General features: G+C 34.1%; 48 protein-coding genes (2 of these 48 cut by a window edge). 32 read left to right on the top strand and 16 right to left on the bottom strand.

From position 1 onward, the window contains the following. From uvrB to AB3210_RS00475, 8 genes are all read left to right on the top strand, one after another. Positions 1-614 carry the 3' end of an excinuclease ABC subunit UvrB gene (uvrB, locus tag AB3210_RS00510; RefSeq protein ID WP_052264709.1) on the top strand. It extends 1,321 nt beyond the left edge of the window, so 614 of the gene's 1,935 nt are visible here — the last part of the coding sequence; the start codon falls outside the window, past its left edge; the stop codon is at positions 612-614. Between the two features lie 1,096 nt (positions 615-1,710). Next, entirely contained in the window at positions 1,711-2,907 is a 1,197-nt protein-coding gene (locus tag AB3210_RS00505; RefSeq protein WP_052264710.1) for an MFS transporter, read from the top strand. Positions 2,908-2,945: 38 nt separating this feature from the next. Then, positions 2,946-3,245, top strand: coding sequence for an integration host factor subunit alpha (locus tag AB3210_RS00500; protein WP_007302154.1), 300 nt, complete (start codon positions 2,946-2,948; stop codon positions 3,243-3,245). Next, positions 3,242-3,568 (top strand): MerR family transcriptional regulator, encoded by a 327-nt coding sequence (locus AB3210_RS00495; RefSeq protein WP_012481900.1) that lies wholly within the window; start codon positions 3,242-3,244, stop codon positions 3,566-3,568. Before AB3210_RS00500 ends, AB3210_RS00495 begins: the two co-directional genes overlap by 4 nt. 52 nt (positions 3,569-3,620) lie before the next feature. Further along, the gene (locus tag AB3210_RS00490) at positions 3,621-4,211 is read left to right on the top strand and encodes a murein hydrolase activator EnvC family protein (RefSeq protein ID WP_026097241.1); all 591 of its coding nucleotides are present in this window, start codon (positions 3,621-3,623) and stop codon (positions 4,209-4,211) included. Positions 4,212-4,215: 4 nt separating this feature from the next. Further along, positions 4,216-6,684 carry a leucine--tRNA ligase gene (gene leuS / locus AB3210_RS00485; protein ID WP_052264728.1) on the top strand — a complete coding sequence of 823 codons (2,469 nt, stop codon included), beginning with the start codon at positions 4,216-4,218 and terminating at the stop codon, positions 6,682-6,684. 108 nt (positions 6,685-6,792) lie between these two features. Then, entirely contained in the window at positions 6,793-7,440 is a 648-nt protein-coding gene (locus tag AB3210_RS00480) for a hypothetical protein (RefSeq protein WP_230608975.1), read from the top strand. A 103-nt stretch (positions 7,441-7,543) separates the two neighbouring features. Further along, positions 7,544-8,281: a hypothetical protein gene (locus tag AB3210_RS00475; protein WP_052264711.1), complete on the top strand. Its 738-nt coding sequence runs from the start codon at positions 7,544-7,546 to the stop codon at positions 8,279-8,281. A gap of 99 nt (positions 8,282-8,380) precedes the next feature. Here the strand turns inward: AB3210_RS00475 and folD are convergent, their stop codons facing one another. The 6 genes from folD to ndk form a co-directional block, all read right to left on the bottom strand. Further along, positions 8,381-9,268 (bottom strand): bifunctional methylenetetrahydrofolate dehydrogenase/methenyltetrahydrofolate cyclohydrolase FolD, encoded by an 888-nt coding sequence (folD, locus tag AB3210_RS00470; RefSeq protein WP_052264712.1) that lies wholly within the window; start codon positions 9,266-9,268, stop codon positions 8,381-8,383. Then, positions 9,252-9,827, bottom strand: a complete 576-nt coding sequence (locus AB3210_RS00465; RefSeq protein ID WP_052264713.1) for a UbiX family flavin prenyltransferase — start codon at positions 9,825-9,827, stop codon at positions 9,252-9,254. The genes folD and AB3210_RS00465 overlap by 17 nt, the downstream gene beginning before the upstream one ends. Continuing rightward, on the bottom strand, positions 9,820-10,077 hold the full coding sequence (locus tag AB3210_RS00460) for a DUF2312 domain-containing protein (protein WP_007302162.1): 258 nt from the start codon (positions 10,075-10,077) through the stop codon (positions 9,820-9,822). Before AB3210_RS00460 ends, AB3210_RS00465 begins: the two co-directional genes overlap by 8 nt. A 9-nt stretch (positions 10,078-10,086) precedes the next feature. After that, positions 10,087-11,364 (bottom strand): HlyC/CorC family transporter, encoded by a 1,278-nt coding sequence (locus AB3210_RS00455; RefSeq protein ID WP_007302163.1) that lies wholly within the window; start codon positions 11,362-11,364, stop codon positions 10,087-10,089. 68 nt (positions 11,365-11,432) lie between these two features. After that, positions 11,433-12,611, bottom strand: a complete 1,179-nt coding sequence (locus tag AB3210_RS00450; RefSeq protein WP_007302164.1) for an aspartate aminotransferase family protein — start codon at positions 12,609-12,611, stop codon at positions 11,433-11,435. A 122-nt stretch (positions 12,612-12,733) separates the two neighbouring features. Beyond that, a complete protein-coding gene (gene ndk / locus AB3210_RS00445) occupies positions 12,734-13,153 on the bottom strand; it encodes a nucleoside-diphosphate kinase (RefSeq protein WP_007302165.1) in 420 nt (139 codons plus the stop codon). Positions 13,154-13,258: 105 nt separating this feature from the next. Between ndk and AB3210_RS00440 the strand changes: the two genes are divergently transcribed. The 3 genes from AB3210_RS00440 (at position 13,259) to AB3210_RS00430 (ending at position 15,829) form a co-directional block, all read left to right on the top strand. Continuing rightward, positions 13,259-14,017 carry a hypothetical protein gene (locus AB3210_RS00440; protein WP_052264714.1) on the top strand — a complete coding sequence of 253 codons (759 nt, stop codon included), beginning with the start codon at positions 13,259-13,261 and terminating at the stop codon, positions 14,015-14,017. Continuing rightward, positions 14,014-14,967, top strand: a complete 954-nt coding sequence (gene hemH, locus AB3210_RS00435) for a ferrochelatase (protein ID WP_007302167.1) — start codon at positions 14,014-14,016, stop codon at positions 14,965-14,967. The genes AB3210_RS00440 and hemH overlap by 4 nt, the downstream gene beginning before the upstream one ends. 61 nt (positions 14,968-15,028) lie before the next feature. Continuing rightward, complete coding sequence (locus AB3210_RS00430) at positions 15,029-15,829, top strand: hypothetical protein (protein ID WP_019236750.1); 801 nt, start codon at positions 15,029-15,031, stop codon at positions 15,827-15,829. Here the strand turns inward: AB3210_RS00430 and gshA are convergent. After that, the gene (gene gshA / locus AB3210_RS00425; RefSeq protein WP_010406439.1) at positions 15,826-16,980 is read right to left on the bottom strand and encodes a glutamate--cysteine ligase; all 1,155 of its coding nucleotides are present in this window, start codon (positions 16,978-16,980) and stop codon (positions 15,826-15,828) included. The two genes, AB3210_RS00430 and gshA, sit on opposite strands and share 4 nt — an antisense overlap. A gap of 82 nt (positions 16,981-17,062) precedes the next feature. Here gshA and hslV point away from each other — a divergent pair, with 82 nt between their 5' ends. Both hslV and hslU read left to right on the top strand, forming a co-directional pair. Next, positions 17,063-17,617 carry an ATP-dependent protease subunit HslV gene (gene hslV, locus AB3210_RS00420; protein ID WP_052264715.1) on the top strand — a complete coding sequence of 185 codons (555 nt, stop codon included), beginning with the start codon at positions 17,063-17,065 and terminating at the stop codon, positions 17,615-17,617. 1 nt (position 17,618) lies between these two features. After that, a complete protein-coding gene (gene hslU / locus AB3210_RS00415; RefSeq protein ID WP_052264716.1) occupies positions 17,619-19,070 on the top strand; it encodes an ATP-dependent protease ATPase subunit HslU in 1,452 nt (483 codons plus the stop codon). 70 nt (positions 19,071-19,140) lie between these two features. Here hslU and AB3210_RS00410 read toward each other — a convergent pair whose 3' ends face one another. Continuing rightward, a complete protein-coding gene (locus AB3210_RS00410) occupies positions 19,141-20,013 on the bottom strand; it encodes an FKBP-type peptidyl-prolyl cis-trans isomerase (protein ID WP_052264717.1) in 873 nt (290 codons plus the stop codon). Then, a complete protein-coding gene (locus AB3210_RS00405; RefSeq protein WP_052264718.1) occupies positions 20,006-21,004 on the bottom strand; it encodes a polyprenyl synthetase family protein in 999 nt (332 codons plus the stop codon). Before AB3210_RS00405 ends, AB3210_RS00410 begins: the two co-directional genes overlap by 8 nt. A 127-nt stretch (positions 21,005-21,131) precedes the next feature. On the opposite strand from AB3210_RS00405, the gene acpP reads away from it, so the two are divergent. From acpP to thyX, 4 genes are all read left to right on the top strand, one after another. Further along, positions 21,132-21,392 (top strand): acyl carrier protein, encoded by a 261-nt coding sequence (gene acpP / locus AB3210_RS00400; protein WP_007302173.1) that lies wholly within the window; start codon positions 21,132-21,134, stop codon positions 21,390-21,392. A 6-nt stretch (positions 21,393-21,398) separates the two neighbouring features. Next, complete coding sequence (gene fabF, locus AB3210_RS00395; RefSeq protein ID WP_367363643.1) at positions 21,399-22,670, top strand: beta-ketoacyl-ACP synthase II; 1,272 nt, start codon at positions 21,399-21,401, stop codon at positions 22,668-22,670. A 200-nt stretch (positions 22,671-22,870) separates the two neighbouring features. Continuing rightward, complete coding sequence (gene murA, locus AB3210_RS00390; RefSeq protein ID WP_052264720.1) at positions 22,871-24,148, top strand: UDP-N-acetylglucosamine 1-carboxyvinyltransferase; 1,278 nt, start codon at positions 22,871-22,873, stop codon at positions 24,146-24,148. A 9-nt stretch (positions 24,149-24,157) separates the two neighbouring features. Beyond that, entirely contained in the window at positions 24,158-25,000 is an 843-nt protein-coding gene (gene thyX, locus AB3210_RS00385) for an FAD-dependent thymidylate synthase (protein WP_007302176.1), read from the top strand. Between the two features lie 24 nt (positions 25,001-25,024). On the opposite strand, the gene AB3210_RS00380 is transcribed toward thyX, so the two are convergent. The 3 genes from AB3210_RS00380 to AB3210_RS00370 form a co-directional block, all read right to left on the bottom strand. Next, positions 25,025-26,197 carry a hypothetical protein gene (locus AB3210_RS00380; RefSeq protein ID WP_052264721.1) on the bottom strand — a complete coding sequence of 391 codons (1,173 nt, stop codon included), beginning with the start codon at positions 26,195-26,197 and terminating at the stop codon, positions 25,025-25,027. A 335-nt stretch (positions 26,198-26,532) separates the two neighbouring features. Further along, a complete protein-coding gene (locus AB3210_RS00375) occupies positions 26,533-29,988 on the bottom strand; it encodes an ankyrin repeat domain-containing protein (RefSeq protein ID WP_367363642.1) in 3,456 nt (1,151 codons plus the stop codon). Between the two features lie 9 nt (positions 29,989-29,997). Then, entirely contained in the window at positions 29,998-30,966 is a 969-nt protein-coding gene (locus tag AB3210_RS00370; RefSeq protein ID WP_052264723.1) for a hypothetical protein, read from the bottom strand. Positions 30,967-31,064: 98 nt separating this feature from the next. Between AB3210_RS00370 and priA the strand changes: the two genes are divergently transcribed. The 10 genes from priA to hemA all read left to right on the top strand — a co-directional run bounded on the left by priA (position 31,065) and on the right by hemA (position 46,471). Further along, complete coding sequence (gene priA / locus AB3210_RS00365; protein ID WP_096097161.1) at positions 31,065-33,029, top strand: primosomal protein N'; 1,965 nt, start codon at positions 31,065-31,067, stop codon at positions 33,027-33,029. Positions 33,030-33,143: 114 nt separating this feature from the next. Continuing rightward, positions 33,144-33,932, top strand: coding sequence for an ankyrin repeat domain-containing protein (locus AB3210_RS00360; RefSeq protein WP_096097162.1), 789 nt, complete (start codon positions 33,144-33,146; stop codon positions 33,930-33,932). Positions 33,933-34,490: 558 nt separating this feature from the next. Beyond that, positions 34,491-35,879 (top strand): ankyrin repeat domain-containing protein, encoded by a 1,389-nt coding sequence (locus tag AB3210_RS00355; protein ID WP_052264726.1) that lies wholly within the window; start codon positions 34,491-34,493, stop codon positions 35,877-35,879. 132 nt (positions 35,880-36,011) lie between these two features. Next, positions 36,012-36,599 carry a recombination mediator RecR gene (gene recR, locus AB3210_RS00350; protein ID WP_180708353.1) on the top strand — a complete coding sequence of 196 codons (588 nt, stop codon included), beginning with the start codon at positions 36,012-36,014 and terminating at the stop codon, positions 36,597-36,599. 14 nt (positions 36,600-36,613) lie between these two features. Beyond that, positions 36,614-37,834, top strand: coding sequence for a P-loop NTPase fold protein (locus AB3210_RS00345; RefSeq protein WP_096097163.1), 1,221 nt, complete (start codon positions 36,614-36,616; stop codon positions 37,832-37,834). A 158-nt stretch (positions 37,835-37,992) separates the two neighbouring features. Further along, positions 37,993-39,897, top strand: coding sequence for a molecular chaperone HtpG (gene htpG / locus AB3210_RS00340; RefSeq protein WP_026097246.1), 1,905 nt, complete (start codon positions 37,993-37,995; stop codon positions 39,895-39,897). 38 nt (positions 39,898-39,935) lie between these two features. Then, complete coding sequence (locus tag AB3210_RS00335) at positions 39,936-40,226, top strand: hypothetical protein (RefSeq protein ID WP_230608971.1); 291 nt, start codon at positions 39,936-39,938, stop codon at positions 40,224-40,226. A 15-nt stretch (positions 40,227-40,241) separates the two neighbouring features. Next, positions 40,242-43,226 (top strand): ankyrin repeat domain-containing protein, encoded by a 2,985-nt coding sequence (locus AB3210_RS00330; RefSeq protein ID WP_264336155.1) that lies wholly within the window; start codon positions 40,242-40,244, stop codon positions 43,224-43,226. Between the two features lie 151 nt (positions 43,227-43,377). Beyond that, a complete protein-coding gene (locus AB3210_RS00325; protein ID WP_052264683.1) occupies positions 43,378-45,210 on the top strand; it encodes an ankyrin repeat domain-containing protein in 1,833 nt (610 codons plus the stop codon). Positions 45,211-45,274: 64 nt separating this feature from the next. Continuing rightward, positions 45,275-46,471: a 5-aminolevulinate synthase gene (gene hemA / locus AB3210_RS00320; RefSeq protein WP_007302191.1), complete on the top strand. Its 1,197-nt coding sequence runs from the start codon at positions 45,275-45,277 to the stop codon at positions 46,469-46,471. Between the two features lie 280 nt (positions 46,472-46,751). Here the strand turns inward: hemA and AB3210_RS00315 are convergent, their stop codons facing one another. The 3 genes from AB3210_RS00315 to rimM are packed head-to-tail and all read right to left on the bottom strand — an operon-like array spanning position 46,752 to position 48,571. Further along, a complete protein-coding gene (locus AB3210_RS00315; RefSeq protein WP_007302192.1) occupies positions 46,752-47,444 on the bottom strand; it encodes an inositol monophosphatase family protein in 693 nt (230 codons plus the stop codon). Next, entirely contained in the window at positions 47,445-48,011 is a 567-nt protein-coding gene (gene efp / locus AB3210_RS00310) for an elongation factor P (protein WP_052264684.1), read from the bottom strand. It lies immediately after the preceding gene. A 59-nt stretch (positions 48,012-48,070) separates the two neighbouring features. After that, positions 48,071-48,571 carry a ribosome maturation factor RimM gene (gene rimM, locus AB3210_RS00305; RefSeq protein ID WP_052264685.1) on the bottom strand — a complete coding sequence of 167 codons (501 nt, stop codon included), beginning with the start codon at positions 48,569-48,571 and terminating at the stop codon, positions 48,071-48,073. 97 nt (positions 48,572-48,668) lie between these two features. On the opposite strand from rimM, the gene AB3210_RS00300 reads away from it, so the two are divergent. Further along, entirely contained in the window at positions 48,669-52,319 is a 3,651-nt protein-coding gene (locus AB3210_RS00300) for a DEAD/DEAH box helicase (protein WP_052264686.1), read from the top strand. Here the strand turns inward: AB3210_RS00300 and AB3210_RS00295 are convergent. Then, positions 52,316-53,485, bottom strand: coding sequence for an aspartate aminotransferase family protein (locus tag AB3210_RS00295; RefSeq protein WP_052264687.1), 1,170 nt, complete (start codon positions 53,483-53,485; stop codon positions 52,316-52,318). The two genes, AB3210_RS00300 and AB3210_RS00295, sit on opposite strands and share 4 nt — an antisense overlap. A gap of 64 nt (positions 53,486-53,549) precedes the next feature. On the opposite strand from AB3210_RS00295, the gene AB3210_RS00290 reads away from it, so the two are divergent. The 4 genes from AB3210_RS00290 to AB3210_RS00275 all read left to right on the top strand — a co-directional run. Beyond that, positions 53,550-54,977: a sensor histidine kinase gene (locus AB3210_RS00290; RefSeq protein WP_010403276.1), complete on the top strand. Its 1,428-nt coding sequence runs from the start codon at positions 53,550-53,552 to the stop codon at positions 54,975-54,977. A 176-nt stretch (positions 54,978-55,153) separates the two neighbouring features. After that, entirely contained in the window at positions 55,154-55,891 is a 738-nt protein-coding gene (locus tag AB3210_RS00285; RefSeq protein ID WP_012481913.1) for a hypothetical protein, read from the top strand. A 72-nt stretch (positions 55,892-55,963) separates the two neighbouring features. After that, on the top strand, positions 55,964-56,974 hold the full coding sequence (gene tsaD, locus AB3210_RS00280; protein WP_007302199.1) for a tRNA (adenosine(37)-N6)-threonylcarbamoyltransferase complex transferase subunit TsaD: 1,011 nt from the start codon (positions 55,964-55,966) through the stop codon (positions 56,972-56,974). A gap of 111 nt (positions 56,975-57,085) precedes the next feature. Then, positions 57,086-57,671, top strand: partial view of an ankyrin repeat domain-containing protein gene (locus AB3210_RS00275; protein WP_052264688.1) — the 5' end (the start) only. Its footprint extends 3,041 nt past the window's final position; 586 of the gene's 3,627 nt are visible here — the first part of the coding sequence; the start codon lies at positions 57,086-57,088; its stop codon lies off the right edge, out of view.

Raw genomic sequence — 57,671 nt, 5'->3', positions numbered from 1 at the left:
TAAAAAAAGGATTTTGTATTCTAATTACCACATTGACAAAAAAAATGGCTGAAAAGCTAGCTGAGCATATGAGTGAGCTCAGTATGAAAGTAACTTACCTACATTCAGATATTGGTGCACTGGAAAGAATTGAAATTATATGCAAATTAAGATCTAAAGAAATAGATGTTCTTGTTGGCGTTAACTTGTTGCGGGAAGGTCTTGATATTCCCGAGTGTGGATTGGTTGCAATTTTAGATGCTGACAAAGAAGGGTTTTTACGATCAGAGACTTCGCTCATTCAAACGATAGGTCGTGCTGCACGAAATGTTGAAGGCAGAGTAATTTTATATGCAGACAAAATTACTAATTCTATGGATCGTGCACTGAAAGAAACTGAAAGGAGAAGAAAGAAACAGACAGAGCATAATACACTGCATAATATTGTACCAAAAACTATAATAAAGCCTATATCAAATACTTTACAGGAAAAAGTGGTAGTTGAGAATTTTAGCAAGGATGATCTAAATAGTTTGAAAAAGCAAATGTTGAAGCATGCTGAAAATTTAGAGTTTGAAGAGGCGGCGAAAATAAAAGGTATTATTGAAAAATTTAATAACAGACCCGTTACATAACTAGAAAAAAAGATAAATAATTAATAGTTAAGCTGACTTTGATTTACCAAGGATTTGAAAAACTATTATCTAAGAACATATCTTGAAAGGACTTAAGTGGTTAAATATTAAAGAGTTCTTGAAGTAAGGAGAGCACACTCATACGTCAAGCAAACAACGTTTACCTAAAATTCTGTGACATTAGCAGCTTCCTTGGCCCGGTTTCAGTAAACAGTGATTTTGTAATTCTTCTATATATTAGAAAAATTTTTATTTTAATTAGCCATAGGCGCCTATTGTTTTTTAGCTAAAGTAAAGGTCAAGTATCTGGAATTCTGGACATAAAATCCCCCTGTGTAAAAAAGATTAGAAAAAAGTGCAGCGCACATACGACAGAGATTAAGCATATGTGTATGCGCTGAAGAAGATACGCTACATTTTTTACTTAGTTTGATTATTTAATAGAAAAGTCTGCAGACAAAGATAGATTTTGAGCTCTTAAAATATCTCTAACTGTGATTATAATCAGATTTAAAATATATGGAAGCAATTTTTTACGTTAATATTTTAAATTAGGCCTCTTGCATAACTATATTAAACTCCCTCATTATATATTTTATTGCATTAATAATTGTTATCGCCCCTTGTGCAACATTTGGCCTTGTCACTTATATCACTTAGATACAACTCACCTTCCTATTTTTTGCATCTTATTCTTTTCTTTTTTCCCTTTCAAGACAGGTTCTGAGTGGCAAAACATAGGTCCACTTTAATGTGTATTAAACAAGATTTTATAACTCTAATTGTCTTTGCTTGTGCTGTTCAACTGTGACATCAACCATTACATTCAATGGAAGATGATCTGAAGGGTATCTCTCTTGTTGGAATTATATCATCTTTACCCAGGCCTTTCACCCTACGCTGTATACTCCTTTATAACAGGGGATAAAAAGCAAAAATCTATTCTTTTTTTGAGATCATATACAGATTCTAACAATTAAAATCTCACAACAAATTTGTTGTTTCATAGCTTTTATATAATCTATAATTGCAACTGTTTTAACATTAATCAGAGACTAAAAGAGGCTTGTTATTAATGGATTACTTATAAAATCTTATGGAAAGTAGAGCTTGGTTCATTTGGCTGATCAGCAACTTAATTGTTATATTCAGCAATATGCAGATAATCTACACCTTTATAAGTGTGAATCTTGAAAAAGAACTTGGGCTCACGATTGCGCAAGTTGCACTAGCTAATTCAGCATATACTTGGACTTTTGCTATCTCACAATTTTTTAGTGGGGCAATGTTTAATGTTTTTTCCAGCAAAAAAATTTATTTTTTCTCGTTGTCAATCATGCTCTTTGGTTTTTTTGTCCTTATCAAGAGTGACAATTTTGCCCATTTAATTTTATCTCAATTTTTGATCGCAATTGGAGCATCGTTTGGTTTTGTTGGCGCTGCTCATGTAAGTAGCACATATTTTCCCCTTACTCAATTTGGACTGATGTTCTCACTAGTGCAGACAATTTCAAGTCTTTCTGCTTTGATGATTCAAATGTGCTTCTCTAGCTTGCTTGCCGAAGGTGCAGATTGGAAAAATCTTATTGTATGCGTAATATTATTTGGCGTATCAATATTCGTACTTATGTTTTTTTATCCGAAAGGACTTTCAAAAAAAAATTTGGGGGAATACACAATAAAGAGCTCTATAAAAACAGTAATATGTTCTGTACTAACAGTGCTAAAATTAAGAGATATCTGGATAACCTCAATAGTGGGTGCTATTACTTTTGGAACATTTTTAGCGCTTAATATGCTGTGGGCACCAAGGTTACTAAGCAACTTAGAACTCAATACAATGGAGTTAGGTGTGGCAACTGCAATATTGTGGCTTGGTCTTGCAGTTGGTGCTCCAATTGCAGATCTAATCTCAAATCTATTTAAAAATAGAAGGCACGTAATCTCTGCTTTTGCCACATTGCAAAGTATTTCAGCTATTATTTTACTATGCGGTAATTTAACAGTTCATATTATATACTTTTGTATGTTAATGTTTGGTTTTTTTGCAGGAGGACATATGCTTAATTTTACTGTTGGTAGTGAGATTGTTGAGCAGAAGTATATTAGCACATCATCATCCATTATCAATGGATTTATGTTTGTTATGAGTGGAATTTTAGTGTCAATTTTAGCACTTTTTTCAGATCATCAAATGGCGCTTTTCACAATATTTGCAATGTTAACATTTGCTAGTATTTTTAATTATGCTACAAAAGAAACATACTATAAAAATAAAGTAGCTGAATCTTGAGTCGATTGTTATATTATATTAACATACTGTAATAAATTATGACAACAAAAGACACAACAGTAACTAAGGCAACAATAGCTGAATGTATAAACCAGGAAATTGGATTATCGAAAGAAGACTCTATTGCAATAATAGATGACATATTGGATGAGATAAAAACGAGCTTAGCAAAGGATGGAATAGTAAAAATATCTTCATTTGGAACATTTTTGGTTAAAAACAAGAAAGAAAGACCAGGAAATATACCAAAGACATCGGAAAGGGTAGTAATTAAAGCGAGAAAATCAATTTCTTTTAGACCTTCAAAAATGATGAAGAAATTAATAAACAACCGATGAATAAGGAAAAATTATTTTACACAATTGGAGAAGTAGCTGAAGAACTACATTTGGAGCAGCATGTTTTAAGATTCTGGGAAAGTCAATTCCATCAAATTAAACCCATAAAACGGAAGGGAAGAAGACTATATGATCATAAGTGTATAGAGGCAATAAAGAAAATAAAATATATGCTATATGACAAAGGATATACAATAAAAGGAGTACAAAAGGAATTTGGTAACGATGTAAGAATTGATCATTATTCAAGAAATTTGTTGAAAGAACTTACCGATTTAAGAGACTATTTGACTGATAAAATAAATGAAGAAAGTAATAAATAGACGAAAAACACTATAAAGTTTTGTGAAAGTTGATATATCTAGAGATAAGTGTATGTGTCGTATAGCCTTGTTCTTTATATTATCAGCAATACTGATAAGCTGTGGCCTGCAAAAACCTGCACCTGTACTACTTAAAGGCGAAGAATTTTATGGGAAAAGAGACCTAGAGTACACAAGGGAGTATAATTTGATTAAAGAAAATGTTGATTCTTCGCTGCGAAAAGAAAGTAGAAAAGCCTTTGTAGATAAGGTATATAACAATAATGCACAAAGCATGTGTAAATTTGTAATACCGGTTAAAGGTGCAGTTACCTCTTCTGATAAAATATGTCAAGATGGCATAAAAATTACTGCTCAAAGTGGAACAAAGGTTATTGCTTCTGCACCTGGCAAAGTAATATACGTAGGCAAAGGCCTGAGGTGGTACGGAAATTTAATTATAGTGGAACATAAAGATAATTACATGACTATGTACTCCTATTTAAAAAACATACAAGTTGAAATTGGTGATAAAGTAAAACAAGGTCAAGTAATTGGATCTGCAGGTAAATCAAGCACACAAGATAAAGATCCGCAGATGTGTTTCACAATAAGACATAATGGTCAAGCAGTCGATCCTTTAGTACATATAAACTGTGATTGAATTTATGAAATATGATTTTAAAAACGTTGAAAAATTCTACCAAAATAAGTGGGATTTTTCTGTAAGCAAAGATAGTAAAAAGAAGAAATGTTACGTGTTGGAAATGTTTCCATATCCATCTGGTAAGATTCATATGGGGCACCTGCGTAACTATGCAATAGGAGATGTTATAGCACGTTACAAGAGAGCTCGTGGATTTGAGGTTTTGCACCCAATTGGCTGGGATGCGTTTGGATTACCAGCTGAAAATGCAGCAAGGGACAATAACATTAACCCTGCAGCATGGACACAAGATAATATAGATAATATGCGCACGCAGCTAAAATCTATAGGTCTTTCATACAATTGGGATCGTGAGCTCTCCACATGTGAGCCTGATTATTACAAACACGAACAGAAATTTTTTCTGGATTTTTTAAAGCATGGTCTTGCCTATCGAAAAGAGTCGTGGGTTAATTGGGATCCAGTGGACCAAACAGTGCTTGCAAATGAGCAAGTGGTTGATGGAAAAGGATGGCGATCAGGTACAGTTATTGAAAAACGTAAGTTATTCCAATGGTTTTTAAAGATTACTGATTTTGCTGAAGATTTGCTTCATTGTCTGCAAAGTTTAAAAAATTGGCCAGAAAAAGTCAAAACTATGCAAGAACGATGGATAGGAAAATCTGAAGGTGTAACTATAGATTTTGAAATAGTTGGCTTGAATAAGAAGTTAAAGATTTTTACAACTTCTCCTCATACTTTATTTGGAGCTTCTTTTCTTGCAGTAGGAGCAGAGCACCCTATTGTACAAGACCTTAAGGACAAAGAAATAAGAGACTTTTTTGGTAATATGAAGGCAAAGGGGGAGAATGATGAAAAAATTGGAATTTACACTGGACTGAACGTCAGGCACCCATTTCTCGACAAGGAATTACCAATTTATATAGCGAATTTTGTGTTGATGGAGTATGGAGAAGGTGCGATTTTTGGTTGCCCTGCACATGATCAGCGTGATTTTGAATTTGCACAGAAGTATGGTTTACCGATTATTCCTGTAGTTTGTGAAGAGAGCACAGAGAGCACAGAGATCTTAAAAGAACCGTACTTCGGTGATGGAGTGATGTTCAATTCTGAATTCTTAAACGGACTAATGATTAATGAGGCAAAAAAAGTAATCATAAAAAAACTTGAAGAAAAAGGAATAAGCAAAAAAACAGTAAACTACCGTTTGCATGATTGGGGAATTTCAAGGCAACGTTATTGGGGATGTCCTATACCTATTATACATTGTAAAGATTGTGGAATTGTTCCAGTTCCAGAAAAAGACCTCCCTGTTGTTCTACCAACGGATGTAGAATTTACAAGTGGTGGTAATCCCCTGTATAAGCACCCAACCTGGAAATTTGTTGATTGTCCAAAGTGCGGAAAGCAAGCAGAACGTGAAACTGATACATTTGACACTTTTTTTGAATCTTCTTGGTATTTTGCTGCATTTTGCAGTGAAAATAAATCGATTAATAAAGATACTTGTAATCGTTTTATGCCTGTTGATTATTACATAGGTGGAATAGAACATGCAATTTTACATTTGCTTTACTCAAGGTTTTTCTGCCGTGCTTTAACTAAATGTGGCTATTTTGACGTTAAAGAGCCTTTCTCTACTTTAATCACTCAAGGAATGGTCTGCCATATAACTTATAAAGATGAGAATGGCAAATGGCTCTTTCCCGAAGAAGCAAAAGAGTTGATTGCGAAGGGTGCTAAGATCCAAGTTGGAAAAGTCGAAAAGATGAGTAAGTCAAAGAAGAATACAGTTGACCCAAACTTTATCATAGAAAAATACGGTGCTGATACTGCTCGTTTGTTTGTATTATCCGATACCCCCCCAGAAAAAGATATGGAATGGTCTGATGATGGCGTGGAAGGTTGTTTTCGCTACATAAATAAATTGTGGCGTATGGTAGTGCAACTTAGGCCCGTAAACATACACTATGATAATGAAAACATTGTAGGTAAACTCCTAGAGTACAGAAAAAAAATCCATAAACTATTGCAAGGGCTTACAGATGACTTGAAAAACTGCAGATTAAACTGTGTGGTAGCAAAGTTTCGTGAAATGACAAATTTAATAGCTGAAATAGACGTAAAAACTGGAAAATCTCTTATTGATGAAGGTATATGCATACTAATCAGAGTAATTGAGCCATTCATGCCATACCTGGCTGAAAATTTATGGCAAAAAATAGGAGGCGAAGGCATGCTATATCTAAAGCCTTGGCCACAAGCTGATGAATCACTACTAATTGATAATATGGTGACTGTAGCAGTGCAGATCAATGGAAAGTTACGTGCGACCATTGAAGTGGCAACTGATTTACCTCAAGAAAAATTGAAGAAAATAGCAACAGATTCTGTATCTAACAAAATCGATCAAAGCAAAATTCGCACTATATATGCTGTACCAAATAAGATAGTAAACATAGTTATATAAAAATTTTGAGTAGCATGTCGCTAATTTCGTAGGTATACTTTTTTTGATATGAGGTTATATCTTTTTTAATATAAAGGATATATACTTGTGCATTATATATTTTTTTGTATGGGTAGTTATATGAAAATAAAAGGATTGTGTGTTTTAGCTGTGTTGCTCACTTCATCTCTAGCAGGTGCAGCTAGTAATAAAGCAGCTAGTAATAGTGCAAAAGAGCAGTACTACGCAGGTTTAAACTTTGGTGGTGGATGGGGTGCTGGCTTAAAAATAAAACCTGGCTTAGTTTTTGGTTATAATTATGATAAAAGCTCTAAGTTTGAACTTGAGATTCTCACTGACGTAAGTGATATGTTTGGTGCAGAAGATAAGAAAATGGGAGCTAGTTTATTAGCTAATTACCGTTATTATCCTGACGTTGACATTGATCCTGTGAAACTATATGTCAGTGGAGGTTTAGGTGGATATCTCCAAGTAATACCTTTTGGCTCTGGTACAGCTGAAAATAAACCACCTAAACCTGAAAGTGCAGAATCTAACCCTAAAACTGAAGTTATAAGTTCAGCTGATACTCAAAGTGAAACACTAGATAAAATACTGGGTGCTATTTCGTACAAACTGAAGGTTGGTGTTGATTATGAAGTTGCTCCACAGATAGTTGGTACAGCTGCTTTAACCGTAGGCGGGCAACTGAGTGGTTTAAAAGCAATGACAGTACCGGATATTATGCTGGAAGTAGGAGTACGTTATAGTTTTTAATGCTGGATGGCATTGTGTACATGTTTAGGTGTAACCATAAGCAATGCTCAAAACTTGCTGCTAGCATGTTTGAACACTTATTCCAGTCTGTTTTAAGGAAGTAATGTGTATGAATTATATGAGAACGATGAAAGTGTTCGCTGTGTTGATTGCTTTAGCAAGTACAGCTAGTAATGGTACAAGTGAGTTAGAAGATCAGTACAAAGATCGGTATGAAGACCAGTACAAAGATCAGTATGAAGATCAACACAAAGATCATTGTGAAGATCAATACGAAGATCGATATGAAGATCAGTACGAAGATCAGTACTATGTAGGTTATGTAGGTTTAAACTTTGGAACTCGATGGGGTGAAAGCTTTCAATTGAAACCTAGCGTTGTTTTTGGTTATCATCATAACCAAAATTCTAAGTTTGAACTTGAGGTTCTTGCTGACATAAGTGATATAACTGATAAAGCAAAAAGAAAAGTAGGAGCTAGTTTATTGGCAAATTACCTTTACTATCCTGATCTTGAAATTGATCCCATTAAATTATATGCTAGTATAGGACTGGGTGGATATATTCGAATATTGCCATCTTTTGGTCTTGGTGAGGATACAAATGCAGTTAACACTCCAAATTCAGCTGCAACTGTAGCCGCAGCCGCAGGTCAAAATGAAACACTAGATAAAATACTGGGTACTATTGCCTATAAAGTAAAGTTAGGTGTTGATTGTGAAATTATTCCGCAGATAATTGGCACAGTTGCTATTGCTGCAAGCGGTCAATTAAGTGGCTTTAAACCACCGATGAAAAAACCAGATGCAATCATAGAAGTAGGTATACGTTATAATTTTTAAGCTATGAACACTTTGAATCCCTATACACAGTTGTATGCTTGGTGCTATATATGTGCTATTTGCAAAGGTATTCTGTTTATGCTAACATTAAGCTAAACCTTAAGCAATAAAATCAGAAGGATCAACTCCCTTCTGTAAGCAAGCAGCAACTAAAGTGTTGATCATAAGAAATGCTATTGTCATCGGGCCAACTCCACCAGGCACTGGAGTAATAGCTTTGACTTTTTCTTTTACTCCCTCAAAGTCAACATCACCCACAAGCTTACTTTGACTTCCTATGTTAATGCTATTTATGCCAACATCAATCACTATTGCACCTTTTTTTATCCAATCTGATTGAACAAAATTTGGCTTTCCAACTGCTGCAACTACTATATCCGCCTTAGAGCAATAATCAGCTAAATCCCTACTTTGTGAATGCAAGATGGTAACAGTGCAATTTTCTTGCAACAATAGGTGAAACATTGGCTTACCCACAATATTTGATCTGCCAATGATTACCGCATTTTTACCGGACAGATTATTTTCAACTGACTTAATTAAATGCAAAGAACCTTTGGGAGTACAAGGTATCAGACAATTTTTTTCACCTTTAACTAACCTGCCAACATTTTCATCATGAAAGCCATCTACATCTTTTTCAACACTTACTGTATTAATTATTCTGCTTGCACTGATGTGCTTTGGTAAAGGTAACTGCACTAAAATTCCATGCACAGATGAATCTTCATTTAATGTATTAACTTTTTCAATCAATTCGTCTTCTGAGATACTATCAGGCAAAACAATAGTTTCAGAACTTATGCCTATTAATTCTGCTTTTCTTTGTTTATTACGAACGTAGACCTGACTTGCTGGATTGCTACCCACAAGAATTACTTTAAGACAAGGAAAAACATTATACTCTTTCTTTAAAATATCAATTTTTTTTGATAGCTCCTCACAGAGATCATTTGCTATTTTTTTACCGTTAATAATAATTGACATTTCCTTGCCACTCCTTGAAGTCAGGTAATGCAATATCAAATAAATTCAATACTTTACCAACAGCATGATTTACAATATCATCCAAAGATTTTGGTTTAATATAAAAAGCAGGCATCGGCGGAGCAACAATTGCTCCCATCTCCGTTAGTTTTAACATATTTCGGAGATGTCCAAGATGTAGTGGAGATTCTCTCACCATAAGAACTAATTTTCTTCTTTCTTTTAGAGTTACATCTGCAGCCCTTGTTAATAGATTGGAAGTCACCCCCGATGCTATTTCAGACATTGTTTTCATAGAACATGGAGCAATAACCATACCTGAGGTTTTAAATGAGCCGCTTGCTATTTTTTCTCCTATTTTTTCTTCAGAATAGTAAAAATCTGCAAGCGACATAATATCTTCAAGTTTTTCTTTAATCTCATGAGCTATAGTTATTTTTCCAGCACTGCTGATCACTAAATGAGTTTCATGATTGGTATTTTTTAGTGCCTCTAGAATCCGTACACCGTAAATAGAACCAGATGCTCCACTTATTCCAATTACAATCCTACTATTCACCTTCGTAATTCATTCCCAATGCACGTTTGTAGGTATCAAGTAATATTTCCTGTTCCTCCCTGTCATCATCATCCATCTTTCTTAGCCTAATAATCTGTTTCATCACTTTTATATCCCAACCTTCATCTGCAGCTTTTGCATATACATCACGAATGTGATCTTGCACATCCCTCTTTTCTTGTTCAAGTTTTTCTATTCTCTCTATATAGTTCTTCAAATCTTCAGCCGTTATTTTTAATGTATCTTCCATAGAACCCAACTAATTAATTGCTACTACAGTATTATCAGTTTTTACTTGTACTTCAATCATAGTAATAATATTTTTATCTTTTTTTAAAATCTTAAAGTAAAAACCGTACATGGAAAACTCTTCATTTTCTTCAGGAATGCGCTCTATCTCGTTTACAATCATACCTGCTAGAGTTGTAGCTTCTTCATCAGGAAGATCCCAATGTAACTGTCTATTAATATCCCTAATAGTAGATTTTCCTTCTATGTGATACATATTATCGGATATCTTTTTTATAAAATTCTCTGTGATCAAATCATGTTCATCTGAAATTTCTCCAACTATTTCTTCCAGTATATCCTCAAGAGTTACGATTCCCTGTAGTGCTCCATACTCATCAATAACAAATGCAAGGTGTTTCCTGTTTTTACGGAAGTTGTGAAGTTGTACACTGAGTGGCGTACTTTCTGGTATAAACCAAGGCTTTGACATAACTTTGGCAATCTCTATTTTATTATCCTTTTCACGCAAGGCATTTATTAGATTTTTCACGTGAACCACTCCAACAATATTATCTGGTTCTTTTTGCCATAAAGGTACTCTGCTATGGCTACTGGTTAAAATCTCTCTTATTAAATCCTCTTTGTTTCGATCTATATCAAGAGAAAATAAGCTTCTCCTGTGAGTCATAATCTGTGATATTTCTGTCTCAGCCAAATCAAGTATACTACTTAGCATATCTAAATCCTGTTGTAACATAGTTCCTTCACTGCGATGAAGAGTAATCATGTTACGCATTGCATCTGCTGCAGATATTACCTCCCTATTCTTATGAAGCCCACATAACTTCAGAATGAGATTGACAATAAACTGAATGCCTAATGTCAATGGAGAAAGAATCTTGACAAAAAACAGCATAAAATAAGAAGAAAGCAATGTAAATTTTTCAGGATTTTGCATGGCGTAAGTTTTTGGTAAAACTTCACAAAATAGCAAAATACAAAACGTCATCATGAATGTTGAAAGAAAGATGCCTTCACTTTCAAAGAAATGTATAAATATTGCTGTAAATAAAGCGGAACAAGTAATGTTAATAATTGTATTGCACAGTAATATTGTTCCTATTGTTAATTCTTTTGTATTCAACAAGCGTTCTATTATCTTAGCTCTTTTATTGCCATCTAGCTTTAGTTTATTAACTCGGGAGCGGCTAATTGAGGTTAACCCTATTTCTGCTCCTGAAAACAAAAACGATAAGATCAACAAGAAGAAAATTGCTGACAATACTGAAATCAATAACCAATCCATTAAAGTATGATGTTATTGCGATATAGAAACAGAGTTGATTTTATATGTTGTAAGAAGCATTTGCAAGTCTATATATCTTTAATATAAAAAAATAAATCATGAAATATATCACACACTGCATTCACATGCATACTCTCAACAACAAGTGGAGGAGTTATTCTTATTACCTTATTATTTAAAATATTAGTCATTATTAAGCCTTTGTCAAGAGATTGTTTAACAATTTTATCAGCCAAAGGTACTCTAAGCTCTATCCCTATCAATAAACCCTCCCCACGAACTTCTGAAATGATCTTCGGAAATTCTTCAGTCAAAGGCAACAACTTTTCTTTTAGATATTTACTGACCTTCTTAACATGGTCAAAAAAGCCTTCCTTTAGCATTACATCGAGTACTGCATTACCAACAGTCATGGCAAGTGGATTACCTCCATAAGTTGACCCATGAGTTCCTGGAGTGATTGCTTCTGCTATATAATCTTTTACTAAACATGCAGCCAGAGGAAATCCATTACCCATAGCCTTCGCACAAGTGAGCATATCAGGTTCAACTCCTATATTTTGATAGTAAAATAGAGAGCCAATTCGTCCATATCCGCATTGCACTTCATCAAAGCATAAAATTATTCCTTGAGCTTTTGTTATCTCTCTTACTTTTTTAAGATACTCTACGTCCAATGGATGTACTCCGCCTTCACTTTGTATGGGCTCTAAAAATATGGCAGCTGTTTCGCTATTGATTTTCTTTTCTAATGCTTCAATGTTATTTCTTGGAACTTTATCAAAACCAGAAAGGAGTGGAGCAAAACCTTCGCGTGATTTTTCATTTCCCCCAGCTGAAATTGCAGCAATACTGCGGCCATGAAAACCTCCTTCAATTGTAATGATGTGACTGCGCTTTTCTTGTCCATTTAAGTAGAAATAGCGGCGAATAAATTTAATTGCAGCTTCTGTTGCTTCAAGTCCACTTGAGCAGAAAAAAACTTTATCGGCAAAGGTAAGTTCTGTTAAACGCTGAGCAAGCCTTTCCTGCTGAGGAATAGTAAAAATATTAGAGCAGTGCCATAATGAATCCAGTTGCTCCTTCAGTTTATCTGTAATGTATGGATGACAATGCCCTAGAGAGGTTGTAGAAATTCCTGCAGCAAAGTCTAAATATTTTTTACCATCCTTATCGAAGAGATATACTCCTTCTCCTCTAACTATAGAAGCTTCAGATCTATTATAAGCGTTAACAACATGATCCATTTTAAATATTATCTATACTGTGCATGAAAAAGCTTTCCCTTAATATTGCTTAAACTAAAAATTGGGCTAGTATTATACAGTTCAACATAAAATTCAGAAATTTAATATGTAAAAAGGTAAAACTACACCAATTCACATTCAGCAAAAAAGAAAGCTATTTCTCTATGAGCATTCTCTAGACTATCAGAACCATGCACTCTATTTTCACTAATATCATTAGCAAAATCACCCCTAATTGTACCTTTATCTGCCTGTTTTGGATCTGTAGCACCCATGATTTGTCTGTATTTACTGACTGCATTTTCACCGATTAAAACTTGAACTATCACAGACCCAGAAGTCATAAATTCCACCAACTCTCCAAAAAAAGGCCTATCCTTATGAATTTCATAAAACAGCTCTGCTTGTTTTTTTGTCAGCAGCATCTTTCTCTGTGCTATAATTTTTAGTCCAGATTTTTCAATGTAAGAATTTATACTGCCTGTAATATTATTTTTTACTGCATCAGGTTTTAATATCGAAAGTGTTCTCTCAATTGCCATATCATTCCCTTATATTAAGATCGTATATTTACTTTATTGTGAATTTTTGTTCCATCAAAGAGATTTTTTATTTATAGTCAAGAATAAAACATCAAGGGGTAGTTTATGGTTTACTGTCGTAAGAAACTAGTGAATAATCTTAAATCATCAATTTTCTGCGGAACAAAAGGTTTTTTAACCTTTAATTTGGCATTTTTAAGTTATTTAGAGTATAGCTTACACAATAATACAAAATTAAAAGAAGGTGCCGCTTTTGGGATGAAAAGGAACGTTGTTCCATTTGGTGAAATGATTGCCATACCGCTGTTTTTTTGCTTTGTATTACCAGCTATGGTAGGCAACATAAGCCTTATCGAGTGCGCACTTATATGTGCTGCACTGATGGTTGCAACATGTTTTGTTGTAAGAACCTTTCACTTGCGTGAAAAGTTATTGAAAAAAATGACTAATAATGAAAATTATACCAAGAAACAAATAGAGCAGGAATTTAAGAAAGACATTATAAAATTTCCTATCTTTGATAAAAACAGACAGCATATTGAGTATAATTCTCCTAATCAAAGACAACTAATGAAAAGTCCTCCCTCTCTCTTTGTTAGGGTTTTACTTTTTCCCCTTACGATTTTTCTGAAGGCTCTACAAAGCTGTATAATGATATCTTTGGCTGCTGTTGAACTTTTTGAAACAGTGCCAAGTTTTTGTGTTGATGTGGTTTTTGATAGAAACTTTGTATCTACACAGAGTAACGTGAAGAGATCTGGCCATCTATTGTATGCTAGTGTGAGAAATTTAGTGCCTGTAACTAAACTTGATGAGTGTGTAGCTGATTTTATAGGCAAACCTGAAGAAAGGTGCTGTCAGTGAAGAAGGCAGTAATCTTATTTAACCTAGGCGGACCTGATTCACTAAGTGCGGTCCGTCCTTTCTTATTTAATCTTTTTTACGATAAAAGAATAATAAATCTACCAAATCCTTTTCGCTTCCTTTTAGCAAAGTTTATCTCCAAAAGGCGAGAAAGTACTGCACAAGAAATATACGAGCACATTGGAGGTAAATCGCCAATCTTGGAGAATACGAAAGCACAAGCTGATGCTTTAGAACTAAAATTAAATGAAAATGGAAACCATGTATATAAGATATTCATCTGCATGCGTTATTGGCATCCATTTGCTGATGAAGTTGTTAAAAGCGTAAAGCAATTCGACCCTGACGAAATCATTCTGTTACCACTATATCCGCAATATTCAACCACCACAACTCTATCATCCATCGAGAATTGGCAAAAAAATGCCAAACTGGAATGTAACACAAAAACAATTCACCATTATTATGACAATGAAGACTTTATTGAAGCTCATGTTAATCTGACGTCTAAATATTATAAATTAGCTAGCAAAATCGGTAAGCCAAGAGTCCTATTCTCGGCTCATAGCTTACCTCTTAGTATCATTAAAAAAGGCGACCCTTACGCTTCACAGATAGAAAAAACAGTAAAATTAATAGTAAAAAAATTGAATATTGAAGATCTTGATTGGGGAATATGTTATCAGAGTAAGGTTGGCCCTGTAAAATGGTTGGAGCCTAGCACTGAAAGTGAGCTATCACGCGCAAAAGACGATAATATACCTGTAGTTTTATCACCTATATCTTTTGTTTCTGAGCATTCTGAAACACTGGTTGAACTTGATATAGAGTATAAAGCAATTATCAAAGACGGATATTACTTTCGCGTACCAACTCTCAGTACTGATCTCTTATTTATCAAGTGCTTGGCCGATTTATGTTTAGATCACTCTCAAAGTACTGATTTATAGCACTTTTCTTTTTAGATTTTTATAGTATAATATTAAAAAGTTATTATTTTATTATCTACTTATGCCAAAAGGTAAGCCAAATACATTTATAGAAAATATACATGATGCTCACAATCATGATATTAGAAAGATGTATTGTATTGCAGTAGGTTTAACAGGCATATTGTGTAAAATTTCATTGCAATTCTGTTGCGAGTTTATTGATAACAACAGATCCAATATTTGCACTGTATTAGATATTTCTAAGTTCATAAAACTACCAACATCAATAATATTTGCTCTTCATTTTGGTCTCAATTTAGCTGGATATAAATCTAAAAAACTTCAGAATGGTAAAGGGGGAAATGAACCTGAAAAACCAATACAGGTTGTGGGTAGCTTAGCCTTCTTGGCAAACTGTGTCATAGGAATATTGATGCAGACAAAAATCATTCATTTCTTAGCTAGAAACAACAAGGATGTAATAAGTTATATTAGCTTAACATCAGCAGTTCTATTTCTATTTTCAGAATGCATAAACTGTTATTATACATGGAAGAAGTATCTAGATAATAAGGATTCTGAAAAGTCTGCTAAATATGGCAAAGAAGTTATTTTTAGCACATTCACTTTGTCATTGGGCTTGTTAAGCTTCATATTAAAAAGAATGGAACTTCCAACCATACCAATAGACTTGGGTGGTGGCATAATCTATAATTTCAACTTAACTGTTACGGTTAGTTTGATACTAAGTATAGCATATCTAGTATCAAACATCGATAAGTTTGTCAATCAACCTAATAATGGTACTGATCCTTCTACTGGACTTGATGACGCTCACCATATTCAGCATAATGGCAGCATTGTAGAAATTAATTATTAGAGATGAAAAGACTTAATTTCTACTGCCAATGCTAGCACTGCTAATTTGCTAACAATATTCCAAAGTGGCAAAGTTTTATTTTCTTGGCTGATGTCATAAAATTCACAGTCAGTGGAATTCAAGCTAGAATATACATCTTTCCTGCTATTACATCGGTATAAGTAACATGTTGGAGTATCTCCTATATAGTATATTAGCGGTTCTGCAGAACTACTTTTAAATATGTCAATAGTTGGTACACCTTCTTGTATAATAACACTATTGATTGCTATTCCTTCTTTTATCTTTTTCATTTTATGACGCTTTTTTTTATTGAGATTTAATATTTCCTTTCCACTTGTTGCTGTTATAATGCCCATTCCATATGTGCCATTGCTTGCTTTGATAAAAACGTAAGGTTGTGTTTTTATTTCATATTCCTCATATTTTTTTTGCACTAGAGATAATATTTGGTCAACTTTAGTCGCTACTGCTCCTAGTGATGAATCATCATTAAAGTCAACTCCATTACAGCTTTCTGTAAGCACAGAAATAAGCCATGGGTCCATTTTAAATTCGCCACAAAATTCGGACACTAATTTTTGATAGATTTCAAAATATTGAAATTTCTGCCTACTGTGCCAGCCATATAATGGACTTGGCACTATCTCTTGTTTTACGTTTTCTAGCGTGTCTGGAATGTGGCTCGTCATATCACGGTTCAGTATAATAATATCAGGCACAAATCCTGAAGTTGTCTTCAGCAAAGAGTTTTCTTTCACAACAGTTTCATACTGTTCTATTAAATTGTACGTTTCATTATGAAAGAGGCCAATTCTAGTTTCAAAACCTGCGAGTTGCAGTACCTTTTCTATAGCAAATACATTTTCTATATACATTTTATTTCGTGTGTAATTCTCCGGTATTATAAGGGCCTTTTTATATTGTTTTGTTTCGAAGTAGCTTTTTATCAATTTTGCTGCTATCGCTTTTGATACTTCACTTAGGTTATTAAACCCTGCAGGAAATAAATTGGCGTCTACTGGAGCAATTTTGTAGCCTGAATTCCTAAGATCTATGGAGCTATAAAATGGTAATGTAAAACCATTAAATTTTGTTTTGAACCAATTATTTATATCTTTTTCCAGATTTGGATGAATTATGTTTTGCATCTACACTTTAAATGTTATAAGAAAAGTACTATATTATAAGTTATAATCTTAATATAATATAACGAATTAAAATAACAAAAAAATGATTCATCATGACAGCAGTAAAATGTATGGTACTACTATACTGTCAATTAGAAGAGACAAAAATGTAGTAGTAATAGGTGATGGGCAAGTCTCGCTAGGCCATACCGTTATAAAATCTGGAGCAAAAAAAGTTAGGCGTCTTTCTGGTGATTCCGTAATTGCCGGTTTTGCTGGAGCAACAGCTGATGCATTTACTCTCTTCGAAAGGCTAGAATCTAAACTTGATAAGCACCCAGGACAGTTAATGAGGGCATGTGTTGAACTTGCAAAAGACTGGAGAATGGATAAATATCTAAGAAAATTAGAAGCTATGATGATCGTGGCAGACAAGTCCATTTCATTGGTCATTACAGGAACGGGTGATGTTCTTGAACCTGAAGATGGCATTGCAGCCATTGGCTCTGGAGGAAATTTTGCTTTATCTGCAGCAAAAGCTTTGATTGACGTTGAAGGAGTATCAATAGAGGAGATTGCAAAAAAGGCTATGAAGATAGCTGCTGATATATGTGTTTATACAAACCATAATCTAATTATCGAAAAAATAGAGGAGTAATATGTCAAGAACTTTGTGTGCCAATTTTTCTAGTCAATCTGTAGTGGGTCAATTTGATAATAATGATGACTATAATGAGAAAAATAGCCTCTATGAAAATGAAGGTACAGGAAGTAGCAGCATTCAAAGCTCACAAGCTTTATTAGATGATCTACCACCACAGAAGATAGTTAAAGAATTAGACAGATTTATAATCGGGCAGAATGATGCAAAGCGCGCTGTTGCTATTGCACTCAGAAATCGTTGGCGTCGAAATAAAGTCCCACTTCCACTACGTGAAGAGATTATACCTAAGAATATACTCATGATAGGCCATACGGGAGTTGGTAAAACTGAAATAGCTCGCCGTTTAGCAAAGCTTGCTGGTGCACCTTTTATAAAAGTTGAAGCAACGAAATTTACTGAAATAGGATATGTTGGACGTGATGTTGACTCGATAATACGTGATTTAGTTGACGCAGCAATAGTTTTAGTTAAGGAAAAAGCACGTAAAGCCTTAACTAAAAAAGCTTTAGGTTTGGCTGAAAAGATAATAGTCAACTCCATGGTTGGTGAAGATGCAACCGAGGAAAGCAAAAAAGTTTTCAGAGAAAGACTGAGAAATAAGGAATTTGAAGATGGAGAAGTTTCTATTAACGTCAGGGAGAGCAAGGGTATGTTACCCACTTTTGATATACCTGGCATGCCAGGTGGGCAAATTGGTGTGATGAACGTAACAGAAATCGTGGGCAAGATGTTTAATGGGAGCAAAAAAACAAAAACTATTACAGTTAAAGTGAAAGAAGCACGTGAAATATTGATTAATGAAGAAAGCGAAAGGTTAATGGATGAAGACAAGATAATCAAAGAAGCGATTGATCTTGTTAGCAATGAAGGCATAGTGTTTTTAGATGAAATAGATAAAATTGCAGCACGTACAGAAATAAAAGGTGAAGTCAACAGAGAAGGAGTGCAGCGCGATCTGTTACCATTACTTGAGGGAACAACTGTTTCAACTAAGTATGGCACCGTAAAAACAGACTATATATTATTTATTGCATCTGGTGCTTTTCATTTGTCTAAACCATCCGATCTTTTACCAGAATTACAGGGTAGATTGCCAATTAGAGTGGAACTTAAGGCACTTACTCAAGAGGATTTAATAAAAATATTAAAGGAACCAGAATCTAGTTTGTTAAAACAGTACATAGCTTTAATGAAAACGGAAAATGTAACACTTGAGTTTACTGATGATGGTATAGAAACTATAGCTGAAATAGCATTTACAGTTAATAGAGAAGTGGAAAATATAGGTGCAAGAAGACTTCATACTGTCATGGAGAAGCTTTTGGATGAAATAAGTTTTATCGCTTCTGAAAAAAATAGTGAAAAATTTGTTATAGATAGCAAATATGTAAGAGATAAACTAGAGTCAATTTCAAAGCAGCTTGATTTATCTAAATTTATACTTTAGAGGAAGCCTACTTTAAGTAATATAGAGCATTCAAGAGGTTTTATTTTTTCTTACTTCGTAATTCTTCAAGCTATTTTCCAATAGTAGAATTCAAGCTTAAATCAATTATTGCAATATCACAATCTATGCCTTTTGTTAACACATCAGTTAAAAGATCAGGTGAAGAAAGAACTGTTCTTTTATTACCAGCTCTCATTCCCACAACTCCAAGTTCTATAGCAAGTGGTATTTTTTTGTCACCAACCTTAAACTGCACTATTTGATCTTTGATTATATACTCACCATTATGTCTCTTTATGCTATATTGAACTGATATCTCATCGCCACATTTTACTCGTTTTCCAGTTTTGTTAATTAAGTCATTAAAAATCATTAGGTTATTTACTGAATCAGGATATTTATCTTTTACTTCAATCAGTTTGATGTAATAAGAGTTAAAACTCATTTTGTTGTCATCAGCGGCAATAGTAACTACACGCTCTCCACCTTCTTTCATACCTATTACCCCTAAACTCACTTCTTTTAAGTAATCCTGACCTATTTTCAAATTGACATCAGTCGGAAGTAGCGTTGCTAGGTTGTTGGAGACTTTGTACATTTGTAGCAGAACTTCTTGGCCACAGAAAACTTTACTGCCACTGCCTTCAGTAATTTCATAAAAGTTTATCATCTCTTCTTCTTTTTGCTGTGTTATTTCTTCTAAATATTCTGCTAACCCATGCTTTTCAATATAACGATCAAGAGCTGATTCAAGTATCGGCCTGACCAAATAACTTGCTATCATCTGTGTCAAACCACCATGTGTAGCATTTATTTCGTAAAGCTTTTCCCTTTTCTCTGGTTTATCTTTGTTTATATAAACAATCGTAATTATAAAAGCAGAAGCTAAAGTGAGAATCATTACTACAGAGATAAACATTTGTAATATAATTTTTCTAACCATCTTTTTTTACTTGATTCAATAAATCATATAAGTCACTAGTATTCCCTGAAAGCGTACTTAAATTATCTGAGGCCTGTTTAAAGAGACTATCTATATAGTTTTCCATTTCATTTTTTCCAAGCACGGACATTAAATTGTTTGTTTTATCTTGCTCATAATCTTCGATATCATCCTTGGCTTGAAAAATAAGCCCTAGATTTATTCCATAGTTATATAATGCTTCCCGCTCCTTGTCTGTAGCGCCTCCTATTATAGCCCCTATTTCACATGAAGCTGCAAATAGTTTTGCAGTTTTCATCAAATGAACTTCCTTTATTTTATCAGCTTGGCCCGACGTCATTCCAGCGTTATACATACAGCCGTACGAATGTTGTGGTTTTAAGGTAGAAAGGGTGTCATTCCAGTGCTTGACACTGGAATCCATTTCATGTTCAGCTTCACCGTCGCATGGCTTTTTGCACGAAATGCTTGTAGGCAAAGCCTTCTGGATCCCAGTGTCAAGCACTGGGATGACATAGGGTTGGGGGTTAAAATCTATATGCTCACTGTTAATATCTAAAATCTGCCCTCCCACCATTCCCTTCATTCCTATTGCTTGAGAGAGCACTTTTATGATCTCACAATTTAACAAAGATAATACCTCAAAAGCCAGGGTAAGTAATGCATCTCCGGCCAGTACTGCTGTTGCTTCACCAAATTTTTTGTGGCAGCTTGGCTGGCCTCTGCGGGTGTCACTGTTATCCATACATGGCAGATCATCGTGAATTAGGGAGTAAGCATGAATAAATTCAATTGCTGCTGCTGCTGTTATTGCTTTTTCAACCTTTATGTTGAATATCGACGAAGATGCTATAACTAAAAAAGAACGTATATGTTTTGCAGGAGCAAGAAGCACATAACGCATAGCTGATATAAGTTTATTCTCGCTATTTTCAGGTAAGAGCTTATTCACTTCTACAACAAGCAAATTTTTTGTTGTTTCGTCTAGCATTTTTAAATTTATTAACTATCGAGTGCTAAGAGATAGGAAGTTTTTAATAGTTTATATAATCATAAAAGCTATTGCAAACATCAAAATTTCTTATAACATCAGAGAATAGGTTATTTTTTAGTAAGAAATGAACGAATTGGCAAAAAGCACTAGGGAAGATATAGAAGAAAAAGTAAAGAAGATTATACTAGAGCACATCAGTAAGGATGTAGAGGGATTTAGTAGTTCTTCAAAGCTTTCAGACCATGGCACAGATAGTTTAGATGCAGTTGAAATAATCATGGCAGCTGAAGAAGAATTTGGTATAGAGATTCCTGATGAAGATGCGCAAAAAATGGAAACTATGGAACAGATAGTTGAATATGTAGTAAACAAAGCAAACAATTGATGTTGAATGAGCAGAAGAGTAGTAGTTACCGGTGTTGGCTTAATTACTCCACTAGCAGCAGATGTTAATAACACCTGGTCAAAGCTGAAAGAAGGTAAATCTGGCATCAAAGCAATCAATACAGATAGGTTCGACTCTTCTGATCTTGCTTGTCAGGTTGCAGGGCAGGTGCCTATGCAATCCGATAACATTGAGCATTATTTTAATCCACCAGATTATATTTCTGAAAAAGACCTAAAAAGAACAGATCGTTTTATTCACTACGGAATTGCAGCAGCTGTTCAGGCAGTAGAAGATTCACTAATTTTGGAAAATAAAAATATTAATAAAGAGCGAATAGGTGTAGCTATTGGTTCTGGTATAGGTGGTCTTCCGTCAATTCAGGAAAATGTAATTACCATGCAGGAGAAGGGGCCTAGACGTGTTAGCCCATTTTTTGTTCCTGCAAGTCTAATAAATTTGATATCTGGTCATATTTCTATTAAATACGAATTTATAGGTCCAAATGACTCAGCGGTAACTGCATGTGCAACAGGTGCGCATGCGATTATAAACTCAGCAAGAGCTATAAAACTCGGTGAAGCTGACATTATGATTGCAGGCGGAGCAGAAAGCGCGTTATGCAGAGTTGGAATTGCAGGTTTTGCATCGATGAAGGCGCTATCAACTAAATTCAATGATAAGCCTGAAGAGGCCTCAAGGCCATGGGACGAAGAACGCGATGGATTTGTCATGGGCGAAGGGGCCGGTATATTAGTTCTGGAAGAATATGAACATGCAAAAAAAAGGGAAGCAAAAATATATGCGGAACTCACTGGATATGGACTCACAGGAGATGCGCACCACATCACAGCACCTCATCCAGAAGGAAGAGGCGCATTTAAGGCAATGGAGCTTGCTTTAAAAAATGCACAAATCAGCCCAAGTCAAATTGGGTATATCAATGCACATGGAACTTCAACAACACTTGGGGATAAAGTTGAAGTAATAGCAATGAAGCAGTTATTCGGTGATTATGCCTATAAAATACCTATTTCCTCGACTAAATCTTCTATAGGACATTTACTTGGTGCCACAGGAAGTGTTGAAGCAATATTTAGTATCCTTGCATTAAACAATGGAATTGTTCCACCAACTTTAAACCTACACAAACCTTCAGAAGGGTGTGATTTAAATTTTGTACCACTTAAAGCTCAAGAGCATAAAATTCAATATGCGCTTTCTAATTCATTTGGTTTTGGTGGGACTAATGCGTCTCTCATCTTTGGAAAGGTATAATTAATTATGCTTTTTTAATAGATTATGAAGATATCATGCAAGTCTGTCATCCAGTTAAATTTGCGAGTATAAAAAAATATAACGTTTCTGATGATTATGGAAACCAGTGTCACACACTGGGATAACAGGGAAAAAAGCAAAATTTTGCCTTTTACCGCTAACCTATTATACTTACTTGATAAGTTCTATCGCTTGATTAAATGCATAAAATATTAGTAAGAAGTAACCATAAGCCCTTGATTGGAAAAATCAAGATTAATGGTTCAAAGAATGCCGTCTTGCCAATAATGGCGGCAAGCTTGTTTAGTAATTCTTCAATAACTTTGCATAACGTACCTGATTTAATTGACGTGCATTTGATGTCTGAGCTGCTTAAGAGTCTTGGTGCAGAAGTAAATTTTATATGCAATAAAGACTATAAAGCAAATCACACTTTGGAAATTGACTGTAGCAATATCAATAGCTATTTAATATCACATGAAATTGCAAGCAGACTGCGAGCATCTTTTTTAATGCTAGGTCCAATGCTCAGCAGATTTGGTAGAGTTTCAACAGTATTTCCTGGTGGATGTAATATTGGAAAACGTCCTGTTGACATTCATATTAAGGCACTTGAAGCAATGGGAGCTAAAATTGAAATTGATAGCTGTAATATAAATGCAACAACAAAGGGGAAATTGCAAGGCAAAGAAATAACATTTGAAAAAGTGAGTGTTGGTGCAACAGAAAATATAATAATGGCAGCAACACTTGCAGAGGGAGTAACAATAATAAACAATGCTGCAATCGAGCCGGAAGTTCTTGATTTAATAGAGTTTCTGAAGAGTATGGGTGCCAATATTGAAGTTAATAATACAAAAATCACAATAGAAGGTGTTGAAGCATTAAATGGGTGTGAGCATAAAATAATACCAGATCGCATAGAGGCCGGTACTTATGCTTTGGCTGCTGTCATTACCGACGGCAAGCTAAAGTTAGGGAGAGTAAGTCTATCTGATATAGGATGTATTGCAAATGAATTGAAGACTATAGGAGCCAGAGTTGAGTTACATGACGATGGTATTATTATTTCCAGAAAAAATGGCTCTATTAAATCTGCTCACGTTGCAACAAATCCATATCCCAACTTTCCCAGTGATATGCAACCACAACTAATGTCTGCAATGTGCATTGCAGATGGAATATCAATCATTGAAGAGAACATTTTTGAAAGTAGATTTGCACATGCGAATGAGTTAAGAAAATTAGGTGCTAATATCAGCATCGAAAAAAATAAAGCTACTATAAGTGGAATAAAGAGCTTATCTGGAGCTAATCTATATGCTAATGACTTAAGATCAACAGCAGCTTTAATTCTCGCTTCTTTGGTAGCTAAAGGAGAAACTACAATAAATAACTCACATCATTTATGGAGAGGATATGAGGCAATGCACGAAAAACTCAATTCATGCGGGGCTGATATTTTCGTTTCATCTTGAGGATATATTATGAATGAGACAACTAAGCGAACTACAGTAAAAGAAATAGATGACATTCTATACGAAGAACATAAAGTATTAGATCATGGATTTGTTCGAGTAATTGATTATATGGGCTCTGATAGCGCCATAGTTCAAGCTGCTCGCGTTTCTTATGGAAAGGGAACAAAACAGATAAATCAAGATGAGGCGCTTATAAAGTATTTGATGAGGCATCATCATACAACTCCATTTGAAATGTGTGAAATTAAGTTTCACGTGAAACTTCCAATTTTTATTGCAAGACAGTGGATAAGACACAGAACTGCAAATGTGAATGAATATTCCGGAAGGTATTCGATACTTGATAATGAATTTTATATACCAGAACAGGTTGCAAAACAATCTGATAATAATAAACAAGGCAGCGGTGAAGCTTTTGACTCAAGTACTTCAAAAGAAATAATAGATTCTCTAATAAATGATTCTAATTTAGTATATTCTCATTATGAGAAATTTATTGAACAGGGCCTTGCAAGGGAAATTGCCCGAACTAATCTAACACTTAATTACTATACTCAGTTTTATTGGAAAATAGATTTACACAACCTTCTTCACTTTTTAAGGCTTAGAGCTGATCAGCACGCCCAATATGAAATTAGAGTCTATGCAGAAGTTATGTTGGACATAGTAAAGAAATGGGTCCCGCTGGCCTATAATGCTTTCATTGAATACTCCTTAAAATCAGCCTGTATTTCAAAAACTGGTCTTGAAATAATTCGCAAGCTAATAAAAGGAGAAAATGTTGCGAGAGAAGAAAGTGGCATTGGTAAAAGAGAATGGAATGAGCTGATGTCTATACTTGGTAAATAGCCAAAAAGATCGAGTTATGTCCTTTCACAGACTTGCAGGTGTGAGCAACAATTTATTCATACCTTTATCAACTGATATATCAATTATTTTTGAATTTGTTCTTTCTGTTGTTTCATAAAGTTTTTCAGCTTTCTTTGAAATCAGTGTTGCATTTCTAAGTCCAATACGAACTTCGCAATAATCTGCAAAATTTTCAACATACATATCATATGAATAATGGTTTACAGCAAGTTCCATTACCCTACAAACTTCCTCTAATGTAAAATTAGCAGCTCCTGTATCAGGACAAAAGCCAACCGCTCCTTTATTAGGGTCAAAAAATATGTATTTATCATTCTCTGCTTTATACACCAACATAGAATGCCCCTCATCCTCAATGACATCTTCTTCATTACAAGCATAGCAAAAATAACTAAATTCTAAGTAGCATCCTATCTTCACATCATTTAAGAAACGTTTGATTTGTTCTTGGTTAGTATAGACCCATACTTTTGTTGAAGATAGATCGTTACATAATTGCTTATATATTATCTCATCATAATAAAATGGATCTCCTTCTCGCTTTTCAATGCTCTGAACATCAAGAATAGGTAAAAATTGCGATAAAAACTTCATCATCAATAACTTAATCGTTTGTTCTTTTCTTCCATCAATATAATTCATAAAATCTTGTTCAGATATAATATTATCAGACTCGAGAAATCCAACAAAATCTTGCCTATTCTCTAATTTTAGAAAAGTAACAAAGTAATTTAATGAGTGACATAACCCTCTTTCGAGAGAAAAACCTAAAATTTCTTCAAATCTATCTTTTAATTGTACAATTTTAGATATACTATCTGACATAAAAGTATTCAAATTAAATTGAATAGCTTTCTCACTTTCAAATAATTTATTATATTGTTCTTCAGCTGATAAATCCGGTGCTTTGTATACATATCTACCATTTTCTCTACGTATACCTTCTATATCTTTAATTATACCTTGTTCTACATTTTTACTGATAGAAATTTGGTGCTTTCCTTTATTGGCAAATTGATTTAAAAACTCCGCAATTTCCTGTTTTGAGAGTCTTGTTTCAACTTGTCCATCTTCTCTATCTTCAGTTTTATAAAACACTTTAACTCTAGGATGTTCCTTATCAGTATAGACTTTTAATACAATAGATTGAGCAATGCGATTAACATGTTTTGGCATATTGATTATTAAGATATTAACTATATATCTTAATAATAGTATATCCCACGCCACCTGTCAATTAATAAATTAATATTATTTGTTATATAAAAAAGTAAATTGCATAGTAGATTCCAGTGCTTGACACTGGAATCTAGGAATTTTGATTCTAAATTGGGTATTGGTCTAAAATTAAAATAAACGTTTGTGATGAGATTATATGAACACTGGATCCCAGTGTCGGGGCACTGGGATGACAGGAGAAGGAAACGCCGGAATGGCAGGGGAAAGAAACACTGGGATGACAGTGAAAGATCTAATTCCTTATATCAATTAATTCTCATCCACCTTTTACATTACATAAACTCATCACTTTTATAGAACATCTCATTAAAATCATTCAAAGTTCCAAAATCTTGATTTTTAATAAATAGATGCCCATCTGCAATATAGGACTCAGCAAGAGTAAATGGTTCATCATGATGCTGTGATGCTGGCCTAACAATTTCATTGTACAAAACCATTACTTGCTCATAATTGTATCCACTACCATCATGATATTTACCACGTATAGTGTCATAAAAATTTCTTACATCATCATACGTAACTTGCAGTTCTACCTTATATTTCCCTATTTCAACAGCCTCACCCACTTTGATTTTTAAAGGATGTTGTTTCACATTATCTATAACAATTGTTTCCTCTTGCTTCTCTTCATCTCCTCTTATCGATCTTTTACTCCTTTCTTCACTCGCAGGTTGATCTGCTGGCATTTGGTCTATATCGTTAGATTCTTCTTCTTGCATAGTAATTTTTTTGAGATAGCTAAGCATATCCTTTCCAGCTTTTTCCCAAGTTGCAGCTTCTTTTGAAAGCTCACGATAATAAGAATCATTACCGCCTTTGCTATCTATTACATCTCTTGCTAGTCCTTTCTCTTCTGCCCATAACTCAGCATGTTCAACAAGTGTCCTGCCATCTTTGCCTACAACGTCAACGTCAGCTTTGTTTTTTATTAGATATTCTATTGTATCTAACTTTCCATGCCTCACTGCATGAACTAAAGGTGTCCAACCATCATTATCCTGAGCATTAATATTCGCACCTTTTTCAACTAACTGCTCTATCATCTTCTTATTCCCAAGATCAACAGCAAGATGCAAAGGTGTTAAGCCGTAGCTATCCTGAATATCAATATCCGCATTATGCTCTATGAGATATTTAACTACTTCCATATTTTTCATGTACATGGCAAAATGTAGTGGAGATTTACCAGAGCTAATATCACGGGTATCAACATCTATACCACGATCTATTAAGTATTTAGCAATTTCCGTATGTTTTAGCTCAATTGCATAGTGCAGCAGTGTTTGAGCTGACGTGTTTTTGATACCAAGATCTGCGCCATGCTCAATTAAACTCTTAACTATTTCCGCATTCCCTAGCTTAATAGCAGCAAGTAACGGAAAAGTATAATAACTTTTACTATTAGGATCTGCGTTATGATCTAATAGATACTTCACTATTTCTGTATTACCTGAATAAATAGCACTGTATAATGGCGTTTTGGAATAAGCATCTTGAATATTAGGATTTGCACCACGATCTATTAAGTATTTAGCTATCTCTATATTTCCAGACTCAATGGCATAGTGTAAAGGTGTCTTATAATACACATATTTAGTATTAGTTTTCTGATAATAATTGTCATGAACATTAAGATTTGCTCCATGATCAATAAGATATTTTGCTACTTCCGTATTTCCTGACTGAATGGCATAATGTAGTGGCGTTTGTCCATTATGGTCTCTTGTATCAGTATATGAATTGTGTTTTAGTAGCATTGCTACTTTGCTTAAATCTCCCAATGAAGCAGCAAAATGTAAACTCGTCGCACCTGTTACCTTATTTATCTCGTTTACTTTTCCTATAGTGTTTTCTACATTATTGTCATCAATATTCACCTTTAAGAAAGGCTGTTTATTATACTTCATAACTTTTGTTGTAACAGCTTTTCCTTGTTCGTCTTCACTCACTTTTTTAGCAGGTTGCATAGAATCTTCTCTACTGACACTTTCTATCTTGGTTTTATCACCACTTACATTATGTACTGGACTATAACCATATAGACCCTTGCCTGTACTTTGTTGGCTTGTTGAACTTTCAACACTGTTAGATTCAACAACATTATATTCCATATGTTGTTCACCACTCAGCTCAGCCTTAACCCATTGTTTAAATTCTTGATCATAACCTTTCAGCTCAGCCAAAAAATCCTCAAATAATTTATTACCTTGAGACCTATTTGCACCAGATTTAGAAAGGTTCTTGAGCAAATTATCAATCATATCTGGGTGTTTATCTTCAAGAAATTTGATCACTTGTTCAGCATCCGAATGATAATGTTCCCCTTTATTACTCCAAATATTATTGCGCAATATTTCATCTGGTTTGAGATCTTTATTTCTTATTGCAATCAAGGCCTCTTTATCTCCGTGGTCATTGACATGCCGACCATCTTCTAAACTTGCCATATAGTTAGCAACCCCTTCATGCATGGCCTTAGATAAGACATCACCTGTACCATAATAGGAATTAATGATAGTTAAGGCGTGCCCCAATTCGTGTTTTAAAGTTTTACACGAGTCATCAAATTGGTCTTGTAGATAAAAATAAACATGAACTTCTGAGCCACGCCCTTGAACTGTTAAGCCAGAAGCGCCTTTATAGTTAACGTTCAACTCCTTAAGATAATTTTCGTAGTCACTCTTTGTATTAAATACGAAAACATTAACTTTATTTGGTATGTTGTGCCAAGGCTGAGAATTATTAATGCCAAATGCTGAATCAAAATCTTTTATAGTACTCTCGATGGCATTTTTTACACTACTCAATTTGCTCTGAGTTAATTCCTCATCATCATATTTTATATTTATTTGAAGCTTGTGTTCGCCAAAAGTCATAACTTCACTATCTGGCACAAGATCTGCCACAATTTTATCGCCACTTTTTACATCCATCCACTGCTTAAATTCTTTTTCAACTTCTGAGTTATTCAAAAGATGTTTGAATTTTGATATCGCTTGTACTCTATCGAAGGACATTTCAGTAAGCAATTGCTTTATGAATTGAGGATGTTTTTCTTGTAGGAATGTCACTAAGCAATCTGATATTCTATAGTCGTTAGACATACTTGCTATTTTATATGGTGTATCATGCCCAGATTCATGCATTTTATTGTATGCTTCTTTTGTATAATGCATATCGCGAGTGCTTTCTTTTTTAGCTGCATCATAGCTCCACATGAAAAGCTTCATACCGGTACGTAAAACTTCAGGTACTGTATCCATATTACCGGTAGAGTACTCAAGAAATGCATCGCTCATTTTCTCCATTAAAATTTTAGATTTTGCGCAAAGTAAACCATTTACATCTCCAACAATAAAAGTCTTTGCTATCGTGCCGTCAGCTTCGTGTGCTCTGACCGTTCCACCACCCCATAATTCTCTATGGTCCTTACCACCTGAAAGTTCCTTGATGTGAGCTTTGTAATCATCGTAATTTTTCAGCACATAAAGCTGCAATTTTACTGGACCAGAATGAACGCTTTTTTGTGAATAGAAATTATCAGACCAGGCTCCGTAAGCATCTTTTACAGTTTGTTTTATATACTCAGGGGTATAACTAGCTAATCCCCCATATTTTACTTCTATTGTAAGCTGATCGTTTATTACTATACTTTCTTTATTTGGAAATAATTTTTTAATCAAAGTTTGTGATTTATCATATTCAGAATTTGTTTTAAATTTCATATTCACCTCTTAAAAATTTTCACTATAAATAAGTCTTGAGAAAAATGCGTTAACTGTAGATTCAGCCTTTACCTTGTTTTTGCATAACTGCTTAGATAGTTGATCATCGCTAAAAAGCAGATTCTTAGTATCGAGATATTTAGCATAGTTGCCAGCAGGTATTGAGTAGAAACCGCTTTCAAGTTCAAGATAAGAGCTGCTATTGAGAACAAAAAATAAATCGCTCTGGTCAAGCAGTATGTCATAACCAGAGCTCGTGCAATGTAAGTATTCATTGCCTTCATACTCTGCTATGTAGTACTTACTTGCATCAAGATCACCATCAAGCTGCAAAATTGCCGCTGAACGTCCATTCCCAATACTATGGCCTTTTATTACTTTAAGTACTTTAATCTCATCATTTTCTATGAGTTCCCTTAACTTTTCATTCTTTTTATTTAATTCTTCCTCTGCTTTTCTTCTGTCTTCTTCTAATTTTGTTTCTTTTTCAACAAGCTCATTTTGTATTTGCAAAAACATATCTTGAACAGTTAAGCCATTTAGAAAGTAATCCAATACAATTGACACAAACGGCTGCAATTCACCATTATCTTCAAAGCTCTTTTCCTGCTTTTTGTCATATTGAGTGGGGTTATAGATTGCATACATAGGATAAAAGCCATAATTCACCTCGTCGAATGATAACTCTATCGAAAATCCGCTCTGATCAAGTGGAAGTTTAGTAGCTAAATATCTACCATTATTATCTCTGACATACAGCTCATTTATACCATAGTGCCCACTATATTTGTTGTAATAAATATAAAAATTCTCAGGATTAAGATTAAAGTAATCATCTAAATTGTTAGGTTTACCGAGCTTTTCACGTAGAAAACTCTTGCTCTTATCTGTAAGTTTGATGCGTGTAGAGAAGTAACACCGATCTATTCGGTCACCTTTTTCTATTTCAAAGTCTAGGACTATTTTATCGCTAAACATACAGAATTTCCTCACATTTCCAGTATTTATGATTATAAATTGTGTACTATGAAAAAAGCATTAAGGCTTCTCTATGTATCTAAAAACAGCGCTAACTTATGACAAGAACAGTTGACGTATTACTGCCACTTCCAATTGATCAGCTATTTTCATATGCAGTTGAGGAAGATACTGAAGTTTCAATTGGAGATTACGTAGTGGTACCATTTGGCAGAAAGCGTTTGATTGGAATAGTTTGGAAATATAGCGGCAAGAGTGATCGAGAATTAAAATGCATTGAACAAAAGATCGAGTTACCGAGTATCAGACCAAAACTGATCGAATTTGCAGAGTGGGTTGCGCAGTATAATGTAATACCTATCGGTATGCTTGCCAAAGTAATAATGGGAGGAGTATTAAAGGTAAATCAGATAGATAAGTTAGTTTTCACTAAGCAAAAGCAGGAAATAAGTGAAATAGATTGCCAATTAAGCCCTGAGCAGCAAGCAGCTCGCAATAAGATAATAAGTAATTTGAATGAGTATTCAGTGACTTTGCTTGACGGTGAAACCGGGTCTGGAAAAACGGAAGTTTATCTCTCTGTGATTGCAAGGTTAATTGAAATCGTAAACGATGCACAAGTCCTTATCCTTCTGCCAGAAATTGTTCTAACTTCACAATTGGTAAATCGTGTTCACAGTCAGATATCTGGAAATATAGCTGAGTGGCATTCAGGACTTACTCCAAAAGCTCGCCGAAATAATTGGCTCAATATAGCAAATGGAAGTGCGCAGATCATTATTGGGGCAAGGTCATCACTTTTTTTGCCTTATAAAAACCTAAAATTAATTATCGTCGATGAAGAGCATGACTCATCCTTTAAACAAGAACAGGGGATTATATATAATGCTCGAGATATGGCCATTATCTTAGCCAAGCTCGAAAATATTTCGATTATTTTATCATCCGCCACTCCGCTGCTTGAAACAATTTATCATGTTAAAAAAGGGAATTACAATCATGTAAAATTGACTAAACGATTCGGTGGTGCAGAGTTGCCACAAATAAAAGTAGTAAATAATAAGCAATGGATTTCCAATGAACTTTTCGAAGGAATAAAACAAACCATAGAGAAAAAACAGCAAGTTATGCTCTTTCTAAACCGCAGAGGATACGCACAACTTACAGTTTGTAAAAAGTGTGGATACAAAATTTCCTGCTCAAATTGCACTGTATGGCTTACGTACCACAAGAAAAAGAATGTCCTTTTATGCCATCACTGTTCTTATCAATTAAAACTTCCAGAAAAGTGTTCTAATTGTCAAAGTCAGCAGTCATTATCCCTTTGTGGTATAGGAATTGAGAGGTTACTTGAAGAAATAGTAAAATTAATACCAAACGCAAAGACTGCGATTATTAGCAGCGACCAGAAGTCGCTTGGTAGCGTAATTGACTCAGTGCTCAAAGAAGAAGTGAATATTATAATCGGTACACAAGTGATTGCTAAAGGGCATAATTTCCCTAAGTTAACTTTGGTTGGAGTGATAAACGCAGATTTAGGCCTTGAAAATTCTGACCTCAGGGCAGCAGAAAAGACATATCAATTATTGCATCAAGTTGCAGGAAGGTCGGGAAGGTTTAATGAAAAAGGAATGGTAATAGTGCAAACTAATAATCCTGAAAGTTTGATAATAAAAGCATTGCAGCAGCAAAAAAGGGATTTGTTTTATGAAATTGAACTTGAGTCAAGAAGCAAAGCTAAAATGCCCCCATTTAGTAGATTAATAGCGCTTATAGTTTGTGGTAAGGATCAATTTGCAACGCAGAAAGCAGCAAGTGAGTTAACAAGCTTTTTACATAATCAATTTTCAACTACCTCTCAGCACTTGACATTGAAAGAATTTGAAATTTTTGGCCCATCACCAGCAGCAATAAATTTCTTAAATAATAAATATCGGTATAGAGTGTTACTCAAAATACACAATAAATACAGTCTGTCTATAAAGAAAAAGCTGAAACATTGCTGTAACTTGAGTTCAAATATTGCAGTAACAATAGATGTTGATCCTGTGAGTTTCTTTTGAATTTATTTGACATTTGTAGGAATTGCTAATAAGTTCTATTAATTTTTTAATTAAAAAACTTGACTTTTATTAGAATTTATTGTATTATTGATATAATTAGAATGGGTAAATAATATGACTACTTTACTTGAAATCGTCTGTAAGAAAGGGATAGGGTATGAAGACAAAACTAGAGAATTGAAGGGGTTTCTTGGTGAGAATAACGAAATATTAATTAACAAAGAGTTATTTAAATCAGCTTTATCTATAAAGGATGCTGTAGATATAAGAAAAAAGATGGTGTATCTTATTTTGCACCACTGCATTGAATACAATAGTGCAATATCTGAGAAAAAAGAGAAATTATCATTTCAAGACGTGATGAAGATTTTAGATGAAACTGTGAATAGGTTTATTACTCCTCAGTATTTCTACAAATTGATAAATTTTCAAGATCAAAGTAGTAAAAATACATTATTACACCAAGCTGTTATAAGTAATAACACTGAGGCAATAGAAGCCCTTTTAAAATATGGTGCAAGCCCTTTGATAAAGAATAAAGAAGAGAAAATCCCATTAGATTTAGATCAAGAAGAAAAAACAAGAGAAGCACTCATTAAATCTATGAAAGACCAAGCTAAATCGAAAAAAGAAAGTGCTAGATGTAATAGTTTGATTGGCATTATACCTGGCGTTTTTCTTGGCATTGGACTCGGTGTTGGTAGTGCTTTAGTCCCTTCAATGACTATTATATTATGCACACTCGCAGTATCTGCTCTTGTTGCTGGAATAGCAGTTGGAGTGGCTATATATTTCCTAAGTCAAGACTATAAACAGGCTAAATCAATAGAAGAAGCTGTTAATCCTCAACTCTCTTCTGTCAAGTATGAAAAGACTGTAGATAATAAAGCAGTACTAGGATAACTGTGAGTTTTTTAACATTAGATTTCTTGCATAACTGGAATTCGAAAGTTCCAGCGCATTTTTCTTATTGGATCCCAGTGTCAAGCACTGGGATGACATCTTATTATGCAAGAAATCTATTCATTTAAAACTTATTTGAGAAAACGTAGCTATAAAAACCGCAGGTACCAGTTGGTTTTTATTAGCTAAATTAAAGGTCAAGTATCTGGAATTCTGAACATAAGATCCCCCTGTATAAAAAAGATTAGAAAAAATGCAGTGCACATACGACAGATATGCTCTGAAGAGGATACGCTACATTTTTAGTGAGTGTGATTTAAAAGTCTGCAGACCGAAGATAGATTTTTGAGCTCAATAAATATCTCTAACTGTAATTGTAATCAGATTTAAAATATGCGGAAGTAATTTTTTAGCTATAAAATCTTCTAAAAAATTAACACAGAAGTTAGTTTCATAAGTATTTTTATCAAAAACTATTTTAAAAAAATTTAAATAGAGTTGAAAAATTTTAAAGATGAGATACCCTACCTGAAATGCAACTTCTGTAAAAAAAGAAATATGAAAGGTGAAATAAACACTGCAGCAAATTTTCAAGCAGAAGACCTTGAGTCTAAAAATGCTACAGATCTTGATTGTTTAGCTAACTCTCTAAATTCTTTGAATGCAAAGAGTGCTGAGATTAAAGATAAAAGGAACGATGTGCCTTTTTCCAGTAGAAAAAGCAACTCGCATGTTTTAGAACTTTTTTCTAGTGAAAATGTTGAGATTCACATTCAAGATAAAACGCCTTGTGCTGCTCGGAGTGAATCAGGTATAGCTGTAATATTTAGAGGTATAGCTGGGTTGTTTAAAGGTAGGAATAGTATGGACGTAACCCTTTATCAATCTAAAGTGCAACGTAGCTCTGCAATTGATTACAGTACTACAGAAAGTATAGGGTTACGGCTACTAAATATCTGTAAAGGAGAAGAAGATATCTCTTTTGATCAAGAGATTAATTTTTTATATAAAGAGGGTTATTTGTATGATGTCTTATTGTTGCAAGACGAGGAGAATCATGACACACCTTTACATGTAGCTATAAAAAGAAATCGTACTTGTTTTGTAGAAAAACTTTTGTGTATTCTTAAGGAACCATACTGTTCAAGTGAGTTTTACAAACGCAAATATTTTGAACATAAGCAAGAGAATGAAAAGCCGCTTTTCAAAGTTATTAATACTAATAACAAGGATGGAAAAGATGCAATTACTCTGGCTATTGAAAGCAATAATTCAGAATGCATTTCAGCTCTTTTTAACTACTTAACTCGTGAAAATATTAACAGAAGAAAAGATGTTGAAAATGAGTACACACCTCTACACGAAGCTATGCTTCTTAACAAAAATGAAGCAATCAAAGAGCTTCTCAAATCAAAGGATATAGATACTGAACTCATAGATAAGGAATCTTACAAAGCATATAATTATGCTAATAACAAAGAGGCCATAGAATTGTTTATTCAGCACTATAGTAGTAAAATTAGTGAGTTGCGTATAAAATTAGAAGATAATAATAAAAAACTAGCACGAATTAAGTGCGTCCTAAACAAAACAAAACTTACTTGTGTATGCTTAGCAGCCTTCGGCTCTTGTTTTAGAATGTATAGAAATTCCCATGACATAATAAATGAAGAAGTGAGTGAAGATATGTTATATTATTCTCTTGCATTGCTTGCCAACACTACAGGTCTAATATTATTTTTTAATTATTTGATCGATACAATACTTTCCAAGTATGAAGAAAAAAATTCTAGTTTGAATAAAGAGTCAGACAGTTATGTAGAAGAAAGAAATATGTTGAAAAATAAATTACGTCATTTTCAAAAAAGAAGTACCGTAGTAACTACGCAAATGTGTGAGATAATTTCAGTTATACCTGAATCAGAGTTAGGTTACAGTAGATTGTGATTACATTAATTTTTTCAAGACAGTTCTAAAAAAAGTGGGAAATCTTTTTCATAGCCAATCAAACTAAGCTTTCTTTACGAAAGGTTTGATGTTATCATTTTATAAACTATATCCTGAATTTGTTAAATGAACATTAATATAAAGAATTTAGTTCATGCTTTTTCTAAATTGCCAAGTTTAGGTCCATCATCATCACGAAGATTAGTTATACATTTGCTCCAAAATAAAGAGAAAGTCATGCTACCGCTTGCATCTTTGATTAGAGAGCTAGCGGATCTTATAATAGAGTGCAAAATTTGTGGAAACCTAGATACTAAATCGCCGTGTTCTATTTGTACTAACCCAAAGCGTGACACCAAGTTAATGTGTGTAGTAGAAGAATTGGGTGATCTATGGGCATTTGAAAAAGGGAATATATATTCAGGTATGTATCATGTTTTGGGTGGAAGGCTATCAGCAATAAATGGCATAGGTCCAAAAGAACTGAATCTTGATAACATTCCCAAAAGAGTTACAGAATTTAAAATTGAAGAGGTCATTATTGCAATCAATCCGACATTAGAAGGCCAAGTTACTGCGCAATATATAATTGAATTGCTAAAGAATTCGAATGTAAAAATATCGCGCCTTGCTTGTGGTATACCGATAGGTGGAGAAATTGACTACCTAGATGAAGGGACTCTGAAGATAGCGCTTACTTCAAGACAAGAGTATGAGTAAATACAAAAGAAGGTATGTGCTTAAAAAAACTTATATCGCTAATAACATTAAAAAAAAAAGAAGAGGAGCAATTGCCTAAGGTAACAACTTGGGAGAATGATTGCTTAGGCTATAAACAAGTTGCAAGTAGATTTAGTAATATAATTAAGACAATTGATCAGTTTTTTTCGATCGTATCCTTAGAAGGATATGATAAGTGGGGTAAGACATTTTTTTTGAAAGAATGGGTAAAGGATCTAGAGCAGCAAAATGAAATTGCAGCTTATTACAGCGCATGGGATATTAGTGCGCTAGATCAACCATTGCCTTCTTTTTTGCATTTCTTGTTTGAGGATCTATTCGCATCATACAAAGTAAAAAGGAGTGTTATACAGCAGTTCAAAAACATAAACCAAGAACTATTTTCTCTCAATACATTAGGAAAGCTGATCAGTAAATCTCCACTTGCTATGCTTTCAGTATTTCTCGATGCTGCAAAAGAGGCTGATAAGAAAGACATTGGTTTTGTCTTGGGTGAGTTAAATCTTCTCCAAAGGAGAAAAGAGAACATTAGAGATTTTAAAATACAACTAGCAGATGTGGTCAATAAAATCAGGAAAGACAAAAACATTTATATAATGGTGGATGATCTTGATATATGTCGCCCTAAATTCATTGTCGATTTTTTAGAATCCATAAAGTACATGCTTGATGTTGAGGGACTGGTTTTCATTATCTCTGTTAGCCAAGATAAGAGTAATGTGCAAAGAGCAATTAGCACAATACTTGGACCAAATTTTAGCCTAAAATCTTTTACTGATCTCTCTTTGCATTTGCCAAAACAGCCAACAGAGCAGTTTATAAGAAAACTGTTTGAAAGTTCTGAATTACCGAAAAAATCAAAGAGCTTAATTATAGATAGCTTTATATTTTATGCAGAAAGCTTCTCATTATCACTGCAGGCAATACAATACTGTATAAGAAGAATAAAGCTATGTTTTTTGAACCATGCAAAAGAAGAATTACTTGATCCGAATTTATTTACATTTTTAGTAATACTACAGTCAGTAAACACTGATTTGTACGAGGAATTATATTCATCACCTCAGAAAGTACTGGAGAAGATTGAGAGTGATTTAATGCCAAATGGTCAAGAAGAATGGAAAAAGCTTAAAATCTCTCTTGAGACTACTTTTAAAAAAAAAGAATCAAAGACTAACAAATCTTTGAAGCAAATAAGAGATATTATATTCTAGCACTTTCTTTTTAATTTGCATGACACAATGATTGTACTTATTCCAGTTTAGCATTGGAACCATAAGTTGGCCCACATAAATTTTAGCATGTGTGACCTTGAAAGATCGCAGTGCAATACTTAAATTATTAGAGTAGTAGGCTAATAATGGAGCTCAAAATGCACAACATACAAGAAACTGAAAGTTTAAAATTTGACGCTGAAGTAGGCAAAGTACTAAATATAGTAATTCATTCACTTTATACTAATAAGGATATTTTCTTGCGTGAGTTAATATCAAATGCATCAGATGCATGTGATAAATTGCGCTATGAATCACAATTAAATGCTGATTTATTAGATTCAAGTGATGAGTTGAAGATTACTATTAGCTCCAATAAAGATAAGAATGAGCTGTATATAACCGATAATGGAATTGGAATGAACAGACAGGATTTAATAGATAATCTTGGCACGATTGCAAGTTCTGGTACGCAAAAATTCTTGGATGCAATTAAGAATAATAAAGATTCGAGCCAAGCTGTAGAGCTGATTGGAAAGTTTGGTGTTGGTTTTTATTCAAGCTTCATGGTTGCTTCAGAAGTTATAGTAGAATCAAGGAAAGCCGGAGAAGAAGAGTCTTGGGTGTGGAAATCTAAAGGAGATGGAGAGTATTCAATCAGCAAATTAGATGGTCAAATCTCTCGTGGCACAAAAATTACGCTCATCATGCGTCCTGAAGAAAGCGAATTTTTAGACAAATTCCGTATTGAAAACATCGTTACTACTTACTCTGACCACATAAATTTTCCCGTTGAGTTTGTAAATGAAGAAGGAAAAAGTGAAAAATTAAATAGCAAAGCTGCAATTTGGACTAAGCCAAAAAATGACGTTACTCCAGAAGAGCACAACGACTTCTTCCGTGGTGTTGCACATGTGGGCGGTGAGCCTTGGATGATATTTCATAATAAAAATGAAGGTGCAATAGAGTATACGAACTTGCTTTATGTTCCTTCTATCAAGCCTTTTGATTTATTTCATCCAGATAGACGCTGCTCTGTAAAATTGTATGTAAATAAAGTGTTTATCACTGAAGATAATGTGCAGATTATACCGCAGTACTTGCGTTTTTTGAAAGGTGTGGTTGATTCACCGGATTTGCCTCTCAATATCAGCAGAGAAACACTGCAAAATAATCGTGTAGTTGAGCAGATTAGGAAATCTTTAACTAAGCGCATAATATCAGAGCTCGGCAAAAAAGCAAAAGAGAATTTAGAGGAATATACAAAATTCTGGGGCAATTTTGGTGCGGTGTTAAAAGAAGGTCTTTGCGAAGCTATGCCAACTGATGAAAGAGAAGCATTGCTTTCCATTTGCAGATTTCATAGCACCAGTGATGGTAAGCTAGTTAGCATTGATGATTATATAAGCAGAATGAAGCCTGAACAGGAACATATCTACTATCTCACAGGTAATAGTCTCGATTCAGTAAAAAACAGTCCACAACTTGAAGGATTCGTCAGCAAAGGATTGGAAGTGCTTCTATTTGTTGATCCAGTTGATGATTTCTGGACTAGCGTGATTCATGAATATAAAGATCAAAAATTTAAGTCTGTGACCCGCGCTGATGTTGATTTAGAAAAATTTTCTTCAGAAGAAGGCAAGAAAGATGAAGAAAATAAATCAGATGAAAACAAAAGCGAAGAAAACGCGGATTCTATACTCGAATACTTCACCAAGGTTCTTGGAAGCTTAGTAAAAAGTGTAAAGATCTCTAAGAAATTAACCGATAGTCCTGTGTGTCTAGCAGTTGATGAAGGAACTATGGATCTCCGTATGGAGCGTTTTTTACGTGAACAGAAGCAGCTAAATTACCGCACGCCAAAAGTACTTGAAATTAACATTAAGCATCCTTTGATAAGAAACATAATGGAATCTCACGCTAAAAATGGTGAAAATCCAACACTTGGAGATATGATTTACTTATTGTTCTATCAAGCTTGTATAGTGGAAGGTGAAGAGATGGAAGACGTAAGTCTATTTGCTAAAAGGCTCAATAACTTGCTTGGCAAAATTTCTATTTAATGCTATACTTAGTTTAGCTAATAATTAGGGGGTAAAACATGGGGTGGAATTTACTTGGTGGGCTCATGCCGCCAGCAGTAGATACTGCAGAAGAAAGGGAGCGTCGCCATTCCAGAGATTCAGGTGCTGAAGAAGAATTTGAAGTTTTAGAACAAGAAGAAATTAAGGAGCATCGTCATTCTGGAGATTCAGGCAATTGTTCAGAGGTTGAGGAAGGACAAAATACTAACAGAGCAATTGAATTGGAATTTCAGCTAACACAATCTTTGCTAAGTCAAGTAAAGGCAGGTGAGAATAATAGGAATGCAAATTCTGGCAAGCAAGCATAACTTGATTTGGAAAGAATGGATTTTGTAATTAATGGGCAAACAATAAGCAAAGCGTATGTTCACGAGTTATATTGCCAGCACAATCACTTAATTTCGAGTGAAAATGCAAATTACCGCCTGTTTGCTAAGCAAGTTTTCACAGAAATGTTTAAATATGCTAAGGCAGAAACTCCAAATGACAATATATTAGAAGAGTTAATTACTAATTGCAATCAGGCTGGGTATGATGGCTCTTTGTTAATGCAGCTCTCTCCTATATTCTCTAAGCATAAACTAAGCTTGCCTCATGCCAACGATAGAAAGATAAGTATTGTATATAATAGCCAAGGTTCTCTCAATATTCAGTATTGTCCAAGTATGCCTGTTAGAGAACTTGATACAAATAAGGAAATATGCAGGGTTGATGCTATTTTAGAGTTCACCCTTAAGTTTCGAGATAGTAAGGTAGAGTATGAAAACGGCAAAGTAACACTTGCTATTCCTGAACAATTAGAGAATTACAAAGTTGATGGCAAAAGTTTGTTAGATGAAATAAATAGGCATTTCGAAGATGAGGATAATAGAATTACAGAGACTCTTGAGAAAAATATGAATGAAGGACCTAAGTCATTTGCTGCTGAAGACTTGTCTATTACTGAGAGTTCATCTGATAGTAGTGAAGTAGCAAACAAAGTAGTTACTGATCCAGGCATTTTAGGTAATGTTGCGAATGTATTGGTAGGTGTTGCAGAAGTTACAGCAGTTGTAGCAACAGAGTTATTTTGGCCTCAAGATCAGGTTAATATAGAACCAAGGCATAATGAAGAAGAATTTACCATTATCCCTGAAAATTTAACCTTTGATGGATTAATAGACGTTATAAATAAAGCAAAAAATTATGGTGATTACACAGGTTTAGATAAAACTATAAATAATATAGAGGAAAGCGATAGATTTATTACTGATTTGAATTGTGGTAATTTGAAGGATTTTTGCTCTCAACAGCTTAATTTGACTGATCATATGCACAATGTGCTGTTGAATAATAGCTATGATGAAACAAATGGTTATTATAATTATTCAGTAAAAGAGCTTTCACTACTAGCCATTGCAGCTGATGACACACTTGTGGAAAGGTATGCAGAAACGCATAAAAGTATATTATTTACGCAAGATGAAGGTCTCGATAGGCTACTTATTGGTGTTGGTGGACAGCGCTATACTAAGCTTTTATTAGAAGATTTGGAAAAAAATCGAAGTACTATTCTACCTTGGCATAGCATATGTGAAAAACTTCGAAGGGCGTTGTCTATTCGTAATCAAGAATGCGTGAAAGCGGTATTAGATAAATTTAAAGATACTGAAGCCAGGTCTAGAGTTTCTGATATGTCAGAAAAATTTTTGCACTATGCTATACAACAAGATTTTATAGATGTAGCAAAGACTATTATTAATCATAAAATTGCTGATATTAATAGTATAGACAATTCAGGGCATGCACCTTTGCATTGGGCTGTGGCACGTAATAATTTAGAATTAATGGGCTTGCTTATTGGAAATGGCGCTGAGATTGATATTCAAGATGAGAGGCATGGCAGAACAGCTTTACATTGGGCTGCTTACCATGATAAATTTGAAATAGTAAAATTACTTGTAAACAAGGGAGCTGATTGGAACATTCAAGATAGAGATGGCAAAACAGCTTTAGATCTGGTAGGAACGAAAAGTTTATATTTGGTAAGGGAAGAAAACAGGGAAAAATCTTCTAGTGAATCAAAAATCACAAAATTTCTTGAAGGTTTAGATGATAAAACACCTTTGCATTTAAATATTAAAAAAGATCCAGAATCCAAAAATATTGATAATCAACGGCCACAAAGGAGTATTGTTGATAAAGAAGAAAATATTATGAATAATAAAAAGGTTTCAATAGAAGAAACTATAGATAATAATAATTATAGGAGGGGTAAAATGCCTAAAAATATAGAAGAGAAATTGTCTAATGCTATCTTCGCTCTTAATTATGAAGAAGTAATGTCTTTAGTGGAAAAGGTAAGGAAAGAGGACAATAGTGTAGACATAAAGCAAATCTTGAATAAAGCCTTAGAAGACGCTAATAAGACGGAAGTTGGTAAGAAAGATAAAGTATCTAAAAGCAAACTCGCAGAAATTAAAATATTTCTTGAAAAAGAGCTTGAGAACATCGCTGCTGCATCACCAGTGAGCGATGATGTGAAAACTACCGCAAGTAGTAAAAAAGCTCCTGTGGTGGAGTCTGAAGGAAGTGAATCAAATTTAGCATCGTCGAGTTCTGAAGATGATGATTTTTCTAAACTTGAAAGTGACGATTCTCCTAGAATTTCTTCAGATCCTCCTTCGTTTGATATTATTTATGAAACAGAAGTACCTGAAACTGCAGCAGAAATGCCTTCAATGGTCACCGAGGAAAAGTCTGATGATCTAAATGACGAAAAAGATAATCAGAATTTGACAATACCTACAGCTGTAGATGAGGGTACATCGCCTATTCCCGAAAGTCAATGTGGTACTGCACACAATGAAGAAGATTTTACTGTTCTACCTCAATCATCATCATTAGGTTTTGCAAATGAAAGTGTTAATACCGTAATATCAATTGATAATAACAGAAAAGAGCAAACTTCTAATAAACCCGCCAAGCATGTAGAACAAGTTGCTAACGAAAATATACAACCAAAATCAGTAGCTAATAAGCAAGCTAGTAATAGCAACAAAATTTACACAAAAGAGAATAGCGTTAAATGGCCTACTGTGGCTACATGGATGTTTGCAGTAACTGGAGTACTTTCATTAGCTGCTGCACCAGCTGCATATTTTGCTCTCGGTACTAGTCTGCTGGTAGCAGGAGTAGCGGCAGGCATTGGAGCTTTCTGTATAGTTGCTGCTATAGCTGTACATTATTATAATAAGGCACCTTCAGGTCCACTTAAAGGACCAGGTGTTGAGGAGGTTGTTCATAATGCTGCTGTAGAAGCAAGTTAAGAAATAGTAGTCTATCATTTAATAATTTATTATAATTATATTGATTATTAATAGATAAAAACTTGGTAGACTACGAAGAGATGCTTGCTAAGTTGACAAAATTGCCATTTAATGCTACACTTAGCTTAGCTACTAATTAGTGAGGAAAAACATGTTAGGTTCAGATTTTGTATCACAGGAATCAAACAAAATTTTAAAGAAATCAGATTCTAGGGATTCGGGAACTGAAGAAGGGTTTGAAATTTTAGAACGAGAGGAAAAAGAGCGCCGTCGTTCTGAGGATTCAGGTAATGAAAGTCAAGAGGAATCTGGCGTTAATAATTCTGATACTAAATCTAGTGCAGTAACTACGTTAGAATTTCAGCTAACACAATCTCTGCTGGGTCAAGTAAAGGCAGATGAGAATAATGAAGATGTAAAGTCTGGTAACACAGCTTATCAAGACCTATATAGAACGGATTTTTTTGTAATCAATGATCGCACTATAGATAATAGTTTCATTAAAGGGTTATATGATAAATATAATGAGGGAGATGATAAACGTCTGTTTGCAAAGTATGTTTTTACGGAAATTTTTAAACATGCTAAAGCAGAGGTTCCAAATGACTATATACTGGAAGAGTTAATTACTAGTTGCAATCAAGCTGGGTATGATGGCTCTTTGTTAATGCAGCTCTCTCCTATATTCTCTAAGCATAAACTAATCTTGCCTCATGCCAATGATAGAAAGATAAGTATTGTATATAATAGCCAAGGTTCTCTCAATGTTCAGTATTGTCCAAGTATGCCTGTCAGGAAACTTGATACAAATAGGGAAATATGCAGGGTTGATGCTATTTTAGAGTTCACACTTAAATTTCATAATGGTGAAGTAGAGTATGAAAATGGTAAAGTAACACTTATCATTTCTGAGGAATTAAAAGCTGGTAGGGAAAGTTTACTAGACGATATTAATGAACGTTTCACAGATTATGATAATGATGGATTTATTCATTTACACGTTGCAGCACAAAAAGGTAATGTTGAGCTTGGCAGGCATTTACTAGAATGTGGTGCAAATATTGAGATTAAATCAAAAACAAAAGTAGGTGGTGACACTGCACTTCATTTAGCTGCCAAGAGTGGTCATAAAGATTTTGTGAAGCTTTTACTTGATAATGACGCAAATGTTAATTCAGTAAGCAGTACAGGCAGCAGAGTAACTCCTTTACATGAAGCAGCATATAGTGGACATTCAGATGTTGCAGAATTGCTAATAGAGCGTGGCGCAACAGTTGATGCTAAAGAACGATATAATCTTACTCCTTTGATGTATGCTTCTGCAGAAGGTAATTCGGCAATGGTGGAATTACTTTTAAAAAAAAAGGCAGATCTTTATTTACAACATCATAATGGTGAAACTGCATTGCACTTAGCTGCTGATAATGGTCATTCTGATGTAGTTGCCATTTTGATAGGTGCAGCAAAAGATAAAAAAAAGTATGTTAATATGCAAAGCAACAGTATTGGTACTGCGTTGCATGTTATAGCTTATAATCGAGAAATAAATGAAGAGCATAAAAAATCTGCAAAATTGATAATAGACAATGGTACAAGCCCGTATTTAGAAAACGATCCAATTATTAATAAACCATCAGATACTCTTTTGAAAGGAAGCTCTTTAGATATGGCAAAAAAGCGAGGAAATAAGGGATTTTTGGAATTTATGTCATCTTTAGGCTATTCAGCAACCGTACCAAGCAATTCAAAGAATGATCCACAAAACACAAAAAAGTATGTCGTAGCTGCTTCTGCGCTTGCAATAACTGTTATTGCCTTAGGAGCAGCTGTTGCAGTTTACTTGGAAATGTTAGCAATAGGAATAGCAGTTGCAGTTTGTTGTCTTATTGCAGCTACAATTACGTACTGCTATAGGCCTAAAAGCTTAGTTGAGGATAATCAGGTCAAAAAGGTTATGCAGACAGAAGAATGTCAGTCTAAGTAATAAATATAGTAGTCTATCATTTAATAATTTATTATAATTATATTGATTGTTAATAGATAAAAACTTGGTAGACTACGAAAAAATATTCTTAAATAAAATCAAAGATATAAAAGAAGAAGGGCGCTATCGTGAATTTACGCATTTTGCGTCATTACCTGGCAAACTTCCCTATATTATGGATTATGAAAGAAATAGAGAGGTTATTGTCTGGTGCAGTAATAATTATCTGGGAATGTCACAAAACGATAGTGTCATTGCTGCTATTCAAAATTCATCTGTTGGTGCTGGAGGAACAAGAAATATATCAGGTACAACAAAGGAAGTTGTTGAGCTCGAGAAGTCTTTGGCTGACTTGCATCAAAAAGAAGCTGCTTTAACTTTTGCTTGTGGCTATCTTGCCAACCAAACTACACTTAGTACTTTATCGTCTGTTATTCCGGGCGTGGTAATTTTTTCAGATGAGAAAAACCATTCTTCAATGATAGAAGGTATAAAATCAGGAAAAAGACCGAAGCACATATTTAGGCATAATGATGTTGATCACTTAGAGCAGTTGCTAAAGTCTATAGATATAAAAACGCCGAAAATAATAGCACTTGAATCTGTATACTCAATGGATGGTGATGTAGCACCGCTTGAAGCGATATGTGATCTAGCAGATCAGTATAATGCAATCACCTATTTGGATGAGGTACACGCAGTTGGCATGTATGGACCGCGCGGTGGCGGAATTGCAGAAAGAGAAGGTTTGATGGATAGAATAACTGTTATTCAGGGTACATTATCAAAGGCTTTTGGAGTGATGGGTGGATATATAGCGTCTTCAAAGAGCTTGGTGGATGTAATAAGAAGTTCAGCCCCAGGATTTATTTTTACTACTGCTATGTCGCCCGTTTTAGCAGCAGCAGCAAAGGCAAGCGTTGAGCATCTAAAATCAAGCAACATTGAAAGAGAAAAGCAGAAGCAGGTGGTTGAGAAAGTAAAAGACTCACTGAGAAATGCAGGAGTGAATTTTATGCAAACAGAAACTCATATAATTCCAATCATAATTGGCGATCCTGAGTTGTCCAAAAAAGCATCAAAATTGTTATTTGATGAGTATGGAATATATGTACAACATATAAATTACCCAACAGTTTCAAAGGGGACTGAGCGCTTCCGTATTACTCCTACGCCTTACCATACAAATGAAATGATAGAGCATTTAACAAAATCTCTTGTAAAAGTTTTTGAGAAATTATCTGTTTGTGTCTGTTGTTGAGTTTAAAGTTGCCAAGAATAAGGTATCTATTTAAAAGCATGGTTAATGTACAAAATCAGTGCTTTATTTCTTGTCATGAAAGTAGCTAACACTGGGATCCAACTAAGTTACTTTACAACATTTTTTGTGCAAAAGGACTAGATGCCATTGTCACACACTGACTATTTGTTCCTATAGTTGTCTTTTCTCGTCTATCTTATTTTGCTACCCTGCTGCAATGAGGGGTAGGTAAGACCATTTATTATTTTCACTACGTGACTTTTGCTCTTTTGAATGAACTTTAGTTTATATCTCCAGCAATGACAAGCGCGTTATCTTCCCTTAATCTCCCACCGCTTTCTTGCAGAAAAAGCCTACCGAGTGAAGTTTTATATTTATTAATTCCAGAGTAAATTATTCCATTGTATCTTCCGGCAGCAAGATATGCAAAACCTAGTACCGTTGAGCCAAGGGAGCGTAGATTATTATTGTCAAGTGGTAATTTATTTAACAAATTACCACTTATGTCTATTATTCCCCCTTCACGAGCTTTCATCCGCATTTTTACATGGCGAGATTTGAAATCTTCAAGAAAAGCTCCTTTCTTTTCCTCTGCCCAGAAAGTTTCTCTAAGCGCTGGAGCATCAATCACAGCTGCTACAACTCTGTTTTTATGAATGAGACAAACTGATACTGCAAAATAAACCATACAACTAAAAAGGTTTTCCTTGCCTTCTATAGGCATAATAAACCAAGTATAACCGCCGTCTTTTAGATCTTGGCCCACATCGTCTTCAAAAATAAAGTCATAGTTCTGGTTGTAGTTTTTCAAGCAATCGTATATAAGTTGCTTGGATTTTGAATAAGTTTTATTGATAAAGTCTGCTGACTTAACGCTTGAAATTTGCAATTCATTAAAATCACGTATAAGCTGCTTGGAGGCACTGCGTACAGAATCAAGCATCACATTGATTCGTGGTGATGAAATTGCCATTTACTCTTTCACTCTTTCGTAATAGCTGTTATCAGGAGTATGTACTACAATTTTATCACCTTCTTTTATAAATTGAGGCACGTTAACGCGTATTCCGTTTTCCAAAATTGCAGGCTTATAAGAAGCAGTAACAGTCTGCCCTTTGATAACAGACTCTGTTTCTTTTACAGTTAGTGTAACGTGATCAGGCACATGTGCAGAAATTATTTTATCTTGATAAGTTACTACTTTAATTTTCATATTATCTTGCAAATAAGACTTCTTTTCTCCTAATAAGTCTAAATTTATAACAATCTGCTCGTAATTACTTGGATGCATAAGATTTACGATATTCCCTTCAGTAAAGAGATAAACATATTCCTCTTCATCTAAAATTGCCCTTCTGATTGTTGCATCAGAGCGGAATCTTTCATAGTGCTTTGCTCCAGTTTTGATATTTTTCATTTCAGCTTGTATGTAAGCACCACCTTTACCAGGTTGAGTATGCATAATACTTACAACCAAAAACAATCCACCGTTATGTTCTAGTACCTGACCTGGCCTGATATCATTAGCCCTTTCTGCCATAATTACACTTTTAATTTGGTCTGATTATTATAAATAACTTTATACAAATATCAAAATTTTTATCGGCCAATGAATTCTGGCATGTTGATTACTATATACCTTTCCTTCATGTTGATGTATGGAAATACTTCTTTAGTAAAAGATAACATAATGTTTTTTTTTGTGCTGATAACCAAAATTTCTAATATATCCCCTGAGCCGAAATTATTCACAGACTTCACATAGCCATATAATTCATTACTCTCTAGTCTTACTTCCATATTCACAAGATCATCTTGGTAAAATTCATCCTCATCATTTAACTGTGGTAGCTTATCTCTTTCTATATATAACTTTTTATTTCTTAAAAGCTCTGCTTCATTACGGGAATTCACACCGCTAATTGTTGCTATTACTAAATTATTACTGACAACAGACACCAAGCTTATTTTATAATTTTCACTTCCGATTATTAGTTCACCATATAGGAAAATATTTTCGGGCTTTTCAGTAAAGGTTTTTATTTTGACAGCTCCTTTGATTCCATGAGGAGAAGTAATTATTCCGAGGCATATATTCATATTAATATGATAGTTGAAATCAGCTTTTTGTCCATAGAATTGACAATTTACTGAATTAACATACAATTAATATTGTAATAATTATAGCGGGTAATGTGTGAGTTCTATCAGCAATCAAGAAAAGCAAAGTATTATAAGTAGCTTAGAAAAAATCAACTGCAAGCTAAAAGGTGAATCTATAAAACTTGATGATACAAAGGAATCTATAATAGTAGCACGTCGTAAATCTGTTGTTGAAGGGGTATTAGAACATCTACGCAACCCTTCTACTACTAACTGTAATGTTATGATCGATGCAGAAACTGGGTTTGGCAAGACTTACGATATTGGAATGTGGAGCCATGTACTAGCCCAAGCAGGGTTTCATCATCTGGTTGCAGTACCAAACAGTGATCTAGTAAACCAAGCTAAAAAAATGATGAGTAGTGCATTTACTGTAAACATTAGGACACCTAAAGCTGCTGAGGAAATTAAAAATGCACTGAAGGCAACTAAACCTACAACAATTATAGTGACACATGACCTGTTATTACAGCAAGAAAATGATCGGAAATTAAAAGACCAAAATACCAAGTTGTGGATTAGTGTTGATGAAGCAGACAGTATTAATAAGCAGCAGGATTTTGAGAACATGTGCAAGCTTGATGAGAAATATCCTACGACTTACCTCACTGCAACACCAAAGAGAAGGATTTTAAATAGATGCGGAAAAGTTATCAGCCCGACAAGATTGAGTAGACGTTGTATTGCAAACGCCATCGAAACAGCAAGTGTTATTGCAAAAACCAATAGGAGAACAAATTTCACTCTAGCATTTGTAGTGAATATTGCTGTTACTATAATACCTATGATTACATTATTTCCTGTTATAAATAGTAATGTTGCTGCTGTAATTGGTCTAACTTCAGATTATTGGCTGTATTCTGCTTTGATTGGAAACTTATATTATACAATTTCTATGTTTATATTTGGTATAGTAATGTTGCCAATTTGGTGGGTACTAACTAAAGCAACTGGTGTAGAGTCAAAAGAACTGCTTTCTAGATTTCTTGCTAACGTGCGTAGCTTATTTACTAGAGAAAAATCGAGCCCAGCTCATGAATATGTTGAAGAGAGCGAAGAAGTTTTTAATTACAATAAGCTTGTTGATACCGATGATTTATTAACTTCTATAAGATGGAATGTGCAAAGCCCAATTGGAGAAAGTGCTCTGCTTTTAGCTGATGATGTAAATAGTATAGTTAATCTTAACTTTGCGTTGCAGGGTAGAGATAATTTAGTATATGAAGGTAGTACACGTTATGAAGTGTATAATAAATTTCAGCCTGAAGGGATGTCTTATCAAGACTATAGGCTCAAGTTACGCGAAGCGAACTTTATAAGCTGCGTTAAAAAGCAACATCCTAGTCTGACAGAAGAGCAGATATCTGAATTAAAAGAAAAGGTGGATTTCAGTAGTACTGCTGAATATCTAAAATATAGAGTAATGCATTCAATGATCGATCTTACTCTCTCATATTTAATGAAGTGTGATAATATTACTTTAGATAAAAAAAGAAGAGAAGGTTTGAGTGAATTGATAGAAGATGTTAAAAAGAATGTTAGCACCACTAATGATAACAATATTATAAGCTACCTAGAGAGAAAAGGCTTTAGTGAGCAATTTGCTAGAGATGAGCTCTTACTGCAAATAAAGACAGTAATTGAAGCACTGAGTAAAAGTGATAATGAGCAATGCAGCTTAATAGTTGATAATTGGCGCTTAAGCAAAGAGCTCCATGACCTCATGGAAAGAGAGGAAGGTATACTACATAGTCTCATTGATTTCTGCAAACAAAATAAATGTATCTTTGCAGGAATTGGGAAAAATGATCTTGGTATTGGAGAAAATAGACCCTTTTCAGCGATAATACGTAATCAAATAGGTAAATATCGAACTATTTATTGTGATTATGAAAAAAGAGATTTTGATTCATTGGCTAAATATGCGTTGACAACGGTTATAGATGGATCGAAAGGTCGTGGATTTGATAGTGAATATAATCATGTTGCATCAATATTTGCAGATTCGGTTAGTCAGTTCAATAATCCATCTGAAGCCCTACAGAATCTTGGAAGAAATAGAGAGCGTAATGAGAGCAGACAATCATGGTTTTTCGCTGCTGCAGGTGAAGAAGTTGAGCTATTTGTGAATAAGATCTTAGCAAATTTTAAAAAGGAACCACAGAAATTTTGTCAGAAAGTTTTGTTTCCAGCTACTAATAAATACAATAAGTTGCTAAAAAATAGAATGGGAGAAGAACTTGGAAGAAAAATAGAAATCTATATTAGTAAAAATATTGATGCATTAGGAAATATTGATGATTCAGCTCTGAAGAAGTTTTCTAGTGATTTGATAAAAGAAACGTATGAAAAAGTTCATGATATAAATGATTTTGATGTCAAAAAGACAGAACAAGATTTACATAGGATTTTAAAAAGTACAGAGGCATACCTTCGTTCATATGAGAACAGAATTAAAAACAACGGTAAATTATCTTGCACACGCTCAGCTTTATTTTCTGTGGGGAGTGCTATAACAAAGGTAATGTATTATCTTTGGGCAGGGTTTGACTATTTAGTCTTTTTGGCTAAAGCGTACAATATAGATAAATCTGGAGATACCAGTGCAAGAGCGTATGTACACATAATCAGAAACTGTCACTGTGAAAGTAGTGTGAAGGCGCAAAATGTATTGGTTCATGCATTAGAAATTGCCAAAGAACATGACAGCAGTTTCAAAAGAAATAGTTTGTACGAAGGCAATGAGGATAGATGTAAAGAAAAAATCATCTCATATTTTCAATCCAAGCAATATATACGTGCATTAGATAGAACAATTGCTCAAATTGAAAATGAACACTTAGCAGCAATTTTGAAAGCTGTAGGCTACAGAGGTGATACTGATAAAATGGCACAAGAAATTAAAGATTTTTTATCTGATTTAAAGAAATTAGACTGTGTGAAATTTAGAGAAAAGTATTATCAAGGAGATTTATATCAAGAAAGCAAATTATGCAAGATCAATGATCGAATTAGTATGGTAATTAATGAAGTTGTAAGGTGCCATAAGTGGCGTCATGGAATAGAGAACTTGGAGCTCAAATTAAAAAATGGCCATAATATTTTTGACGTAAGAGTCAATAATGATTTTTCTAAGTTACGTGAGAAAAACTTTAACAAACGCTCTAAAGAAAGGACATATCTAGGTAGAGCTATGTTACTTATTGGGTTTATAATTTCAATGGAGCTTATAGGTAGAATATCATCAGGTCAGACCATGCAATTGCCTTTACTTTGCGGTTTTATAGTATTTGGACCACTGGCACTCTTGTGTGGTGCATTGTTATATGAAATAACGACCTATTTAGTGAGAGGAGCATTTTTTATTTTTGGAGTGCCAATTCTTTTAGGAGAACTGTCTAAATGTGTTTTGAGAAACGGCTCAATGAAAAGTTTGTTAGATATGACATTATCGCTTGGTAACTCGGCTTTTCTCAATATTCCGAAAGACATCGTGCAATCGTTTATATTTGAGGATATAACAAAATTTGACTCACTAAGTGATATAAATGAGCTTACACTGATAAGAGAACAGGAAAAGGCAAAGTGTACAAATGAAGTAGCTGATAAAGTTGTATCTACTGCTTTATCTGCAATTTTGATACAGCCAACAACTAGTGAGCAGGAAGGTTTAGTTTTTAACTAGAACTTTTCAGATAAATACTGAGTGAGGATTTCAATGCCTTCATCAATCTCTTTTTCAGTGATAATGAGTGGAGGCAAGATTCTTACAACGTTATCTGATGTTACTCCAACAGTGAGTAAACCACGGTGACTTAGCTCTTCTGCAAATTTTTGGTTATTCATTTTTACTTTTATTCCTAGCATCAACCCTTTTCCTCTCACTTCTTCTATCATTGGAAACTTGCTTGCTAAGTCCTCTAGTTTGTTTTTTAAAGACTTACCTCTAACTTCAACATTTTCTAAGAAGCCAGGGCCGAGCAATTCATCCAATACAGCATTACCTACTGAAGTTGCAAGTGGATTACCACCAAAAGTAGAACCATGCATACCGACCGCCATGTACTTAGCAACCTTTTCAGTTGCAAGACAAGCCCCCAGAGGGAAACCTCCTCCTATTCCTTTTGCAAGAGCACATATGTCAGGCTTAATTCCTATGTGTTCAGATGCAAATAACTTTCCTGTCCTGCCAGCACCGCACTGAACGCAATCAAAAAATAGCAGTATGTCGTTTTCGTTACATAGTTCTCTTAGCTCTTTCATGAAGACTTCACTCATTACTTTAATACCACCTTGTCCCTGTATTGGTTCTATTAATATAACACCTATGCCATTAGAAATTGCTTTCTTTACACTCTCAATATTGGGCTCTATGTTATCACACCAGTCAATATAAGGATTCAGTAATTCAGAAAATTTCTGTCTATCGTTTGTTGCACAAGTTAAAAATGTCCTTCCATGAAATGCACCATGAAATGTTAGAATTCTATAGCGATTTTTATTACCTTTTCCATTTTGATAGGCCCTAGCGATTTTAAGTCCACATTCCACTGCTTCTGATCCAGAATTTGCAAAAAATACAGTATTAGCAAAGCTGTTGTTTATTAAATTTTCTGCAAATTTGTTGGCAGTAGATATATTATAGGTATTTGATATATGCCATAGTTTTTCTCCTTGTAATTTTAGGACATCAGTTAATCGTGGGTTGGCATGACCTAAACTGCTAACAGCTATTCCAGAGTGAAAATCTATATAGCGCTTATTATCGATATCATACAAGTAAATACCTTTGCCATAAGAAAAATTTATGTTAATAGGAGAATAAACTGGCAAGATAGGAGAAATTGTCATAAAAGTATGATATGCTAATTTTTTATTAATACCATAAAAGACGTTATTTCACAATGAGAAGAATATGTATAAATTAAGTAAATTAATTTTTACTACACTAAAAACAAATAGATATACAAAAATTATCTCGCTATTCTTATTAATTTTTGTGGTTTTATTGGGCACAATATACCGCAGTTATTCATTAAAGAATAATTTTCTTTCTTTTTACCGTAATTCAAATGCAAACTTAAAAGATCTATTGGAAAATAGTATAATAAAAAAATATCATTATTTACTAATAGAAAAACATCATATTAAATATAACAGTTTTGATTACATAAACCAGTTGGTAAAATTGCGTGCTGAATTGTTACAATCAGTAAGCAAAGTAAGAAATTTTAGCTTAATACTGTATGATCAAAATGCCAGAGTAATTTTCAGTAATTTTAATACTCAAGGTCATGACTATGAGCAGTTGCTTACAAATGATGAAATTGATAAATTGCTAAGCAATCAAGAAATATTTTACGCTACAGGAAATACATTAACTTCTACTTTCCCTATATTTCATGAAGATGACATTAAGCCTTCATTTTTTTTGAAGATCATTCAAAGCTATAATGACTCTTATATTATGGTATATAGTCTATTTTCAATATTAATGGGCTTATTACTGGTTATCTTAATACTAATAATGCTTTATTTGCACTTTTCCAATACCCAAATGCTAGCCAAGCAGCATAAAACTAATATTGAATTACAAAGGGTTAAAGAGGCATTAGAGCAAGAAAATGCAAATAAGATAAAATTTTTTGCAAGTGTTACACATGAGTTGCGTACACCTCTTAATGCTATTATTGGATTTGCAAAGTTGATCAAAAATGAAACTTTAGGTTCTGTAGATCACTCTAAATACAAGGAATACGTAGACGATATATATAATGCTGGTACACATTTACTTGCTTTGATTAATGATGTGCTCGATTTTTCTAAAGCTGAATCAAGTAGTTTAACAGTAGAGAAAGTGAAGTTTAATCTGAATAAGATAATAGATTCGTGCTTAAAAATGTTATCACCTAAACTAAAAGAAACAGGGATTAGTTTAAAGAAAGAGATATCTGATAAACAATTATTAGTTATCGCCGATCCCAAAAGAATGAAGCAAGTTATAATAAATTTGTTATCAAATGCAATCAAGTTCACTCCTCAAGGTGGTTTAATAAGAATGATTATTAAAGAGAATATAGAAAAAAATTTATTAACTATTGAGTTTCATGATAATGGAATAGGGATAATGCAGCAGGACATATATAAAGTTATGTCCGTTTTTGGCCAAGCAGATTCGGGATATAGAAACGAAGGCACAGGTATCGGATTACCTCTAAGCAAGAAATTAGTAGAGTTAATGGGTGGGACTTTCAACATTCAAAGTGAAGCAAAACTTGGTACTACGATAACATTGAGCTTCTTTTATGAAGAGCAAACATGTGAAAAGTTGATTGATTTTTAGTAAAATATATTTGATATTGCACTTTTATATCTAGTACATTCCTAAGTCATACTGACGTGATACCTCTTGGCTAATAATAAGTAGCGGAATGTAAGTAAATTAAACTTTTTTAGCTATACTTCCTGAAAACACTTTATAATTCTTGAGCATAAAGAAAATTCCTTTAATAATGAAGCATGCTAATCAGGAACTTAATAAAACAAGCAACTCAAGTAGGAAATAGTGAAAACGTAATACAATATGTCAAATATCTCTATCAATTTGAGAAGTTTAGAAATACATTAAACCTCACTTTGTCAATAATAAAGCAAACTAGACTCTCGTTTGAAATATATCAAGAAGGATTAGTGGATATGGAAGAGGGAGTGTGTAAGACAATTCGTTCTTCTGGTTTAAATAAGTATGTTATTGTGCTAAGAAGGTCAAATCCTTACATCATAGTACATGAACTTTCACATATGGTTGAAAATGAACTGAACTTAAGCTTAGAGCAAGAATTTCTCTATAAAGTTTATCAGGATATTGAGCAGAACTTAAAGCAGTCAAATATTCTGGTACAAAAAATTATTGGTCAAATTATATTTAAGGAGATACAAGTTTACCAAACTCCAAAATCACGTGCGTCTGAGTTATTCGCACGCTATTTTGAGCTGTTTGCTTGGGCTCAGGAAGTTTATCCTAAAGATAAAGAATATCTAATTCGCACTCAAGATTTAAACAGAGTATTTCTTGCTACTAACCAATGGAAAAAGAGCTACCTGGATCTACAAATAATGGAGAGAATAGATAAAGAAGTAAAGGAATATAGCGATAAAACTGCTTTTAAAGATATAAACAAAGTACAAAGCAGTTGGACTAATAAATTTTCTCCTGGAAGCAAAAAAATTGGTTCTATATTTGAAGATGATAATTAGCTCAGCAGAACAAAGTTCACTTCTTCAACATTTCAAGTTATAGTTCTCGCAATTTAAAGAGTTCAAATATATATGAAAACCATTTTAGCGATTGAAACAAGTTGCGATGAAACTGCAGTTGCGATTGTAAATAGTGATAAGCAAGTGCTTGCTAACGAAATTCTTTCTCAGGTAGAGCACAAAAAGTGCGGTGGAGTGATTCCTGAAATAGCATCACGTGCTCATATGAAGCATTTAAGTGGTTTAATAAAAAGTGCTATGGAAAAATCTAACCTTAACTTTTGTGATCTAGATGCAATTGCAGCAACATCAGGACCAGGACTCATAGGTGGATTAATAATTGGTACAATGATGGCTAAAGCAATTGCACACGTAACACAAAAACCGTTTATTGCAGTTAATCACTTAGAAGCACATGCGTTAGTTGTTAGGCTACTATATGAGGTTGAATTTCCGTTTTTAGTCCTGCTGATATCAGGTGGTCACTGCCAATTTTTAATTGCACAGGATGTAGGTAAATACATCAAACTTGGAGAAACGCTTGATGACTCATTAGGAGAAGCATTTGACAAAGTCGCTAAAACGCTGGGTCTAAGCTATCCGGGAGGTCCATTAATTGAAGAGTTAGCTAAAAAAGGTGATGGTATGAGATTTAAGCTGCCAAGAGCAATGATAAAACGTTCTGGATGTGACCTTTCATTTTCTGGAATTAAAACAGCGGTAAAAAACTTAGCACGAGAATTTGTAATGAGTGAACAGGATGTGTGTGATATGTGTGCTTCGTTTCAAGAGTGTATTAGCGACATATTACTCGATAGAGTCAGAAATGCTATTGGTATCGCTGTATCTTTAAATATTAAAATCAATGATTTTGTAATTACTGGTGGAGTTGCAGCAAATAATTTCCTGAAAGAGAGATTAAAAAAGCACATAGACTTGAACGTGCTTTCTCCTCCAAGCAATTTATGTACAGACAATGCAGTGATGGTTGGATGGACAGGAATTGAAAGGTTACAGAGAAGCTATGTAGACTCTCTTGACTTTGCACCAAGGCCAAAGTGGGAATTAGAAAAATATTACTAGCACAAAAAATTATCTACTATATAATGCGGCCGCTGGTGAATTTTTGTAGGCTTAAAAATTACAGTGGTATCTACTAAAGCCTTACCGGCATTATTATTTATGAGGTACAGTATGTTCAAAAATAAATTTGACACAGTTATTAGTGTTTTCAAAGCTAAATCTAGTACAAGCGCAAAGACACTCAGTTCAGGTTTATTTGTTGCGGGAAACGTTGTTATGGCCAGAGCAATTAGTGAGATAGACCTCTCTTCATTACAAGGCAATTCAGAAGATAAAGTCAATAAGCAAGACCTAATAATCATATATGATTATATTAATAAAGTAACTCAAGAAGAAAACTATAATATATGTACTAATAATCTTGATTGTATAAAAAGCAGGATTTTAGCAGAAAATATAAGTGATTCATTAGCTGAAAAATTTCGTCAAGATGGATGGAATATAATAAGTAATGATGGTTCTTCGCTATTAACAGTGGCTATTGAAAGAATTAGGAAAGAACAAAAGAAAAATAGGAATTATGATATTCATGTTGAAATAGCTGTATCTCTAATTCTTAGTATGGGCAGAGAATTGATTATAAAATTGGAGAATTTTGCAGATAGTAATGATAAAACACTTCTACATTATTTAGCTGAGTCGGGTAAAGAAGATATTTTATGTTTTGTGATAGAAAATTCTAATTTTGACATTAAAG

Source organism: Wolbachia endosymbiont (group B) of Scrobipalpa ocellatella, assembly GCF_964188425.1.
In the GTDB taxonomy this organism is placed as follows: Bacteria; Pseudomonadota; Alphaproteobacteria; order Rickettsiales; family Anaplasmataceae; genus Wolbachia.
Note: the sequence above shows the minus strand (reverse complement) of the source record. Positions and strands in the feature narration are given on the sequence as shown.

Excerpts from the sequence above, each read along its gene's own strand:
- AB3210_RS00505 (WP_052264710.1), top strand. The coding sequence starts at position 1,711 with ATGGAAAGTAGAGCTTGGTTCATTTGGCTGATCAGCAACTTAATTGTT.
- AB3210_RS00500 (WP_007302154.1), top strand. The coding sequence starts at position 2,946 with ATGACAACAAAAGACACAACAGTAACTAAGGCAACAATAGCTGAATGT.
- AB3210_RS00495 (WP_012481900.1), top strand. The coding sequence starts at position 3,242 with ATGAATAAGGAAAAATTATTTTACACAATTGGAGAAGTAGCTGAAGAA.
- AB3210_RS00490 (WP_026097241.1), top strand. The coding sequence starts at position 3,621 with ATGTGTCGTATAGCCTTGTTCTTTATATTATCAGCAATACTGATAAGC.
- leuS (WP_052264728.1), top strand. The coding sequence starts at position 4,216 with ATGAAATATGATTTTAAAAACGTTGAAAAATTCTACCAAAATAAGTGG.
- AB3210_RS00480 (WP_230608975.1), top strand. The coding sequence starts at position 6,793 with ATGGGTAGTTATATGAAAATAAAAGGATTGTGTGTTTTAGCTGTGTTG.
- AB3210_RS00475 (WP_052264711.1), top strand. The coding sequence starts at position 7,544 with ATGTGTATGAATTATATGAGAACGATGAAAGTGTTCGCTGTGTTGATT.
- folD (WP_052264712.1), bottom strand. The coding sequence starts at position 9,268 with ATGTCAATTATTATTAACGGTAAAAAAATAGCAAATGATCTCTGTGAG.
- AB3210_RS00460 (WP_007302162.1), bottom strand. The coding sequence starts at position 10,077 with ATGGAAGATACATTAAAAATAACGGCTGAAGATTTGAAGAACTATATA.
- AB3210_RS00455 (WP_007302163.1), bottom strand. The coding sequence starts at position 11,364 with ATGGATTGGTTATTGATTTCAGTATTGTCAGCAATTTTCTTCTTGTTG.
- AB3210_RS00450 (WP_007302164.1), bottom strand. The coding sequence starts at position 12,611 with ATGGATCATGTTGTTAACGCTTATAATAGATCTGAAGCTTCTATAGTT.
- ndk (WP_007302165.1), bottom strand. The coding sequence starts at position 13,153 with ATGGCAATTGAGAGAACACTTTCGATATTAAAACCTGATGCAGTAAAA.
- AB3210_RS00440 (WP_052264714.1), top strand. The coding sequence starts at position 13,259 with ATGGTTTACTGTCGTAAGAAACTAGTGAATAATCTTAAATCATCAATT.
- AB3210_RS00430 (WP_019236750.1), top strand. The coding sequence starts at position 15,029 with ATGCCAAAAGGTAAGCCAAATACATTTATAGAAAATATACATGATGCT.
- gshA (WP_010406439.1), bottom strand. The coding sequence starts at position 16,980 with ATGCAAAACATAATTCATCCAAATCTGGAAAAAGATATAAATAATTGG.
- hslV (WP_052264715.1), top strand. The coding sequence starts at position 17,063 with ATGATTCATCATGACAGCAGTAAAATGTATGGTACTACTATACTGTCA.
- hslU (WP_052264716.1), top strand. The coding sequence starts at position 17,619 with ATGTCAAGAACTTTGTGTGCCAATTTTTCTAGTCAATCTGTAGTGGGT.
- AB3210_RS00410 (WP_052264717.1), bottom strand. The coding sequence starts at position 20,013 with ATGGTTAGAAAAATTATATTACAAATGTTTATCTCTGTAGTAATGATT.
- AB3210_RS00405 (WP_052264718.1), bottom strand. The coding sequence starts at position 21,004 with ATGCTAGACGAAACAACAAAAAATTTGCTTGTTGTAGAAGTGAATAAG.
- acpP (WP_007302173.1), top strand. The coding sequence starts at position 21,132 with ATGAACGAATTGGCAAAAAGCACTAGGGAAGATATAGAAGAAAAAGTA.
- fabF (WP_367363643.1), top strand. The coding sequence starts at position 21,399 with ATGAGCAGAAGAGTAGTAGTTACCGGTGTTGGCTTAATTACTCCACTA.
- murA (WP_052264720.1), top strand. The coding sequence starts at position 22,871 with ATGCATAAAATATTAGTAAGAAGTAACCATAAGCCCTTGATTGGAAAA.
- thyX (WP_007302176.1), top strand. The coding sequence starts at position 24,158 with ATGAATGAGACAACTAAGCGAACTACAGTAAAAGAAATAGATGACATT.
- AB3210_RS00380 (WP_052264721.1), bottom strand. The coding sequence starts at position 26,197 with ATGCCAAAACATGTTAATCGCATTGCTCAATCTATTGTATTAAAAGTC.
- AB3210_RS00375 (WP_367363642.1), bottom strand. The coding sequence starts at position 29,988 with ATGAAATTTAAAACAAATTCTGAATATGATAAATCACAAACTTTGATT.
- AB3210_RS00370 (WP_052264723.1), bottom strand. The coding sequence starts at position 30,966 with ATGTTTAGCGATAAAATAGTCCTAGACTTTGAAATAGAAAAAGGTGAC.
- priA (WP_096097161.1), top strand. The coding sequence starts at position 31,065 with ATGACAAGAACAGTTGACGTATTACTGCCACTTCCAATTGATCAGCTA.
- AB3210_RS00360 (WP_096097162.1), top strand. The coding sequence starts at position 33,144 with ATGACTACTTTACTTGAAATCGTCTGTAAGAAAGGGATAGGGTATGAA.
- AB3210_RS00355 (WP_052264726.1), top strand. The coding sequence starts at position 34,491 with ATGAAAGGTGAAATAAACACTGCAGCAAATTTTCAAGCAGAAGACCTT.
- AB3210_RS00345 (WP_096097163.1), top strand. The coding sequence starts at position 36,614 with ATGTGCTTAAAAAAACTTATATCGCTAATAACATTAAAAAAAAAAGAA.
- htpG (WP_026097246.1), top strand. The coding sequence starts at position 37,993 with ATGCACAACATACAAGAAACTGAAAGTTTAAAATTTGACGCTGAAGTA.
- AB3210_RS00335 (WP_230608971.1), top strand. The coding sequence starts at position 39,936 with ATGGGGTGGAATTTACTTGGTGGGCTCATGCCGCCAGCAGTAGATACT.
- AB3210_RS00330 (WP_264336155.1), top strand. The coding sequence starts at position 40,242 with ATGGATTTTGTAATTAATGGGCAAACAATAAGCAAAGCGTATGTTCAC.
- AB3210_RS00325 (WP_052264683.1), top strand. The coding sequence starts at position 43,378 with ATGTTAGGTTCAGATTTTGTATCACAGGAATCAAACAAAATTTTAAAG.
- AB3210_RS00315 (WP_007302192.1), bottom strand. The coding sequence starts at position 47,444 with ATGGCAATTTCATCACCACGAATCAATGTGATGCTTGATTCTGTACGC.
- efp (WP_052264684.1), bottom strand. The coding sequence starts at position 48,011 with ATGGCAGAAAGGGCTAATGATATCAGGCCAGGTCAGGTACTAGAACAT.
- rimM (WP_052264685.1), bottom strand. The coding sequence starts at position 48,571 with ATGAATATATGCCTCGGAATAATTACTTCTCCTCATGGAATCAAAGGA.
- AB3210_RS00295 (WP_052264687.1), bottom strand. The coding sequence starts at position 53,485 with ATGACAATTTCTCCTATCTTGCCAGTTTATTCTCCTATTAACATAAAT.
- AB3210_RS00290 (WP_010403276.1), top strand. The coding sequence starts at position 53,550 with ATGTATAAATTAAGTAAATTAATTTTTACTACACTAAAAACAAATAGA.
- AB3210_RS00285 (WP_012481913.1), top strand. The coding sequence starts at position 55,154 with ATGCTAATCAGGAACTTAATAAAACAAGCAACTCAAGTAGGAAATAGT.
- tsaD (WP_007302199.1), top strand. The coding sequence starts at position 55,964 with ATGAAAACCATTTTAGCGATTGAAACAAGTTGCGATGAAACTGCAGTT.